Source organism: Streptomyces sp. NPDC047315, from assembly GCF_040643215.1.
In the GTDB taxonomy this organism is placed as follows: domain Bacteria; phylum Actinomycetota; class Actinomycetes; order Streptomycetales; family Streptomycetaceae; genus Streptomyces.
The window spans coordinates 1-56,899 of record NZ_JBEYTZ010000023.1 but is presented as its reverse complement, the minus strand read 5'-3'; the positions used below and the strand labels follow the sequence as shown (position 1 = coordinate 56,899).

Here is a 56,899-nt window from a genome sequence, read left to right as displayed (position 1 = left end):
CGGCGCCACGGGTGCGGGGGCGGGGGGTGCGGCGGCCCCGTTGTGGGCCGGGGACGGCGGCGGGCCCGCAGGCGGAGGAACGACCGGTGCGTCCGGGGCCGGCCCGGCGGCGGGCGGCACGGGAGGCGGCGGGCCCACCGACGCGGGTACGGACGGCGGTACGGGTGCACCGGGCGGCACCGCACCGTGCTCGTGCGCCGCGGCGACCGGTCCCGCCCCCGGCCAGGGGGTGGCGGCCGGCTGACCGGCCCAGCTGCCGTGAGGCCGCCCCGGGCCGTGGTCGGGCGGCAGCGGAGCTCCCACTGCGTACTGCATCCGGTGCCACTCCGTCTCGTGCGACTGCTGGTGGGCGGCAGGAGTCCCTGCCACTGCCACCGAACCGTACCCTCCGGGGCGCGAGGCGGGCTCCCCCGTCGTCGGACCGGACCGGGGAAAGGCCCGGGAACGGCCCGAAGTGCCCCGTTCCACACGGGGGTTGACGGACCGTGGCGAGACGATCGCCACACCGCGCACCGGTCCGCCGGCGCCCCGCCCCGGACGGGTGTCAGCCCGTCAGCTCCTCGACCAGCGCGCGCAGGGCGAGCCGGTAGGAGCCGATACCGAAGCCGGCGACCGTGCCGCTGGCCACGGCCGCGACGACCGAGGTGTGCCGGAAGGTCTCCCGGGCGTACGGATTGGAGATGTGCACCTCGATCAGGGGCGCGGTCCGCTGCGCCGCGGCGTCCCGCATCGCGTACGAGTAGTGGGTGAACGCACCGGGGTTGAGGACGACCGGGAGCCGGCCGTCCGCCGCCTCGTGGAGCCAGCGCACCATCTCGCCCTCGTCGTTGGTCTCGCGCACCTCGACGTCCAGGCCGAGCTCCGCGCCGAGGGAACGGCACGCCTCCACCAGGCCGGCGTAGGAGGTGGCGCCGTAGACGTCGGGTTCGCGCGAGCCCAGCCGGCCCAGGTTCGGACCGTTGAGGACCAGCACCCGACGGCTCACTGCGCCACCTCCCCGTACGCGGCCAGCAGGACGGCCGGGTCGGGGCCTTCGAGGACCGTGGGTTTGGCGAGCCCGTCGAGGACGACGAAGCGCAGCAGGTTGCCGCGGGACTTCTTGTCGACCTTCATGGTCTCCAGCAGCCGGGGCCACTGGTCGCCGCGGTAGGTCAGGGGCAGTCCGACGGATTCGAGGACGCTGCGGTGGCGCTCGGCGGTCGCGTCGTCGAGCCGCCCGGCGAGCCGGCCGAGTTCGGCGGCGAAGACCATGCCGATGGAGACGGCCGCACCGTGCCGCCACTTGTAGCGCTCGTTCTTCTCGATGGCGTGCCCGAGGGTGTGGCCGTAGTTCAGGACCTCCCGCGGGCCGGACTCCTTGAGGTCGCCGGAGACCACCTCGGCCTTGACCCGGATGGAGCGCTCGATGAGCTCCGCGGTGTGCGGGCCCCCGGGCGAACGCGCGCCCTGCGGGTCGGCCTCGATGAGGTCGAGGATCGCCGGGTCCGCGATGAAGCCGGCCTTGATGACCTCGGCCAGTCCGCTGACGTAGTCGTGCACGGGCAGCGAGTCGAGGGCGGCCAGGTCGCACAGCACGCCGACGGGCGGGTGGAAGGCGCCCACCAGGTTCTTGCCCTCGGCGGTGTTGATGCCGGTCTTGCCGCCGACCGCCGCGTCCACCATGCCGAGGACGGTGGTGGGGACGGCGATCCAGCGCACTCCGCGCAGCCAGGTCGCCGCGACGAAGCCGGCGAGGTCGGTGGTGGCGCCGCCGCCGACGCCGACGACGACGTCGTTGCGGGTGAAGCCGGTCTGGCCGAGCGCCTTCCAGCAGTACGCGGCGACCTCGGCCGTCTTCGCCTCCTCCGCGTTCGGCAGCTGGACGGCGATGGCCTCGTACCCCTGGGCCGCCAGGTCCTCGCGGATCGCGGCGCCGGTCTCGGCGAGGGCTTCGGGGTGGAGCACGGCCACCCTGGTGCCGCTCGGGCCGATCAGCCCGGGCAGCTCGGCGAGGAGTTGCCGGCCGACCAGGACCTCGTACGGATCGGTGCCCTCGGTGCCGCCGACCTGGATGCGGGTCACGGGGTGCTCGGTCATGACTGGTCCTTCAGCTCCAGGGCGTCGAGGATCGCGTCGGCGACCTCTTCGGGGGTGCGGTCGTCGGTGGCCACCACGGCCCGCGCGACCTCGATGTACAGCGGGCGCCGGGCCTCCATCAGCTCGCGCCACTGGCGGCGCGGGTTGACGGCGAGCAGCGGTCGCGCCTGGTTGAGCCCGGTGCGGCGGACCGCCTCCTCCACGTCGAGGGAGAGATAGACCACGGGCAGCCCGCTCAGCAGGGCACGGGTCGAGTCGTCCAGCACCGCTCCGCCGCCCAGGGCGAGCACGCCGTGGTGCTCGGCGACCGCGGCGTGCACCGCGGCCCGCTCCAGCGCGCGGAAGCGGTCCTCGCCGTCCTCGACGAAGATGTCGGAGATCTCGCGGCCCTCCGCGGCCACGACGTCGGAGTCGGTGTCCCTGAAGGGCACCTTGAGCCGTTCGGCCAGCAGCTCGCCCACGGTGGACTTGCCCGAGCCCATGGGCCCGACCAGGACGATCAGCGGGCCGCTCACCGGATCTGCAGGTGGTCGAGGAAGGACTGCACGTTGCGGCGGGTCTCGGTGACGCTGTCGCCGCCGAACTTCTCGGCGACGGCGTCCGCCAGCACCAGGGCGACCATCGCCTCGGCGACGATGCCGGCGGCGGGCACCGCGGCCACGTCGGAGCGCTGGTGGTGGGCGGCGGCGGCCTCACCGGTGGTGACGTCCACGGTGGCCAGCGCCTTCGGGACGGTCGCGATCGGCTTCATCGCGGCGCGCACCCGCAGCAGTTCGCCGGTGGACATGCCGCCCTCGGTGCCGCCGGAGCGGCCGGAGGAGCGGCGCAGCCCCTCGGGGGTCGAAACGATCTCGTCGTGGGCCTGGGAGCCGGGGACGCGGGCCAGGTCGAAGCCGTCGCCGAGTTCGACGCCCTTGATGGCCTGGATGCCCATGAGCGCGGCGGCGAGCCGGGCGTCCAGGCGCCGGTCCCAGTGGACGTGCGAGCCGAGGCCGACGGGGACGCCGTACGCCAGCACCTCGACGACGCCGCCGAGGGTGTCGCCGTCCTTGTGGGCCTGGTCGATCTGGGCGACCATCGCCTCGCTGGCGTCCGCGTCCAGGCAGCGCACCGGGTCGGCGTCCAGCCGCTCGACGTCCGCGGGCGTCGGGTACACGCCCTTGGGGGCCTTGGCCGCGCCGAACTCGACGACGTGGGAGACGATCTCGATGCCCGCGGTCTCCCTGAGGTAGGAGCGGGCGACCGCGCCGAGCGCCACGCGGGCCGCGGTCTCCCGGGCGCTGGCGCGCTCCAGGATCGGCCGGGCCTCGTCCAGGGCGTACTTCTGCATGCCGGCGAGGTCGGCGTGGCCGGGCCGGGGGCGGGTGAGCGGGGCGTTGCGGGCGAGGGACGCCAACTCCTCCGGGTCGACCGGGTCGGCCGACATGACCTTCTCCCACTTCGGCCACTCGGTGTTGCCGACCATGACCGCCACCGGGGAGCCGAGGGTCAGGCCGTGGCGCACGCCGCCGAGGAAGGTGACCTCGTCGCGCTCGAACTTCATCCGGGCGCCGCGCCCGTATCCGAGGCGTCGCCGCGCGAGGTGGTCCGCCACCATCTCGGTGGTGATCGGCACGCCCGCCGGGAGGCCCTCCACTGTCGCCACCAGTGCGGGTCCGTGCGACTCCCCCGCCGTCAGCCAACGCAACCTGCTCAACGGTGTGCTCCTCCTGCTCGCGCCTGGACTGCTGGCGCGACCGGGTGCGCGGCCCTGGCCCGCCTGCCCCGATCCTCCCACGTCCGGGGGGCTCCCCCGTGCCCGGTCCAGCAGTCGGACGTCCCCCGCGGCGGGTTCAGCGCTCGTGGAGTGCGGCCTCGCCCGCCTTGCGCATGGCTTCCAGCGGGGCGGGGACGCACCCGGTCATGCGTTCCACCTGGAGGACGGCCTGGTGGACGAGGAGGTCGAGGCCGCCGAGCACCGCCCCGCCGTGCGCGGCCCAGGCCGCGGCGAGCGGGGTGGGCCAGGGCTCGTACAGCACGTCGAAGAGGGTGCCCGGGCGGGCCGGTACGTCGACGACGAGCGGGTCCGTGGTGCCGGCCGGGGTGGTGGCGATGACCAGCGGCTCGATCAGCGCGCCCGCGGCCCGCTCCCACGGCTCGGTGCGCACCTCCACGCCCAGCCGCTCGCCCCAGCCGCGCATCTCCTCGGCGCGGGCCGCGCTGCGGACGTACGCGGTGACCGGTCCGCTGCACAGGTGGGCGAGGGCGGCGACGGCGGACGAGGCGGTGGCGCCGGCGCCGAGGACGGCGGCCGACTCGACGCCGGTGACGCCCCGCTCCCGCAGGGCGGCGAGCAGACCGGGAATGTCGGTGTTGTCGCCGTGGAGGCGGCCGTCGTCGGTGCGGACGACGGTGTTGACCGCCTCCACCGCGGCTGCGGTGGGGCTGACCTCGTCGAGCAGCGGGATGACGGCGCGCTTCAACGGCATGGTGAGCGAGCAGCCGGCCCAGCTGTCGTCCAGGCCGGCGAGGAAGCCCGGCAGGGCCGCCTCGTCCACCTCGAACTGGTCGTACGTCCAGTCCGCGAGGCCCAGGTGGGCGTAGGCGGCGCGGTGCAGCACGGGTGACAGGGAGTGGGCGATCGGCGATCCGAGGACCGCCGCGCGCCGCTTCGCCGTCGCGTGCGGATCGCTCGCGTGCGGGGTGTTCGTCGTGCTCACTGACCGGCTTTCTGCTTTTCGAGGTACTCCCGGCGGTGTGCCTCGTGCTCCTCGTGGGTCTCGGAGAACCGGGTGTCGTCCTCGTCGACCGAGACGAAGTAGTACCAGTCGCCGTCCGCGGGCTTGAGCGCGGAGTTGAACGCGGCCATGCCGGGGTTGCCGATCGGGCCGGGCGGCAGTCCCTTGATCCGGTACGTGTTGTACGGGTCGGGGTACTGGCGGACCTTGTCGACGCTGCCGATGTCGAGCCTGCTCTGCCCCTTGAAGTAGTTGACGGTCGAGTCGAACTCCAGCCGGCCCCCGGTCTGGGTGTTGTCGGGCTGGAGGCGGTTGTAGACGACCCGGGCGACCTTGTCGAAGTCGTCCTTGTACTTGCCCTCGGCCTGGACGAGGCTCGCGATGGTGAGGATCTCCATCGGCGACTTGAGACCGAGGCGCTGGGCCTCCTTCTCCAGGTCCGCCTTCTCGAACTCCTCCTTGGCGCGGCCGACCATCTTCTTCAACACGGCCTCGGGCTTCATGCCCTTGGCGACCGGGTAGGCCGCCGGGAAGAGGAAGCCCTCCAGCGGGTCCTTGATGTCGCCGCCCTTGCCCGCCCACGCGGGCAGGCCGAGGTTGTTCACCTGGTCCTTGGCCACCTGCTGGGTGGTCCCGAGCTTCAGCTCCAGCCGCTTGTCGATGTCGGCGTAGATCTGGGAGTTCCGCTTGCCCTCGGGGATGATCAGGTTGTTGCTGCTCTTGGGGTCGAGCATCAGCTTGACGGCGTTGGCGCCCGACATCTCCTTGGCGAGGACGTACACCCCGGCCTGGATGGTCTTGGCGCGGGGGTTGCTGTCGGCCGCGGCGACGAAGGCGCCGGAGCTCTTGACGACGCCGTGCTTCTTAAGGATCGAGCCGATCTCCGCGAGTCCCGCGTCCTTGGGGACCTCGACCACGACGGAGCCGCTGCCCGCGCCCGCGTAGTCCGGTGCGGCGCCGAACTGGCCCTGCCAGAACTGGTAGCCGAAGTACGACACGCCGCCGACTCCGGTGACCAGCACCAGGGACACCACCAGGCAGGCGCAGCCGTTGCGGCTCTTCTTCTTGCCCTTGCCGCGGCGCTCGCCGCCGCCGGCGCCGCCGCCGCCGCGGCGGGCCGCACGACCGGTGACCTCGCCGTCGCGTCTACCGCCGTCGCGTCTGCCCTCGTCGTCCGCGTCGTCATCGGTGCCGTCGCCGAAGAAGGGGTGCCGCTCCTCGTCGGGAGCTTCGGCGTCCCAGGGGGCGGCCTTCGCCTCGGGTTCGGCGCTGCGCCGGGCGGGGGGCTCGGGCGGGGGGTACGCGTCGGGGGTGGCGTAGTAGTCGGCCTCGGGCTGGCCCTGGTAGCCGGGCGCCTGGCCGGCGTAGGCGTCGGCGGGGTTGGCCCCGTAGGTCTCGGGCCCGTACCCGACGGCCGGCTGCTGGCCGTCCCACCCGCCGCCGTAGGTCTGGTGACCGGGGTGCTGCTGCCCGCCGCCGTACGGCGCCTGCTGCTGGTGCTGTTGGGCGTACTGCTGCTGGTACGGGTCCTGGCCGCCGTACGCCTGCTCCGGGTGCTGACCGTGCTGGCCGTGCTGGGGCTGGGGGTACTGCTGCTGAGGCTGTCCGCCGTAGGGGTCGTGACCGGAGCCGGCCTGCTGGCCGTGCCATCCCTGGTCGCCGTAGAGAGGGTCATCGGGATGCCACGGTTCGGAGCCGGGGCCCCGGCCATAATCAGTCATCGATCCCCTAGCCGCGAGTCGGGCGGATTACCGTCCCGCTGTCGTTTCGGTGAGGCAGTTGTTCGAGCACCGCCGCACGGCGCGGAACGTTACCGTATCGCGATCAGACAATCCCTTCGACGCTCTCACCAGGGGGTGCGCCTGACGCCCGTTCGGACTCCAGAGCGTTCTGGAGGATCAACACAGCGGCAGCCTGGTCGATGACAGATCGGCCCTTTTTGGACGTCACGCCCGCGGCCCGCAGCCCCTGGGTGGCCGATACTGTGGTCATCCTCTCGTCGAGCAGTCGCACCGGCACCGGCGCGATGCCGCGGGCGAGTTCCCGGGCGAAGGTGCGCACCTTGTTGGCCGCCGGGCCCTCCCGCCCGCTGAGCGAGCGGGGCAGCCCGACCACGACCTCGATCGGCTCGTACTCCTCGACCAGGGCCCGCAGCCGCCGGTGGGCGGCCGGGACGTCGCGTCCCGGCACGGTCTCCACCGGCGTGGCGAGGATCCCGTCGGGGTCGCACGAGGCGACCCCGATCCGGGCGTCCCCGACGTCGACCGCGAGCCGGCGTCCGCGTCTCACGAGGTCTCGGCCACCAGACGCTCGACGGCGGCGACGGCCTCGTCGACGGCCGTCGGGTCCTGGCCGCCGCCCTGGGCCACGTCCGGCTTGCCGCCGCCCCCGCCACCGAGGGTCTTGGCGGCGGTACGGACCAGGTCACCGGCCTTCAGCCCGCGCTCGCGCGCGGCCTCGTTGGTGGCGATCACGGTCAGCGGGCGGCCGTTCGCCACGGTGAACAGGGCCACCACGGCGGGCCGGTCGCCCGGAATGCGCCCGCGCACGTCCAGCACCAGCTTGCGCAGGTCGTCGGCGGAGGTGCCGTCCGGGACCTGCCCGGTCACCAGGGCGGTGCCGCGGACGTCCTTGGCGCCATCGGCGAGCCCGGCGGCGGCGGCGAGCACCTTCTCCGCACGGAACTTCTCGATCTCCTTCTCGGCGTCCTTCAGCTTGGCGAGCATGCCGGAGATCTTCTCGGGCAGCTCCTCGGGACGGCCCTTGACCAGCTCCTGGAGCTGGGCGACGACCGTGTGCTCCCGGGCGAGGAAGTTGTACGCGTCGACGCCGACGAGGGCTTCGATGCGGCGCACGCCGGAGCCGATGGAGGACTCGCCGAGCAGCTTCACCAGACCGAGCTGGGCGGTGTTGTGGACGTGGGTGCCGCCGCACAGCTCCTTGGAGAAGTCGCCGATGGTGACGACCCGCACGCGCTCGCCGTACTTCTCGCCGAACTCGGCGATGGCGCCCGCCTTCTTGGCCTCGTCCAGGCTCATGACCTCGGCCTGGACGTCCAGCTCGCGGGAGAGGACTTCGTTGATCCGCTGCTCCACGTCGGTCAGGACGGTGCCGGGGACGGCGGCGGGCGAGCCGAAGTCGAACCGGAAGCGGCCCGGGGAGTTCTCCGAACCGGCCTGGGCGGCGGTGGGGCCGAGCGCATCGCGCAGGGCCTGGTGGGTGAGGTGGGTGGCGCTGTGGGCGCGGGCGATGGCGCGCCGGCGCTTGACGTCGATGGCGGCGTACGCCGAAGCGCCCACGGTCACCTCGCCGACCTGCACGGACCCCTTGTGCACGGAGACGCCGGGCACGGGCTGCTGGACGTCGCGGACCTCGATCACGGCGCCGGAGTCGAGCCGGATGCGGCCCTGGTCGGCGAGCTGGCCGCCGCCCTCGGCGTAGAACGGGGTGCGGTCGAGGACGACCTCGACCTCGTCGCCCTCCACGGCCGCGGGCGAGGGCACTCCGTCGACGAGCAGACCGACGACGGTGGACTCGCCCTCGGTGGCGAAGTAGCCGGTGAAGTCGGTGGAGCCGGCCGTGTCGGCGACCTCGCGGTAGGCGGACAGGTCGGCGTGGCCGGTCTTCTTGGCCCGGGCGTCGGCCTTGGCGCGGTCCCGCTGCTCCTTCATGAGCCGGCGGAAGCCGTCCTCGTCCACCCTGAGGCCCTGCTCGGCGGCCATCTCCAGGGTGAGGTCGATCGGGAAGCCCCAGGTGTCGTGGAGCAGGAACGCCTTGTCCCCGGACAGCACGGTGGAGCCGGCCTGCTTGGCCTCGCTGACGGCGCCGTCGAGGACGTTGGTGCCGGCGTTCAGCGTCTTGAGGAAGCGGGCCTCCTCGGCGAGGGCGACGGCCTCGATGCGGGTGCGCTCGGTGATCAGCTCCGGGTACTGCTCGCCCATGGTGCGGATCACGACGTCGGCCAGTTCGGCGACGACGGGGCCGGTGGCGCCGAGCAGTCGCATGTTGCGGATGGCGCGGCGCATGATGCGGCGCAGGACGTAGCCGCGGCCTTCGTTGCCGGGGGTGACGCCGTCGCCGATCAGCATGACCGAGGTGCGGATGTGGTCGGCGACCACGCGCAGGGCGACGTCGGAGTCGTGCTCGGCGCCGTAGCGCACGCCGGTGAGCTCGGTGGCCTTGTCCATGACGACGCGGAGCGTGTCCGTCTCGTACATGTTGTGCACGCCCTGGAGGACCATGGCGAGCCGTTCGAGGCCGAGACCGGTGTCGATGTTCTTCGAGGGCAGCTCACCGAGGATCGGGAAGTCCTCCTTGCCCTCGCCCGGCCCCCGCTCGTACTGCATGAAGACGAGGTTCCAGAGCTCGACGTAGCGCTCGTCGTTGACGGCGGGGCCGCCCTCTTCGCCGAACTCCGGGCCGCGGTCGTAGTTGATCTCGGAGCAGGGGCCGCAGGGTCCGGGCACGCCCATGGACCAGAAGTTCGGCCCCATGCCCAGGCGCTGGATGCGCTCGGCGGGCACGCCGATGACGTCGCGCCAGATCTGCTCGGCCTCGTCGTCCTGCTCGTAGACGGTGATCCACAGGCGCTCGGGGTCGAGGCCGTAGCCGCCCTGGTCCTGGGAGGAGGTCAGCAGCTCCCAGGCGAGCTTGATGGCGCCTTCCTTGAAGTAGTCGCCGAAGGAGAAGTTGCCGCACATCTGGAAGAACGTGCCGTGCCGGGTGGTCTTGCCGACCTCTTCGATGTCCGGGGTGCGGACGCACTTCTGCACGCTGGTGACGCGCGGGGCCGGCGGCCTGGTCTCGCCGAGGAAGTACGGCTTGAACGGCACCATGCCCGCGTTGATCAGCAGCAGAGTCGGGTCGTCCGCGATGAGCGACGCCGAAGGCACGACGGTGTGCCCGCGCTCCTCGAAGAAGCTCAGCCAGCGGCGGCGGATTTCAGCCGACTCCATCAGTGGTCCTCATTCCGGTTGTGCGAGTGGTGGGCGTGGTACGGGTGGCGGGCGGAGCTCCGGCCGGGGTGCTGCTCGGGGAGGTCCGCCGCGGGCGGGCGGCCGATCGCGGGCCGCGCCCGCTGGGCGGGCAGCTCGGGGTCGACCGGGGCGTGCACGCCCAGTGCTTCGCCCAACTCCTCCTCGCGCTGGATCATTCCGGCGCGGACGTCGAGGGCGAAGTCCTTGAGCCGGTGCCCCGTCTCGATCGCCTTGTTCGCGGCCTGCGCCGCGATGCTCTCGGGCGTGAGCTGCTGGATCTTTCGGTTCACCTTGGTGGTGGCCCAGACGCCGGCCGCGGCACCCGCGGCGAACCAGAACGTACGACGGAACATTCCTGCCTCAGCCCTTCCTGCCCCAGCGACCGCGTCCGCCCCGGGCGGCCGGCACGGTCCGGGAGACGACCACGGTGCGCGGCTCGGACCGGCGGCGCGGGGGCGGCGCCTCGTCGCCCTTGCGACTCATCGCCCTGCGTACGCCGTAGCCGAAGGCGGCCACCTTGACCAGCGGACCGCCGAAGGTGGACGCGACCGTGGTGGAGAGCGCGGAGGCGTTGGAGGTGACCTCCTGGACGTCGGTCGCGATCGCGTCGACCCGGTCGAGCTGGGTCTGCGCGGAGCGGACCGTCGCCGAGGCGTCGGTCAGCAGCGGGACCGCCCGCTCCGTCACCTCCGCCACGAGCCGGGTGGTCGCCCTGAGCGTCTGGGCCAGCCTCACCAGCACCACGGCGAGGAAGGAGACCAGGATCGCCCAGAAGACGGCCACCAGGATCCCGGCAACCTCACCACCGGTCACACTGCACCGCTTCCTGTGTCTGTCCGCGCGTCCGGCAGGGAACCCTGCGGTCCGCTGCGGCTCCTGTGCGTACTTCGGGATTTTCGGGATTCTCGGGATCTTCGGGGGCGCAGCACGCCTCGAAATCGTCCTTAGACCCTATCGCGATCGGGGTGGCGCCCCATACCGCATTCCCCCCGGCCCGCAACAGCACCCGTCCACCGGATTGTACGGACCGCATACGCGCGGGTACGCTCCGTGTTCCATGCGGCGCTCCCCTTGTGACGGCCCCTTCCCGTTCCCCCCGGACGACCGGTCCCAGGGCTCCGATCCCGCTTCGGTGCGGGCCTTCGTCGGCGCCCCTCCTCCCCTGCCCGGGCCCGGGTTCCTCCCCCTTCCGCTGAACCGTTTCTTCGGTCGGGTCACCGAGTTGGCCGAGCTGCCCCGCATGCTGGCGGACTCCCGGCTGGTCACGCTCTCGGGGGCGGCGGGCGTCGGCAAGTCACGGCTCGCGCTGGAGTGCGCCGGCGCTCTGCAGAATCGGTACGCCAATGGTGCGCACCTGGTCGAGCTGGCGACCGTGCGCGATCCCGACCTGGTGGAGCACGCCCTGGCCGAGGCGCTCGGCATCACCGACCAGACGCCCCGCCCCGCCCGCGCTGTCCTGCTCGACCACCTGTCCCGGCGCCGGCTGCTGCTCGTCCTCGACGGCTACGAGCACATCGTGGACGCCTGCGCGGAGGTCGTGGCCGACCTGCTGCGGCACGCGCCCGGGCTCACCGTGCTCGCCGCCGGCCGCCGGCCGCTGCGGCTGGCGAGCGAGGCGGTGTTGCCGCTGGACCCGCTGCCGGTGGAGGACGCCGTGCTGCTGTTCGCCGACCGGGCGGCGCGGGTGCTCCCCGGCTTCCGGCTGTCCGACGGGCACGAGGACTCCGTACGGGAGCTGTGCCGGCGCCTGGACGGCATCCCGCTCGCGTTGGAGCTCGCCGCCGGGCGCCTCCCGGTCCTCTCGGTGAACGACATCGTCGCCCGCCTCGACGACCGGTTCCGGCTGCTGACCGGCGGGACCCGGGGCGCACTGCCGCGCCACCGCACCTTGCGCACCGCGGTGGGCTGGAGCCACGAGCTGTGCACGCTCCGGGAGCGGCTGCTGTGGGCCCGGCTGTCGGTCTTCGCCGGGCCGTTCGACCTGGAGGCGGTCGAGTACGTGTGCAGCGGCACCGACCTGCCAGCCGACGCCGTGCTGGACGTCGTCGGCGAACTGCTCGCCCAGTCCGTGCTGACCCGCGAGGAGACCCCCGCGGGGGTGCGCTACCGGATGCTCGACACCCTGCGCGCGTACGGGCACGAGTGGCTGGCCGCCCTCGGCGACGTCCACCGGGTGCGCCGGCGGCACCGCGACTGGTACGTGGGGCTCGCGACCTTCTGCGAGCTGGACTGGTTCAGCCCGCGCCAGGCGGAGGTCGCCGCCCTCGCGGAAGTAGCGCTGCCGAATCTGCGGGCGGCACTGGAGCTGTGCCTGGAGAGCGACGAGGAGATGCACCTGGGCCAGTACCTCGCGGGCACGCTCTGGTTCTACTGGGTCGGCTGCGGGCGCCTCGCCGAAGGCCGGCACTGGCTGCAGGGCGCACTCGCCGGGGACGGCGCGCACCAGGACTCCCGGCTCAAGGCGCTGTGGGTGCTCGGTTACGTGGCGACCCTCCAGGGGGACGCGGCGGCGGGCGCCGGCGCGCTCCACGAGTGCCGTGAGGAGGCCGCCGCGGCGGGCAGCGCGCGGGCCACGGCGTACGCGGTCCACCGCACGGGCTGTCTGGCGCTGCTCTCCGGGGAGCTCGTCCGCGCCGAGGACCTGTTGCGGGGAGCGCTCGCGTCCTACCGGGAGCTCGGCGAGCTCAACAGCCAGGTGCTGATGGGACAGGTCGAGCTGGCGATGTCGCTGGCCTTCCAGGACCGGCTCGCGGAGGCGGAGGAGCTGTGCGAGGAGGTCCGGGAGGTCTGCGAGGAGCGCGGGGAGCTGTGGGCCCGGGCGTACGCGCTGTACGTCCTCGCGTACGCGGCCTGGACGCGCGGCGAGACCGCTGCCGCCCGGGGGCTGCTGGTGACGGCTCTGGGCGCGAGCCACCGCTTCCACGACCTGGTGGGGCTGGTGCTGGCGCTGGAGCTGCTGGCGCTCGTCACGGTCGACGAGGGCGACGCGGCGGAGGCCGCGGTGCTCCAGGGTGCGGCGACGCCGGTGTGGGACGCGGTGGGGCTGCCGCTCTTCGGCTCGCGCCACTTCGGCGCACCGCGGGCGCTGGCGCACGACCGGGCCCTGGCGGCGCTCGGGACGGACGGATACCGCCGCCACGCGCGCGAGGGCCGCGCGCTGCCGCTGGAGGCGGCGGTGCGCCGGGCCCTGGGAACGCAAGGGCCCGCCGGCTCCCCCGCCGAGGACGGCGGAGGGGAGGCGGCGGGCTGAGGCGCGCGGTCGCACCGGGTGCCCGGCCGGAGCCGGGCACGGTGGATCAGCGGGCGTAGTACTCGACGACCAGCTGCTCGTCGCAGATCACGGGGATCTCCTTGCGCTGCGGGTCGCGGTCCAGGCGGAACGCCAGGGCCTTCAGGTTGACCTGCAGGTAGCGCGGGGTCTCGCCGTCGGCCGCGAAGCCACCCTCACGGGCGACCTGGAACAGCGACTTCTCGCGGGAGCGCTGGCGGACCATCACGACGTCGTCGGGACGGACGCGGAAGGACGGCTTGTCGACCTTGCCGCCGTTGACCTCGATGTGGCCGTGGACGACCATCTGACGAGCCTGGTAGATGGTGCGGGCGATGCCCGAACGCAGGACCAGGGCGTCCAGCCGGCGCTCCAGCTCGACGACGAGCGCCTCGCCGGTCTTGCCCTCGGCCTTGCGGGCGCGGTCGTAGGCGCGGGCCATCTGGCGCTCGCTGATGTCGTACTGGGCGCGCAGGCGCTGCTTCTCCAGCAGACGGACCTTGTAGTCCGAGTTCTGCTTGCGACCACGGCCGTGCTCGCCCGGCGGGTACGGGCGGGCCTCGAAGTACTTGACGGCCTTCGGCGTCAGGGCGATGCCGAGGGCACGGGACTTCTTGACCTTGGGACGCGACTGGTTAGGCACGTTCTCCAGACCTCCGAAATAGGTTAGGTTAGGCTCACCTTACTCAAGGAGATCGCATGTCTCGCCCTGGGAACACCAAGCGCATCACGGACAGCACAAAAGAAGCCGACGCTGCTCAGAGGAGCGTCGAGGCGACGGAGGTCCGATCAGCTCATGGTCAGCCGCGTCCCAGCGGGCTTGATATCACTCGGATGCCGTCAGCAGCCGAGCGCACACGAACTCTCGTACAGAGTACATGCTCGGCCGTGCTGCTCGTCCCGGGCCTGGATGGCATCCCGCAGGAGCTCCTCGCCCCGCAGGCGCGCGTGGTGGGCTGCGACGGCGAGGTGTTCCTGCTCTTCCCCGCCGACTCCCCCGTGGTGCGCGCCGCCACGCACGCCCAGGACGACGAGCTGTCCGCGGTGCTGGAGGTCACGGACGTGGCGCCGGTCGCCGTGCCCCACCGCATCCGCGGTCGCGCCTGGGCCTCGGGCTGGCTCACCCGCGCCCCCGGGCTCGCCGAACCGGGCGGGATGATGCTCCGCCTCGAAGTGGGCGAGCTGTCCGTGGACGACCTGTGGGGCGCCTCCGCCGTGGACCCGGAGGACTTCGCCCGGGCCCTGCCCGACCCCCTCGTGGCCCATGAGACCGAGCTGCTCCAGCACCTGCACGCGGCGCACGGCCCGCAGGTGCAGGAGCTGTGCGCGCTGCTGGGCGAGCGGGCGCAGGACCCCTCGGGGGCGGCGGCCGAGCAGCGGGCGCGGGGGCTGCGCGCCGTGCCGCTCGCGCTCGACCGGTTCGGGCTGCGGGTGCGCTTCACCGGGGACCGGTGCTTCGACGCCCGCTTCGACTTCCCCGAGCCGGTGCGGGACGTGGTCGAGCTGCGCCGTGCGATGCACCTGCTCTTCGAGGCCGCCGCACACTGAGCGCCGCCGCACGCTTCGCCACCACACGCTTCGCCACCGCACGCCGAGCGCCGCCGCTCTGGGAGATTCAACTGCCGCGCAGCCGCTCCCGCACCCGCTCCACCACGTCCGCGTACCGCGCCTCGGCGCCGTAGCGCGTGGGTTCGTAGTACGTCTTGCCGTGGACGGCGTCGGGGGCGTACTGCTGGGCGGCGATGGCGCCGGGCACGTCGTGCGGATAGACGTAGCCCTGGGCGTGGCCGAGGGCCTTCGCGCCCTTGTAGTGGCCGTCGCGAAGATGCTGGGGCACCGGGCCGGCGAGTCCGGCGCGCACGTCGGCGAGGGCCGCGCCGATGGCCGTGGTCGCGGCGTTCGACTTCGGGGCGAGCGCGAGCGCGATGGTGGCGTGGCTCAGGGTCAGCGCCGCCTCCGGGAACCCGATCATGGCCACCGCCTGGGCGGCTGCGACCGCCGTGGGCAGCGCGGTGGGATCGGCGAGCCCGATGTCCTCGCTGGCGGAGATCATCAGCCGGCGCGCGATGAACCGGGGGTCCTCCCCCGCCTCGATCATGCGGGCCAGGTAGTGCAGGGCGGCGTCCACGTCCGAGCCGCGGATCGACTTGATCAGCGCACTGGCCACGTCGTAGTGCTGATCGCCGTCGCGGTCGTACTTCACCGCGGCGCGGTCGACGGTCTCCTCCACCGTCAGCAGGGAGATCTCCTGCTCGCCCTTGTCGAGCGCGGCGCCGGCCGCGGCCTCCAGGGCGGTCAGCGCCCGGCGCGCGTCGCCCCCGGCGATGCGCAGCAGATGCGCCTCGGCGTCCGCGCCGAGTCCGACGGAACCGGCCAGGCCCCGCTCCGCGGTGAGCGCGCGGCGCAGCAGGCCCTTCAGGTCGTCGTCGGTCAGCGGCTCCAGCGTCAGCAGCAGGGAGCGGGAGAGCAGCGGGGAGATCACGGAGAAGTAGGGGTTCTCGGTGGTCGCGGCGATCAGGGTGACCCAGCGGTTCTCCACGGCGGGGAGCAGGGAGTCCTGCTGGGCCTTGGAGAAGCGGTGGATCTCGTCGAGGAAGAGGACCGTCTCCTTGCCGAAGCCGCCGGCGGCCCGGCGGGCGCCCTCGATGACCGCCCGCACCTCCTTGACGCCCGCGGTGATCGCCGACAGCTCGGTGAAGCGCTTGTCGGTCGCCTGGGACACCACGTACGCCAGGGTCGTCTTGCCGATGCCCGGCGGGCCCCACAGGATCACGGACGACGCTCCGGCCGGGCCCTTCCCGCTCTCGCCGACGAGCCGGCGCAGCGGAGAGCCGGGCTTGAGCAGGTGCTGCTGGCCGACCACTTCGTCCAGGCTGCGCGGGCGCATCCGCACGGCCAGGGGGCTGCTGGACGGGTCCTTCTCCTGGCGTTCTTCGGCGGCGGCGGTAAAGAGGTCGGGCTCCACGCTCAGCAGCCTATGTCAGCCCACTGACAACGCGGTCGGCCCGGCCCCCGGGCGGGGGCCGGGCCGACGGTGCCGCGGGGTTCGGTTCAGCTGGTCCAGAAGTCCCACCAGCGGGTCAGGATCAGCATGCCGATGATCCCGATCCACAGCACCGGCGGCATCCAGTGGAACTCCATGAGGCCGCGCCGCAGCCCCTCGGGGACCTTGATGATCCGGTGCCGGACGTTGTGCACGGTGACGTAGCAGAACATAACGATGGTGGCGGCCCAGGCCAGCGAGCACCACAGGCAGAGCGAGCTGATGTTGTACAGCGACTGGTACATCAGCCACATGCAGAAGACGACGCCGAAGAGGCAGCCGGCGTTCAGGCCGAGCCAGTACCAGCGGCGGTAGCGGGCGCCGGCGAGCAGTCCGACGCCGATCGCGATCACCATGGAGTAGGCGACGAGGCCCAGCATCGGGTTCGGGAAGCCGAACACCGACGCCTGTTCGCTCTTCATGATGTTGCCGCAGGAGACCACCGGGTTCAGGCTGCAGCCCGGGGTGAACGAGGGGTCTTCGAGCAGCTTGTACTTGTCGAGCGTGATGACCCACGCGGCGAGCAGCCCCGCCGCACCCGTGATCACCAGGAGCCAGGCCAAGGGACGACTGCCGCCGATCGCAGTCGGGGTGTCGTCCGTCTGCTCGTCCGTGGTCACGTCGTCGCCCACCGTCGCTGTCGCCATATCGCTCTCGCCGTTCGTCCTCGCCGTTGGCCTGCTAGGGGGTGTCTTCAAAGTAGCGTCGTCCGCCCTTGGGCAGGGTCATTGTGCCGCACGGACCTGGGTGTCCATCGTTCGATGGACAAGGCGATGAACACACGGTCGTACCGGTTCCCACGCTCCGTGAGCAGGGTGGGGGTCATGAGAGAACTCGCGGTGAGCGTGACCGGACTCCACAAGCGCTACGGCGGCGTGACGGCGGTCGACGAGCTGGACCTGGGCATCCGTCGTGGTGAGGTGTTCGGGCTGCTGGGGCCGAACGGCGCCGGCAAGACGACCACGGTGGAGATCCTCCAGGGCCATCGCAGCAGGGACGGGGGCGAGGTCACGGTCCTCGGCTGCGACCCCGCGGCTGGAAATCGTCGTTGGCGGTCTCGAATTGGCGTCGTCTGGCAGGATGAATCGGCGCCCGCCGAGTTGACGGTACGGGAGACGGTGTCGCACTTCGCGCACTACTACCCCGCCCCGCGCGACCCCGCCGAGGTGATCGAGCTGGTGGGCCTCCAGCAGAAGGCGAACAGCCGCGTCGGGGCGCTCTCCGGCGGTCAGCGGCGCCGGTTGGACGTGGCACTCGGCGTGATCGGCCGCCCCGAACTGCTGCTCCTCGACGAGCCCACGACGGGCTTCGACCCCGCGGCCCGACGGCAGTTCTGGTCCCTGATCCGCATGCTGGCCGACGAGGGCACCACCATCGTGCTCACCACCCACTACCTCGACGAGGCCGAAGCGCTCGCCGACCGGATCGCGGTGATGTCCCGGGGCAGGGTCGTCGCCGAGGGCAACACCGTCCTCCTGCGCGAGCAGTACGGATCGCGGGCGCAGGTCTCCTGGACCGACCGGGACGGCACCACGCGCCACGAGCACACCACCACACCCGCCCGTACCGTCGTCGACCTCGTGCAGCGCCTGGGGGCCGAACCGCCCGGGCTCACGATCACCCGCCCCACCCTGGAGGACGTGTACCTCCGGCTCACCGAGCAGGACGACGCCGGCCGCCCCGCCGGCACGATCCCGGGCGGTGCGTCGTGAAGCGCACCCACTCCCGACACCCCGCATCCGTGCCGCCCGCCGCCCGCGGCGAAGCTCTCCCGCTGCCCGGCGCCTGGCGGCTGGGCCTGCTGCGCGGCTCCCTTGAGGTGCGGACCTTCTTCCGCCAGCGCGAACAGGCCGTCTTCACCTTCGCGTTCCCCATCGTGCTGCTGGTGCTCTTCGCGTCCGTCTTCGGTGACGACCAGAAGCCCGGCGGCGTCACCGCGGCCCAGCTGTACGTCCCGGCGATGATCGCCGCTGGCATCATGTCCACCAGCTTCCAGTCGCTCGGCGTCTCGATCGCCGTCGAGCGGGAGTCGAAGCAGCTCCGCCGGCTCCAGGGCACGCCGATGCCGCCGGCCGCGTACTTCTTCGGCAAGATCTGGCTGGTCCTGGTCACCGGCGTGCTGGAGACCGCGGCCCTGCTCGCCGTCGGCAGCCACCTCTACGACGTCGACCTCCCGTCGGGGGCGGGCGACTGGTTCACGTTCGGTTGGATCTTCGTCCTCGGGCTGACCTCGTGCACCCTGCTGGGCATTGCGATCAGCAGCGTCCCCAAGTCGGCGCAGAGTGCGTCCTCCGTCGTCACGCTGCCGTTCCAGGTCCTCCAGTTCATCTCCGGGGTGTATATCGTGATCACCAGCCTCTCCGACTGGATGCTGAACGTCGCGGCACTCTTCCCGTTGAAGTGGATGGTCCAGGGGCTGCGGGGGGTGTTCCTACCGGAGTCCGCCCGGGTGCTGGAGCGCGGCGGCTCCTCGGAGTTCGGGACCGTCGCACTGGTCCTGGGCGCGTGGTGCATCGGAGGACTGGTGCTGTGTCTGCTGACGTTCCGCTGGAAGAGCAACGACGGTCGATGACCCCCGGCGCCCGTGACGGCGCCGCTCACGTGTGGGAGCGCACCAGCCGCGCGTGGGACGTCTACTTCGCCGTGGTGTGGGTGACCGCCCTCGTCGTCACCCTCACCACGGCCGACCACTCCCCGGCTCAGCGACTGGTCGCGGCGGGGTTCTTGGCGCTGCTGATGCCGTGGTACCTGGTCTTCGGGCGGCCCCAGTTGGCGCGCCGGGAGGTCGACGAACGGCAGACGCGGATCTACGTCGTCGGGGCCGTCGCCCTCTACGTGCCGCCCGCGACGATGGTGGCCGACATCAAACTCGCCGTCTTCGCCCTGCTGCCGCAGTGCTTCATGCTGCTGCGGATGCGCGCGGCGCTGATGATCGCGACGCTGGTGACCGTGGTGCCGGTGGCGGCCTGGGCGGTGTGGAGCGGCCCGCCCGCGCGCACCCTGCTCTTCGGCTTCCTGTCGGCGGCCACCGCGCTCGCCTTCTCCGCCGTCTTCGGCCACTGGATCATGCAGGTCATCGACCAGAGCCGGGAGCGGGCGGAGCTGATCGCCGAGTTGGAGCGCCGGCGCGAGGAGTTGGCCCAGCTCTGCGCGGCCCACGGGGCGCTCAAAGAACGGGAGCGGATGTCCCGGGAGATCCACGACACCCTCGCCCAGGGCTTCACCAGCTTGCTGATGCTCGTCCAGGCCGTGGAGGGGGAACTCGACCGCGACCCCGAAGGGGCCCGGCGCCATCTGGGGCTGATGGCGCGGACCGCGCGCCAGAACCTCGCCGAAGCCCGGGCGCTGGTCGCCGGGGGCGCCCCGGCCGAGCTCGACGGCAGCTCCCTGCCCGACGCACTGCGCCGGCTCGCCGAGCGGCACACCGCGCCCGCCCGGGTGACGGTGACCGGCACCGGAGGCCCCCTGACGGCACCCCTGGAGCTGGTGGCGCTGCGCGCCTGTCAGGAGGCCCTGACCAACGCCGCCAAGCACGCCGGCGCCGACGCCGAGGTGGCCATCGACCTCGACCGCACGGACGACGAGCTACGGCTGCGCGTCCACGACACCGGTCGGGGCTTCGACACCACCGCACCCCCGGCGGGCTTCGGGCTCCAGGGCCTGCGCGCCCGGGCGGCCGAGGTCGGCGGCCGGGCCGAGGTGGACAGCGCACCAGGCCGGGGCACCACCGTCTCCGTCACCCTGCCGATTCCGCCGCCCCGCCGCCCCGAGGAGGGCCTTCGATGATCCGGATCCTGCTGGTCGACGACCACCCCGTGGTCCGCGAGGGGCTGCGCGGCATGCTCGGTTCGGAGCCCGACCTGGAAGTGGTCGGCGAGGCGTCCAGCGGCCCGCAGGCCGAAGCGCTGAGCGCCCGGTTGCGGCCCGACATCGTCCTGATGGACCTGCGGATGCCGGGCGGCTCGGGCGTCGAGTCGATCAGCCGGATGCGGTCGGCCGGGCTGCCCTGCCGGGTCATCGTCCTCACCACGTACGAGGCGGACTCCGACATCCTGCGCGCAGTCGCCGCGGGCGCCGCCGGCTATCTGCTCAAGGACCTCGCCCGCGACGAGCTCGCCGGGGCGATCCGGGCCGCCGCGCGCGGCGAGACCGTCCTCGCGCCCTCGGTCGCCACCCGGCTCGTGGACCGGCTCCGGGACCGACCCGAGCGCCCCCATCTGTCGGAGCGGGAGACGGCGGTGCTGCGGCTGGTGGCGGAGGGGCACACGAACGCGGAGATCGGCCGACGGCTGTACATCGGCGAGTCCACGGTGAAGACGCATCTGCTGCGGATCTTCGGGAAGTTGGAGGTGGACGACCGTACGGCGGCGGTGACCCGGGCGATGCGCTGGGAACTGCTGTGACGCGGGCCCGCGGAACGAGGCGTCACCTCGTCCCGCGGGCCCCGCGCCCTCACGCCAGCTTGCGCCGGACCGCCTCGGCCACGTCCGACAGCGGCACCGGGTTCTGCTCCCCGGACTCCATGTCCTTCAGCTGGACGTGGCCCTCCGCCAGATCGCGCTCACCGGCGACGATCGCGTACCGGGCCCCGCTGCGGTTGGCCGCCTTCATGGCGCCCTTCAGCCCCCGGCCGCCGTACGCGAAGTCCGCGGCGACGCCTTCCTTACGCAGCCGGGTGACCACGCCGAACAGCACCCGCCGGGCCTCCTCGCCGAGCGGGACCGCGTACACGCTGGTGGCCGGCGGCACATCGAGCGCGACGCCCTCCGCCTGGAGCGCCAGCACCGTGCGGTCGACCCCGAGGGCCCAGCCCACGGACGGCAGCGCGGGGCCGCCGATCATCTCCGACAGGCCGTCGTACCGCCCGCCGCCGCCGACCGCGGACTGCGAGCCGAGGCCGTCGTGGACGAACTCGAAGGTGGTGCGGGTGTAGTAGTCCAGACCGCGCACGAGGCGGTCGTCGTCCTCGAAGGAGACGCCCTCCTCCAGGAGCAGCTCCCTGACCTCCTTGTGGTACGCCAGGCAGCTCTCGCACAGGTGGTCGCGGAGCACCGGCGCGTCCACGAGCTGCTTGCGCACCTCGGGTCGCTTGTCGTCGAGGACCCGCAGCGGGTTGATGTCGATCCGGCGCCGGGTCTCCTCGTCGAGGTCGAGGCCGAGCAGGAAGGCCACCAGCGCCTCGCGGTAGCGGGGCCGGCACTCCTGGTCGCCCAGCGAGTTCAGCAGGATCCGGAAATCGCGCAGCCCCAGCGAGCGGTACGCCTGGTCCGCCAGGATGATCAGCTCGGCGTCCAGCGCCGGGTCCTCGGCGCCGATGGCCTCGGCGCCGACCTGCGAGAAGTGGCGGTAGCGGCCGGCCTGAGGGCGCTCGTAGCGGTAGTACGAGCCGGAGTACCAGAGCTTCACCGGCAGCGAGCCCTGCTTGTGCAGATTGGCTTCCAGCGCGGCGCGCAGCACGGAGGCGGTGCCCTCGGGGCGCAGCGCGAGGTGGCTGCCGCCCTTGGTGGTGAGGGTGTACATCTCCTTGGTGACGATGTCGGTGGACTCGCCCACCCCGCGGGCGAAGAGTTCGACGTCCTCGAATCCGGGGGTTTCGACGTAGCCGTAGCCGGAGTTCCGCAGCGGCGCGGCCAGCGCCTCCCGGACCGCGAGGAAGGTCGCGGAGTCGGGCGGCAGCAGGTCGTAGGTGCCCTTGGGGGCCTTGAAGGTACTCACGAAAGCCTCTTCGTTCACATTCCTCGTCGGGGAGCGTCCGTGCTCCCGAGGCCGGTCGCCACCGCCCGCAGATAGGGGTTGGTGGTGCGTTCGCGGCCGATGGTCGTCTGGGGACCGTGTCCCGACAGGACCACGGTCGAGTCGTCGAGCGGCAGGCACACGCGTGCCAGCGATTCGAGCAGCTCGCCCTGGTCGCCCCCGGGCAGGTCGGTGCGTCCGACGGAGCCGGCGAAGATCAGGTCGCCCGAGAAGAGGACCGGCGGTACGTCACCGGTCTCGGGCGTCCCGAACGTCACCGACCCCTTGGTATGGCCGGGGGCGTGGGAGACGGTCAGCTCCAGACCTGCGAGGTCGAGCTTCGCGCCGTCGGTCAACTCGTGCACGTCGGACGGTTCGCCGACGGTGAGCTCGCCCATGAGCCGGGCCCCGAAGGAGCGTCCGAGCGCCTTCTCCGGGTCGCTCATCATGTACCGGTCGGACGGGTGGATCCAGGCGGGCACGTCGTGGGCGCCGCACACCGGGACGACCGAGGCCACGTGGTCGATGTGGCCGTGCGTGAGGACGACGGCGACCGGCTTGAGCCGGTGCTTGGCCACGGTCTCGGCGACGCCGTCGGCGGCCTGGTGACCTGGGTCGACGATCACGCACTCCTCGCCAGCGGCGGGGGCGACCAGATAGCAGTTGGTCCCCCAGGCCCCTGCGGGGAACCCGGCAATCAGCACGTTCGTCCTCATCGGGTCGGGGATGGGCCGTTGCGCAGACAAGCAACAGGTCAGAGCCTACCGGCCCTGCTGCTCGCACAGCCAACCCGTATACGGTACGGGCACGCGCGACGTTCCGACGCGTACGCACGTTCTTGGCACCCACGTACCCAGGTACCCAAGTACACCGACGAGACTGAAGAGCGCTGAAGAGGAGCGGAACTCGGTGGTCAACAGCGATCAGCGGCGCCGGCAGCTGGCCCGCGAGAAGTTCGAGCGTCAGCAGCAGCGCCGCGCAGCGGCCCGCAGACGCAAGCAGCGCAACTCCGCCGTCGCCGCGGCGGTGGTCGTGGTGCTGATCAGCGGTGCGGTGGCCGCCGCGTCGATCGTCGGCAGCGACGACAACGGCGACAAGGCCGACCAGCAGACGGCGGCGGACCAGAGCACGCAGACGCCCCCGAGCCCCCAGCCGGAGGAGCCGAAGGTCCCGGAGCCGAAGATGGCGATCGACGCCAAGGCCCCGTACACGATGACGTTGGAGACCAATCAGGGCCCCGTCGCGGTCGCGATGGAGGCCGCGAAGACGCCGCGGACGGTGAACTCCTTCAAGTCGCTCGCCGACAAGGGCTACTTCAACGGCACGAAGTGCCATCGGCTGACCACGCAGGGCATCTTCGTGCTCCAGTGCGGCGACCCGAAGGGCACCGGCACGGGCGGCCCCGGCTACAACATCCCCGACGAGAACCTGGGCGCGCTCGGCAAGGCGGGCGCGGACGGCAAGGTGACCTTCCCGGCGGGGACCGTGGCGATGGCCAACACCGGGGCGCCGAACTCCGGCGGCAGCCAGTTCTTCCTGGTCTACAAGGACACCAAGCTGCCGCCGTCGTACACGCCGTTCGGAAAGATGGACGCGGCGGGGCTCAAGGCCGTGCAGAAGGTCGCCGAGGCGGGTGTCGAGGGCGGCAGCGGCGACGGGGCGCCGAAGTCGGCGGTCACCGTCGAGAAGGCGGCCGTGAGCAAGGGGTGACGGTCCGGGCGACCCCGGTGCGCCCCGGGTGGCCGCCCCGGCGCGGGAGGGTTGGAATTCGCGCGCGCTGAGTGCGGACAGCCGGGCGACCGGTCGCCTAGATTGGCGTTGTGCAGGGCGGGCGCAGCTCGCCCCAGGAAACTGTGGACGATGCCCGGGGGACCTCCTCCGTCGGCATCAGGTGGAGGAGGCGCTGTGAGCAGCGACCCGTGGGGCCGTGTCGATGAGACGGGCACCGTGTACGTGCGTACTGCCGACGGGGAGAAGGTCGTCGGTTCGTGGCAGGCCGGGACCCCTGAGGAGGCCCTGGCCTATTTCGAGCGCAAGTACGAGGGCTTGGTGGTCGAGATCGGCCTCCTCGAACGAAGGGTGAAGACCACCGACCTGTCGGCCAAGGACGCGCAGACGGCGATCGACCACCTGCGCCAGCAGGTGGTCGAGCACCACGCCGTGGGCGACCTCGACGCGCTGGGCAAGCGCCTCGACGCCCTGGTCGAGACGGTCGACAAGCGTCGCGAGGAGCGCAAGGTCCAGCGGGCGAAGCAGCACGACGAGGCGCGCCGCGCCAAGGAGGAGCTGGTCGCCGAGGCGGAGGAGCTGGCGCAGAGCGAGCAGTGGCGCACCGCCGGCGAGCGGCTGCGGGCCCTGGTCGACACCTGGAAGGGCCTGCCCCGGCTGGACCGGAAGTCCGACGACGAGCTGTGGCACCGCTTCTCGCACGCCCGCTCGGCGTTCTCCAAGCGCCGCAAGGCGCACTTCGCCTCGCTGGACGCGCAGCGCGAGGAGGCCCGCAAGACGAAGGAGCGGCTGGTCTCCGAGGCCGAGGCGCTCTCCGGCTCCACCGACTGGGGCGCCACCGCCGCCCGCTACCGCGAGCTGATGGCGGACTGGAAGGCGGCCGGCCGGGCGCAGCGGGAGGCCGAGGAGGACCTGTGGAACCGCTTCCGCGGTGCGCAGGACGTCTTCTTCGCGGCCCGCAGCGAGGTCTTCGCCGAGCGTGACGCCGAGCAGGCGGAGAACCTCAAGCTCAAGGAGGAGCTGGCGGTCGAGGCGGAGAAGCTGGTGCCGGTGACGGACCTGAAGGCCGCCCGGTCCGCGTTCCGCGCGATCAACGAGCGCTGGGAGGCCATCGGCCACGTGCCGCGGGACGCCCGGGCCCGGGTCGAGGGCCGGATGCACGCGGTGGAGCGCGCCCTCCAGGAGTCCGAGGACAACGAGTGGCGCCGGACGAACCCGGAGGCCCGGGCGCGTGCCGCGGGTCTGACGGGCCAGCTCCAGGCAGCGGTCGACAAGCTCCGCACCCAGATCGACGCCGCGCGGGCCGCCGGCAACAACGCCAAGGCCGACAAGCTCGCCAAGGAGCTGGAGGGCCGCCAGGCCCTGCTGGACCAGGCGCTGAAGGGCCTGGAGGAGTTCGGCGGCTGACGCCGACCCGATCCGTACGACGCGTACGACGCCGTGGGCCCCGCCTCTGTGACAGAGGCGGGGCCCACGGCGTTAACCCGTTGGCTCGCGGCGCTCAGGGACGCCGGGCCGAGGTGACCCGGTAGACGTCGTACACGCCCTCCACGCCCCGGACCGCCTTCAGGACGTGGCCGAGGTGCTTGGGATCGCCCATCTCGAAGGTGAACCGCGAGGTGGCCACCCGGTCGCGGGAGGTCTGCACCGCGGCCGACAGGATGTTGACGTGCTGGTCGGACAGGACCCGGGTGACGTCCGACAGCAGCCGGGACCGGTCCAGCGCCTCGACCTGGATCGCGACGAGGAAGACCGACGACTGGGTGGGTGCCCACTCGACGTCGAGGATCCGCTCGGGCTGCTGCGACAGGGAGTCGACGTTGACGCAGTCGGCCCGGTGCACGGACACGCCGCTGCCGCGGGTGACGAAGCCGATGATCGGGTCGCCGGGCACCGGGGTGCAGCAGCGCGCCAGCTTCACCCAGACGTCCTCGACGCCCTTGACCACGACCCCGGGGTCGGCGTTCGAGCGGCGCTTGCCGCTGCGGCCCCGGGCCGGCGGCGCGGACTCGGCGATGTCCTCGGTGGCGGCCTCCTCGCCGCCGAGCGCCTGCACCAGCTTCTGTACGACGCCCTGCGCGGCCACGTGGCCCTCGCCGATCGCCGCGTACAGCGACGAGATGTCCGGGTAGCGCATCTCGTGGGCGAGGGTGACGAGGGAGTCCCCGGTGAGGATCCGCTGGATCGGCAGGTTCTGCTTGCGCATGGCGCGGACGATGGCGTCCTTGCCCTGCTCGATCGCCTCGTCCCGGCGCTCCTTGGAGAACCAGGCGCGGATCTTGTTGCGGGCCCGGGGCGACTTGACGAAGCCCAGCCAGTCGCGGGACGGCCCGGCGCCCTCCGCCTTGGAGGTGAAGACCTCCACCAGGTCGCCGTTGTCGAGGGTCGACTCCAGCGGGACGAGCCGGCCGTTGACCCGCGCCCCTATCGTGCGGTGGCCCACTTCCGTGTGGACGGCGTAGGCGAAGTCGACGGGGGTGGCGCCGGCGGGCAGCGCTATCACGTCGCCCTTGGGCGTGAAGACGAAGACCTCGTTGCGGGAGAGGTCGAAGCGCAGCGACTCCAGGAACTCCGAGGGGTCCTCGGTCTCCTTCTGCCAGTCCAGGAGCTGGCGCAGCCACGCCATGTCGTTGAGGTGGTCGTCCTTGCCGGACTTCTTCGGCACGTCGGTGCGCACCTTGGAGGCGCCCGCGACGGCCTCCTGCTTGTACTTCCAGTGCGCGGCGATGCCGTACTCGGCGCGGCGGTGCATGTCGAAGGTGCGGATCTGGAGCTCGACCGGCTTGCCGTTGGGTCCGATGACCGTCGTGTGGAGCGACTGGTACATGTTGAACTTCGGCATCGCGATGTAGTCCTTGAACCGGCCGGGGACCGGGTTCCACCGCGCGTGGACGGTGCCGAGCGCGGCGTAGCAGTCCCGGACGGTGTCGACCAGGACGCGGATGCCGACCAGGTCGTAGATCTCCGCGAAGTCCCGACCGCGGACGATCATCTTCTGGTACACGCTGTAGTAGTGCTTGGGCCGGCCGGTCACGGTGGCCTTGATCCGGGCGGCGCGCAGGTCGGACTGGACCTCGTCGGTCACTATGGCCAGGTACTCGTCGCGCTTGGGCGCGCGCTCGGCCACCAGCCGCACGATCTCGTCGTACATCTTGGGGTAGAGGATCGCGAAGGCGAGGTCCTCCAGCTCCCACTTGATGGTGTTCATGCCCAGCCGGTGCGCCAGCGGGGCGTAGATCTCCAGCGTCTCGCGGGCCTTCTTCTCCTGCTTCTCCCGCTTGAGGTAGCGCATGGTGCGCATGTTGTGGAGCCGGTCCGCGAGCTTGATCACCAGGACCCTGGGGTCCTTCGCCATGGCGACGACCATCTTGCGCACGGTCTCCGCCTGCGCCGCCTCGCCGAACTTGACCTTGTCCAGCTTGGTGACGCCGTCGACGAGCAGGGCGACCTGGTCGCCGAAGTCGCGACGGAGGGTGTCGAGGCCGTACTCGGTGTCCTCGACGGTGTCGTGCAGCAGCCCGGCCATCAAGGTGGCGGGGTCCATCCCGAGCTCGGCGAGGATGGTGGTGACGGCGAGGGGGTGGGTGATGTACGGGTCGCCGCTCTTGCGCTTCTGACCGCGGTGCCAGCGCTCCGCGACCTGGTACGCCTTCTCGATCTGGCGGAGCGTGGCGGTCTCGATCTTGGGGTCGTTGCCGCGGACGATCCGCAGCAGCGGTTCCAGGACGGGGTTGTACGGGGACGAGCGCTGCACGCCGAGCCGGGCGAGGCGGGCGCGGACCCGGTTGGACGAGCCTCCGCTGCGCTGTCCGCCGCCGGTGGACCAGGAGGTGCCGGCGGTCGTGGTGCTGCGCCGCACCGCGGACGGGGTGGGCGCGGAGCGCAGGGCGGACGAGGAGGTCGCGCCGGTGCCCTTCGCACGCTCGGGCGCCGCCTGGCCCGTGCGTTCGGCGGGCTTCTTCTCGGGCGCGGGTGGGGCCGCTGCGGCCCTTTCGACCTTGGGGCCGTGCGGTGCGGCGGCGGGACGGGCCTCGTCTGGCAAGAGCGCTCCTCGTGCGGTTCCGGGTCCCCCCGGGACAGGTCCGGAGAGCCCATCGTATCGACCCGGCCGATCCTGCGCCCCCGTGGCTGGAACAGACCCCTGGGGCTCCGGAATTCCCGGAGCCCCAGGGGTCTGCTGTTTCCGCTGTGTACGGGCCGGTCTCAGAGCGCGAGCAGCGACTCCAGGGGCGCGCCGTCGAGGAGCGGCTCCAGGCGGTCGCGACCGCCGAGGAAGCCGAGCTCCATCAGGACGGCGACGCCGGCGACCTCGGCGCCGCCGCGCCGGATCAGCTCGGCCGCGGCGCCCGCGGTGCCTCCGGTGGCCAGTACGTCGTCGATGACCATGACCCGGTCACCGGGGCGCAGGTCCTCGACGTGCACCTCGATCTCGGCGCTGCCGTACTCCAGGTCGTACGCCTGGGCGAGGGTGGCTCCGGGGAGCTTGCCCGCCTTGCGGACCGGGACGAAGCCGAGGCCGGCGCGGACCGCGACGGGGGCGGCCAGTATGAACCCGCGCGCCTCCAGCCCGACGACCTTGGTCGCGCCGTGGCGTACGCACAGCTCGGTGAGGGCGTCGGTGAGGGCGGTGAACGCCTGCGGGTCCGCGAGCAGGGGGGTGATGTCCTTGAACACCACGCCCGGCTGCGGATAGTCCTGGACGTCCCGGATCCGGCTGAGCAGCAGCTCGCGCACGCCCGCGGTCATCGGCGCCGCCCCGAGGACTTGCCCCGGCCGCGACCCCGCGGGCCGACGACGCCGGGGCCGCCGGCCACGGCCGGCGCGGCATCACCGGGGACAGTGTCCTGCGGTCCGTCGGAGGCGGGGGCTTCGCCCTCCGTACCCTCCTGCTCGCCGCGGGCCCGCTTGGCGAGCACCCGCTTGCGCAGCGCCTTCATCTGCGGGTCGCGCTCCTTGAAGTCGGCGACCAGCGGGGTCGCGATGAAGATCGAGGAGTACGCACCGGCGGCGAGGCCGACGAAGAGGGAGAGCGAGATGTCGTTCAGCATGCCGGCGCCCAGGAAGCCGCCGCCGATGAAGAGCAGGCCGGCGACGGGGAGCAGCGCGACGACGGTGGTGTTGATGGAGCGCACCAGGGTGCCGTTGAGGCTGCGGTTGGCCAGCTCGCTGTAGGTGAAGCGGGTCTGTTTGGTGATGTCCTTGGCGCCCTCTTTGAGTCCGTCGAAGACGACGACGGTGTCGTAGAGGGAGTAGCCGAGGATGGTGAGCAGACCGATCACCGTGCCCGGGGTGACCTCGAAGCCGACGAGGGCGTAGACCCCGACGGTGATGGTGAGGTCGTGGATCAGGGCGATGAGGGCGGCGAGTGCCATGCGCCATTCGAAGGCGATGGCGAGGTAGATCACCACGAGGACCATGAAGATCGCCAGGCCCTGCCACGCCTTGTTGGCGATCTGCTCTCCCCAGCTGGGGCCGACCAGCTCGGCGTCGATCTTGTCGGCGGCGATGTCCAGGTCCTTGGCCAGCTCGTTCTGGACCTTGGTGGCCTGGGCGGTGTCCAGCTCGCTGACCTGGATGCGCAGGGTCCCGTTGCCCAGCTTCTGGACGATGGCCTGGTGTCCGGACGCCTCTTCCGCGTACTCCTGGGCTTCGCTGACGGAGACGCTGGTCTTCGGGGTGGTGAAGACGGCCCCGCCCTTGAACTCGATGCCCATGTTCAGCCCGCGCACCGCGAGGCCGACGATCGCCGTGATGGTGATCAGTATCGAGACCGCGTACCAGAACTTGCGCTTGGCGACGAAGTCGTAGCCGATCTCGCCGCGGTAGAGCCGGGCGCCGATGGTGCCGAGACGCGACATGCTCACGCCTCCTTCGGGTCGATGGGGGCGGGGGTGCGACGGGTGCGGCGCAGCGGGGGCTGGACGCCCAGCCGCTTGGGGTCGAGCCCGGACCAGGGGTGGCCGTTGCCGAAGAACTTCGAGCGGGCGGCCAGCGTCATCAGCGGCTTGGTGAAGAAGAACACCACGACGACGTCGAGCAGGGTGGTCAGGCCGAGCGTGAACGCGAAGCCCTGGACCTTGCCGACGGTGACGAGGAAGAGCACGGCGGCGGCGAGGAAGGAGACGAAGTCGGAGACGAGGATCGTGCGCCGGGCGCGCGGCCAGGCGCGCTGCACCGCCGGGCGCAGGGTGCGGCCCTCGCGGATCTCGTCCCTGACCCGTTCGAAGTACACGATGAACGAGTCGGCCGTGATGCCGATGGCGACGATGGCACCGCAGACCGCGGGGAGGTTCAGCGCGAAGCCGATGGCCGGGCCGAGCAGGGACATCAGGGTGTAGGTGAGGATCGCGGAGGCCATCAGGCTGAGGATCGCGATCAGCGCCAGGCCGCGGTAGTAGGCCACCAGGTAGATGATGACCAGCGCAAGGCCGATGGCGCCGGCGATGAGGCCGGCGCGCAGCTGCTCGCCGCCGAGGGCGGCGCTGACGGTGGTGACGCTCTGCTCCTCGAAGGAGAGCGGCAGCGCACCGTAGGAGAGGATGTTGCCCAGGTCCTGGGCGGAGTCCTGGTCGAAGTTGCCGGAGATCTCGGCGTTGGCGCTGAGGGTCTGCTTCACCTCGGGGGCCGAGACGACTTCGCCGTCGAGCGCGATGGCGAACTGGTTCATCGGCGGCTGCTGGGTGGACAGCTTGCCGGTGATCTTCTCGAACTTCTTCGAGCCGGACTTGGTGAAGTCCATGGTGACGATCCACATGCCGCGCTGCTGGTCCAGCTGGCCCTTGGCGTCGTCCACGTCCTTGCCGTCGACCTCGGCGGGGCCGAGCACGTACTTCTCCCACTGGCCCGCGCCGTTCTTCCCGCAGGCGACGACGGTGTCCTCGGGGCGGTCGGCGTCGCCGGCGGCGCTGCGGGCCTTGGGGTCCTCGCAGTTCAGCGCGGCGAAGCGCTTCTCGATGTCGGCGTTGGCGGGGGGCGTGCTCGGGTCGGTCTTGGGGCTCTGCGAGGCCCCGTCCGACGGCTTGTCGGAGTCCGCGGAGGCGGATGCCGACGGCGAGGGCGCCTTCAGGCCGTCGGTGACGGCGCGGCCCTGGGTGGTGGCGCCGGTGCTGGGCTTGGCGCTCGTGGATCCGGAGGGCGAGGTGGAGGGGTTCGCCTTGTCTTGGCCGTCCTCCTTGCCGTCGGCGGAGGCCGAGGGGCTTGGCTGGGGGGCCGCGGGGCCTCCGGGAGCGACGGCTAGGACTGGTCGGAAGAACAGTTGCGCGGTGGTGCCGACCTGCTTGCGCGCCTGCTCCGAGTCCGTCCCCTTGGGGATGTTGACGATGATGTTCTCGCGGCCCTGGGTCTGTACCTCGGCCTCCGAGACCCCGAGACCATTGACACGGCGCTCGATGATGCCGACCGCCGTGTTCATGTTGGTCTCGTTGATCGCGCTTTCCTTGCCAGGCTCGGCCTTGGCCTTCAGCGTGATCGTCGTACCGCCCGCGAGGTCGATGCCCAGGCGTGGGGTGGTCTCTCCGGACCAGAACATCCCGCCCGTCAGCGCGGCCATCGCGATCAGGATGAAGACCAGGGTGCGCCCCGGCCTCCCCTGACCCCCCGCGGGCCTTCGGCCCCTCTTAGGTGCTGCCACCTTCTCGTTTCTCCCTGTCCAACCGCCCCGCGCCGGGTGTGCGCAGGGGCGGCCACGAAGTGTTGTGGGGCCCGGCCCCCGCAGAAGTCAACACGACCAGGGGACCGCGGGGCACCCTCTGTGCCCCGGCGGTCCCCTTGATGGCTACTTCTCGCCGTCGGTCTTGCTGTCCTTGGACACGGTCTCGTCCTCGGCGGCGTCCACGGTCGCCTCCGCGTCGGCGTCCTTCTTGCCGAGGTCGACGCGGCTCTCGTCGGACCCGTCGGTCAGCGAGGAGGCGTCGTCCGGCACGGCCGGGATCTCCTCACCGGGGACGTCGCCGTGGACGATGCGGTTGTACTCGTCGTCGTCGAGGACCGCGCCGATGGCGTTCTTCGCGTAGACGGCGTGGACGCCGGGGGCGACCTCAAGGAGCACGGTGTCGTCGCTGATCTCCTTGACGGTGGCGTACATGCCCCCGATCGTGCGCACTCCGGTGCCCGGCTGCATGGAGTCGCGCATGTTGGCGGCCTGCTGCTGCTTCTTCTTGGCGGAGCGCGTCATCAGGAACATGGCCCCGATGAGCACGATGAAGGGGAGGAAAGTCAGGAGACTCACGGGAAGAAACTTCCTTCACGACCGCGTCGCTGAGGCGGCCTATCTACGGGGGTGGGCACGCCGACCTGGAAGGGCGGCATCGGCGGAGTCTAAGCGAGTCCGCATCACTGGAACAACGCCCAGCATCCCACTGGAGTTCCGTAGTCGGACAGTACCGCGCCGTCACGCCCCGAACAGCCCTTGTTGTCCGCCGGCGCCGGGGGACTGCACCGGGGGCGTGAGCCCGAGGTGCGCCCAGGCGGCGGGGGTGGCGACCCGGCCGCGCGGAGTGCGCGCCAGCAGCCCCTCGCGTACGAGGAAGGGCTCGGCCACCTCCTCGACGGTCTCCCGCTCCTCCCCCACGGCCACGGCCAGGGTCGACAGTCCGACCGGGCCGCCGCCGAACAGCTTGAGCAGTGCCTGGAGCACGGCGCGGTCGAGGCGGTCGAGGCCGCGGCCGTCGACCTCGTACACCCCGAGGGCGAGCGCGGCCACCTCCCGGGTGATCACTCCGTCCGCCTTGACCTGCGCGTAGTCCCGCACCCGGCGCAGCAGGCGGTTGGCGATGCGGGGCGTGCCGCGGGAGCGGCCGGCGATCTCGGCGGCGCCGTCCGCTTCGATCTCCACGTCCAGCAGCTGGGCGGAGCGGTGGATCACCCGCTCCAGCTCGGCGGGGTCGTAGAACTCCATGTGCGCGGTGAAGCCGAAGCGGTCGCGCAGCGGCGGGGGCAGCAGTCCGGCCCGGGTGGTCGCGCCGACCAGGGTGAACGGCGGCAGCTCCAGGGGGATGGCGGTGGCGCCCGGGCCCTTGCCGACGATCACGTCGACCCGGAAGTCCTCCATGGCCATGTACAGCATCTCCTCGGCGGGCCGGGACATGCGGTGGATCTCGTCGAGGAAGAGGACCTCGCCCTCGTGGAGGGAGGAGAGGATCGCCGCGAGGTCACCGGCGTGCTGGATGGCCGGGCCGGAGGTGATCCGGATCGGGGCCTGCATCTCGGCGGCGATGATCATCGAGAGGGTGGTCTTGCCGAGGCCGGGGGCGCCGGAGAGCAGGACGTGGTCGGCGGTGGCACCGCGGGCCCGGGCCGCGGTGAGGACGAGGTCGAGCTGTTCGCGCACCCGCTCCTGGCCGACGAACTCGTGCAGCGACTTCGGGCGCAGGGCCGCCTCGACGGCCTGGTCCTCGTCGCCCGCCGCGGCGCCGACGAGCCGGTCCGCCGCGCCGGCTCCGTCGGTGGCGCCGAGGCCGGGGCCGTACGGGTCGTCAGGACCGTGGGGGCCCGTAGAGCCGTCTTCGTGAGGGGCGTCGTCCCAGTTCACTGCGCGTGTGCCTCGTGTGGTCGGGCGGCCGGGGCCGCGGATGCTTCAGCGGGCGGGGTGCGGGCGGGGTGCGACCGGCCGACGGGCCGGGGCGCGGCGCCCGGTCATCTCGTGCGGTTCAGCGTCTGGAGCGCGGTCTTCAGGAGCTGGCCGACCTGGGGCTCCCCATCCGCCGCTGCCGCCTGCGGAGCCACCGCGGCCACCGCCTCGTCCGCCTCGCGGGTGGCGTATCCGAGGCCGATGAGGGCGGCGTGCAGCTGATCGCGCCAGGAGGCGGAGACGGCGGTGCCGACGCCCTGGCGTGCGCCGAGCGTGCCCACGGGCTCGCCGAGCCGGTCCTTCAGCTCCAGCAGCAGCTTCTGCGCGCCCTTCTTGCCGATGCCGGGGACGGCGGTGAGCGCCTTCTCGTCCCCGGTGGAGACGGCGAGGCGCAGGGCGTCCGGGGCGTGGACGGCGAGCATCGCCTGGGCGAGGCGGGGGCCGACGCCGCTGGCGGTCTGGAGCAGTTCGAAGACCTGCCGCTCGTCCTCGTCGGCGAAGCCGTACAGCGTCAGGGAGTCCTCCCGGACGACCAGGGAGGTGGCGAGCTTGGCCTCTTCCCCGATGCGCAGCCGGGCGAGGGTGTCGGGGGTGCACTGCAGGGCCATGCCGACCCCGCCGACCTCGACCACCGCGGTCGTCGGGGCGAGGGCGGCGACCTGGCCTCTCACAAAGGCGATCATGACGTGGGGCCTTTCGGGAGGTGCGTGGAGGTGCGGCGGTGGAGGGCGGCGGCGCGCTGGAGCCGGTCTTGCGCCGGGGCGCGCCAGATGTGACAGATGGCGAGGGCGAGGGCGTCCGCCGCGTCCGCCGGCTTGGGCGGGGCGTCGAGCCGTAGGAGCCGGGTCACCATCGCGCCGACCTGCGCTTTGTCGGCCCGGCCGCTGCCGGTGACGGCGCCTTTGACTTCGCTCGGGGTGTGCAGGACGACGGGGATGCCGCGGCGGGAGGCGCAGAGCATCGCGACGGCGCTGGCCTGCGCGGTGCCCATCACCGTCCGTACGTTGTGCTGGCTGAAGACGCGCTCGACGGCGACCCGGTCGGGGCGGTGGGCGTCGAGCCAGCGCTCGATGCCCTCTTCGATGGCGACCAGCCGAAGGCCGAGCTCGGCGTCCGGCGGGGTGCGCACCACGCCGACGTCGACCATCGTCAGCGGGCGGCCCGCCTCCCCCTCGACCACACCGACGCCGCAGCGGGTCAGCCCCGGGTCGACCCCCAGCACGCGCACGCGCCACCCCTCCTTCGTTCATCTGTTTGTGCAGGCTATCGGCTCGTACTGACATCGCACGCGCAGCACGCGAACAAGGGCGGGCCGGAGGGTGTTTCTCCCTCCGGCCCGCCCTTGTTCGTCGACCGATCGGCGTCAGGCGTCGACCTTCTCCATGACCTCGTCGGAGACGTCGAAGTTGGCGAAGACGTTCTGCACGTCGTCGCTGTCCTCCAGCGCGTCGATCAGCTTGAAGATCTTGCGCGCGCCCTCCTCGTCCAGCTCGACCTGCATGGTCGGGACGAAGTTGGCTTCGGCGGAGTCGTAGTCGATGCCCTGCTCCTGGAGCGCGGTGCGGACCGCGACCAGGTCGGTGGCCTCGCTCAGCACCTCGAAGGACTCGCCGAGGTCGTTGACCTCCTCGGCGCCCGCGTCCAGGACGGCGCCGAGGACGTCGTCCTCGGACAGCTCGCCCTTGGGGACGATCACCACGCCCTTGCGGTTGAAGAGGTACGAGACCGAGCCCGGGTCGGCCATGGAGCCGCCGTTGCGGGTCATGGCGACGCGCACGTCGGACGCGGCGCGGTTGCGGTTGTCGGTGAGGCACTCGATGAGCACCGCGACGCCGTTCGGCCCGTAGCCCTCGTACATGATCGTCTCGTAGTCGGCGCCGCCCGCCTCAAGGCCGGCGCCGCGCTTGACGGCCGAGTCGATGTTCTTGTTGGGCACCGACTGCTTCTTGGCCTTCTGGATGGCGTCGAAGAGGGTCGGGTTGCCGTCGATGTCGGAGCCGCCCATCCGGGCCGCGACCTCGATGTTCTTGATCAGCTTCGCGAAGAGCTTGCCGCGCTTGGCATCGATCACGGCCTTCTTGTGCTTCGTCGTAGCCCATTTAGAGTGGCCGGACATCTGCCTGTCTCCTTCGCGTAACCGATTGCTGCTGCACTGCCGTCGTGAGTCGCACTGCTGCGGTGCTCGGCAGCGATCCTACCGGGATCGGGTCACCCGGCCGCGCGCACCATGTCCACGAACAGGCCGTGGACCCGGTGGTCCCCGGTCAGTTCCGGGTGGAACGAGGTGGCGAGGGCGTTCGCCTGGCGGACGGCGACGATGTGGCCGTCGTACTCGGCGAGCACCTCCACGTCCGCGCCGACCGACTCCACCCACGGCGCCCGGATGAAGACCCCTTCCACGGGCCCGTCGACCCCGGTGACGTCGACGGACGCCTCGAAGGACTCGTTCTGCCGGCCGAAGGCGTTGCGGCGGACGATCATGTCGATGCCGCCGACCGTCTCCTGTTCGGAGCGCGGGTCGAGGATCTTGTCCGCGAGCATGATCAGGCCGGCGCAGGTGCCGTAGACGGGCGTGCCGGCGCTGATCCGCTCGCGCAGCGGCTCCAGCACGCCGAAGGCCTTGGCCAGCTTGGACATCGTGGTGGACTCCCCGCCGGGGATCACCAGGGCGTCTACCTCGGCGAGTTCTTCGGGCCGGCGCACCGGCCTGGCCACGGCGTCCACCGAGGCCAGGGCGATGAGGTGTTCCCGTACGTCGCCCTGGAGGGCGAGGACGCCGATCAGGGGGGTGCTCACTACCAGCCCCGGTTCGCGTAGCGCTCGGACTCGGGGAGGGTGTCGCAGTTGATGCCGACCATGGCCTCGCCCAGGTTGCGGGAGGCGTCCGCGATGATCTTGGGGTCGTCGTAGAAGGTGGTGGCCTTGACGATGGCGGCGGCGCGCTTGGCGGGGTCGCCCGACTTGAAGATGCCGGAGCCGACGAAGACGCCCTCGGCGCCGAGCTGGCGCATCAGCGCGGCGTCGGCGGGGGTGGCCACGCCGCCGGCGGAGAAGAGCACCACCGGCAGCTTGCCCAGCTCGGCGACCTCCTTCACCAGCTCGTACGGGGCGCGCAGCTCCTTCGCCGCGGCGTACAGCTCGTTGTGGTCGTAGCCGCGCAGCCTGGCGATCTCGTTCTTGATCTGACGCAGGTGGCGCACGGCCTCGACGACGTTGCCGGTGCCGGCCTCGCCCTTGGAGCGGATCATGGCCGCGCCCTCGGCGATCCGGCGCAGGGCCTCGCCCAGGTTGGTGGCGCCGCAGACGAAGGGGGTGGTGAAGGCCCACTTGTCGGAGTGGTTGACCTCGTCGGCGGGGGTCAGCACCTCCGACTCGTCGATGTAGTCCACGCCGAGGGACTGCAGGACCTGGGCCTCGACGAAGTGGCCGATGCGGGACTTCGCCATCACGGGGATGGAGACCGCTTCGATGATCTCCTCGATCATGTTCGGGTCGGACATCCGGGCCACGCCGCCGTCCTTGCGGATGTCGGCGGGGACCCGCTCCAGGGCCATGACCGCCACGGCGCCCGCGTCCTCGGCGATCTTCGCCTGCTCGGCGTTGACCACGTCCATGATGACGCCGCCCTTCAGCTGCTCGGCCATGCCGCGCTTGACGCGCGCGGTGCCGGTAGCGGGGGCGTCCGACTGCGGGGTGGAAAAGAGCGTGCTGGACACGGGGGCAACCTCACTCGATGACGGCTGTACGGCCGGGGCGCTCGATGCCGCCGGCCGGTGGACGTGACATCGATGGAACATCCACGGATCAGTCCACTACAAGGGCCAATGGTGAGGCTGTGGATCGTATTGGCTGGTCAGGAGGTGCCTGGGCGATCCGCGAGGGCGGCGGGGGGCTCGTCGTCCATCTCGAAGGCGAGCGGGAAGGGCGCGTGTCCGGCGAGTCGGAACCAGCGGACCTTGCGGTGTCGGCGCAGGGCGCGGGCCGCGCGCACCGCGTCGTTGTGGAACCGGCGTGCCATGGGGACCCGGCGTACGGCCTGCGCGAGTTCGACGGAGGCGTCCTCGCCGCCGGGGACCTCGCGCACCGCCTCCATCTGCGCCGGCTCGGCGAACACCGCCCGCAGCGCGGCGCTCAACTCGCTCTCGGCGACCTCGCGCTGCTCCTCGTCGGCCTGGCGGGCGGCGTGGGCCGCCTCGTACAGCACGATCGAGGCGGCGGGGTCGAGCACGCCGGACGTCGCGAGTTCCTGGGTGACCGAGGCGCGGCGCAGCAGTTGCGCGTCGAGCGCGGCGCGCGCGGCGTCGATCCGGGTGTGCAGCCGATCGAGCCGGCCGGCGGTCCAACTCAGGTACAGCCCGACGGCGAGGAGCGCGACGAGGATCCAAATGAGCGTTGCGGTCACGATCGGCAAGGCTACGCGCCCCCAGTGGCCTGCTTGCGCTTGCGGGTTCCCCGCGGGTCCGGCTCCCGCCGGGGTCCCGTGCCCTTTGGCGCGGGGGCGCCGGTATTTGGGGCGCTGGGGGTCCCGCGTGCCCGCAGGGCACAGGGGGCGGAGGGCATGGGGGGGACCCCCAGCGCCCCTGAAAAGCCCCACCGCGTCCCGGAACGCCGCGGAGCGGAACGTCAGTGCTTCGCTAGGCCCAGACGGCCGCGGAGGCCGCCTCGGTCGTCCGCCGCCACCGACGCCGCGCCCGCCGTCACCGTCTCGTACACCGCCAGGACATCCGCGCCGACCGTCGACCAGTCGAACCGCCGTACGTGCGCCGCCCCCCGCTCCCGCAGGCGCTCGCGCCGCTCCGGGTCGTCCAGGAGGCGGACCGCCGCGGCGGCCAGCGCGTCGGGGTCCTCGTTGGCGAACAGGTCACCCGCCGCGCCCTGGTCGAGGACCTGGGCGAAGGCGTCGAGGTCGCTCGCGAGGACGGGCGCGCCCGCGGACATCGCCTCGACCAGGATGATGCCGAAGCTCTCGCCGCCGGTGTTCGGCGCCACGTACACGTCGACGCTGCGCAGCAGCCGCGCCTTGTCCTCGTCGCTGACCATGCCGAGGAACTCGACCCGCGAGCGCGCCTCGCGCGGCAGGAGGGCCAGCGCCTCGTCCTCGTCGCCCCGCCCGGCGACCAGGAGCCGGGTTTCCGGGCGCTCCCGGAGGATCTTCGGCAGGGCCTTCATCAGCACGGGCAGGCCCTTGCGGGGCTCGTCGATGCGGCCGATGAAACCGATCGTGCCGCCCTGCCACTCCTCCTTCGGCTCGGCCCGTTCGAAGAAGGAGACGTCGACGCCGTTCGGGATGACGACGGCGTCGCCGCCGAGGTGTTCGACGAGGGTGCGCCGGGCGTACTCGCTGACCGCGATCCGCGCGCTGATCTTCTCCAGCGCCGGCTGGAGGATCGGATACGCGGCGATCATGGCGCGGGAGCGCGGGTTCGAGGTGTGGAAGGTGGCGACGATCGGCCCCTGCGCCGCCCAGCAGGCGAGCAGTCCCAGCGAGGGCGAGGTGGGCTCGTGGATGTGGATCACGTCGAAGGTGCCGTCGTGGAGCCAGCGCCGCACCCGGGCCGCGGACAGGAAGCCGAAGTTCAGCCGGGCCACGGAGCCGTTGTACGGAACGGGCACGGCCCGGCCCGCGGAGACGACGTACGGCGGCAGGGGCGTGTCGTCGTCGGCGGGGGCGAGCACGGACACTTCGTGGCCGCGCCGGATCAGGTGCTCGGCCAGGTCCCGGATGTGGAACTGGACTCCTCCGGGGACGTCCCAGGAGTACGGGCAGACGATGCCGATCTTCATGCGTCGGCCCTGCTTCCGGTCCCGCCGCCGGCCCCGTTCCCCGCCCCGTTCCGCGTGCGCGGCTCCAGGTCGGCGAGCCACAGTCGCTGGAGCATGTGCCAGTCCTCCGGATGTTCGGCGATCCCCGTGGCGTAGGCGTCCGCCAGGGCCTGCGTCATCGAGGACGTCTTCGCGGCCCGGGTGCCTGACTCGGGCACCTCGACGGGCGGGTGGACCCGGCCGTGCATCACCGGCGCCTCCTCGTACCAGAGGGTCACCGGCAGCAGCAGCGCACCGGTGTGCTGGGCCAGCAGCGCGGGCCCGGCCGGCATCCGCGTCGTCTCGCCGAAGTACTTCACCTCGACGCCGGATGAGGACAGGTCGCGGTCGGCGACCAGGCACACCAGGCCGCCCTCGCGCAGCCGGCGCGCCAGGGTGCCGAAGGCGGAGCCCCCGGCGTGCGGCAGCACCTCCATGCCCAGGCTCTCCCGGTACGCCACGAAGCGGTCGTACAGCGACTCGGGCTTCAGCCGCTCGGCGACGGTGGTGAACGGGGTCTGCAGCACCCGGGTCACCCAGACGCCGGCCAGGTCCCAGTTGGCCAGGTGCGGTAGCGCGAGGATCACCCCGCGGTCGGCCGCGATGCCGTCGGTGAGGTGGTGGACGTCGTGGATGTGGACGTTCTCGCGGACCTGCTCGGTGCTCCAGGTCGGCAGCCGGAAGGACTCCATCCAGTAGCGCATGTACGAGCGCATCCCGGCCTTCGACAGCTGCGCCAGGCGCTCGGGCGAGGCGTCCGGCACCACGCGGGCCAGGTTGGCCTCCAGCCGGAGCACGCCCTTGCCGCGGCGCTTCCAGGCGGTGTCCGCGATGGTGCGGCCGAGGCGGGCGGCCACCGGTTCCGGCAGCTTCTTGACCGCGCCCCAGCCCAGTCCGTACATCCCGTCGACCAGCCGCTCGCGGGCGGTGGCGGGCGGCTGGCCGGTCATGTCGCCTCGGCCCCGCTGTGCTTCTCGCGGGTTGCGGCGTCCGCTTCGGCGGCCTCGCGGCGCACCGTCACGACCCGCTGTCCCAACGTGATGGCGCTGCCGACGGCGACGATCCACAGGGCGATCGGCAGCAGCACGTCGATGCCGGGGACGCCGAAGGCGTGCAGCCCGGACAGACCCGCCGCGACCAGCGAGATCACCAGTCGCTCGGCCCGCTCGATCAGGCCGTTCACCGCGACCGGGAGGCCGATGGCCTCGCCGCGCGCCTTGGTGTAGGACACCACCTGGCCGCTGGCCAGGCAGAAGATCGCGACCGCGCACAGGACGTTGTCGTCGCCCTTGCCTGCGTACCAGAGCGCGAAGCCGCCGAAGATCGCGCCGTCGGCGACCCGGTCCAGCGTGGAGTCCAAGAAGGCCCCCCACCGGCTGGAGATCCCGGCCTGGCGGGCCATGTTCCCGTCGATCAGGTCCGAGAAGACGAAGAGCGTGATGACGATCGTGCCCCAGAAGAACTCCCCTCGGGGGAAGAAGACCAACGCACCCGCCATCACTCCCGCCGTGCCGATCAGGGTGACCGCGTCTGGGCTCACCCCGCGTCGGAGCAAAAACGCGGCGAACGGTGTGAGGACACGCGTGAAGAATGCACGCGCGTACTTGTTCAGCATGGCCTTCCCGGGGTTCTCTACCGCCGTGCGGCCCCGTTGGCCACCGGCTGGCCCATCGTAGCCACGACCGGGGCCCGGTACCGCCGGGCACCCGCAGCCGGCTCCTCCTGGCCCGGCCCCGAGGCCGCCCGGCCGGCGCGCAGAGGCGCGCAGGGGCGCGGCAGGGAGCGCTCGGGCGTACGGCTGAACGTGCGGCGTCGCCCGGGCAGCGGGGCGCGGTGTCCGGCGTGGTGTCCGACGTATGGACGCGCCCTGACGGGAGTGGAAAGCTCGAAGGACGACCGCGGGCTCCCACGGAGCTGCCCCCGAACCCGTACGCTCCGGTCCCCGGCGTCCCCTCGCCCGCGGCCCTCATGTCCCCACCGTGCCATCGCAGCCATCGATCCGATCGATCGGGAGGCAAGAACCATGGGCGACAAGGCGAACGCACACCCCGGAGCCGCCGGCAGGGCTACAACGGCCGACCGGCCCTCATCCATTCGGAACGTGGTGCTGGTCGGCCACAGCGGATCGGGAAAGACCACCCTGGTGGAGGCCCTGGCGTTGACCGCGGGAGCGGTGAACCGCGCGGGCCGCGTCGAGGACGGCGGCACGATCTCCGACTACGACGAGATCGAACACCGCCAACAGCGCTCGGTACAGCTCTCGCTCGTCCCCCTCGAATGGGACGGCTACAAGATCAATCTGCTGGACACCCCCGGCTACGCCGACTTCGTCGGGGAGCTCAGGGCCGGTCTGCGCGCGGCGGACGCGGCCCTCTTCGTCGTCTCGGCGGCCCAGGAGCCCGGCGCCGTCGCGGGGGCCACCCGGGCGGTGTGGGAGGAGTGCGCCGCGGTCGGCATGCCCCGTGCGATCGTCGTGACGCACCTGGAGACGGCCCGCACCGGGTACGAGGAGCTGACCGGGGTGCTCGCCGAGGTCTTCGGCGGGGACGACCCGGACGCCGTGCTCCCGCTCTACCTGCCCCAGTACGGCGAACCGGGGCCCGACGGCCACTCCCCCACGACCGGGCTGGTGGGCCTGCTGACCCGGAAGGTGTACGACTACGCGTCGGGCCGGCGCAGCGAGCTGCCGCCCGACGCCGAGCAGGAGCCGCTGATCGAGGAGGCCCGCAACCGGCTCATCGAGGGCATCATCGCCGAGAGCGAGGACGAGTCCCTGATGGACCGCTACCTCGGCGGTGAGGACATCGACGTCAAGACGCTCGTCGACGACCTGGAGACGGCCGTCGCACGCGGCACCTTCCACCCGGTGCTCGCCGCCGCGCCGGCCGCCGACGGCGGGCGGGAGGGCCTTGGCACCGTGGAGCTGCTGGAGCTGATCACCCGCGGTTTCCCGACGCCGTTGGAGGCCGACTGCCCGCAGGTGACCACCCCGCAGGGCGCGGCCCGCCCCGCGGTGGGCTGCGACCCCGACGGGCCGCTGGTCGCCGAGGTCGTCAAGACCTCCTCCGACCCGTACGTGGGCCGCATCTCCCTGGTCCGGGTCTTCTCCGGCACCCTGCGCCCCGACGAGACGGTGCACGTCTCGGGCCACGGGCTCGACGGCCACGCGGACCGCGACGGCGCGGAGGCGGCCCTGCACGAGGCGGACGAACGGGTCGGCGCGCTCTCGGCCCCGTTCGGCAAGCAGCAGCGCACCCTGGGGCGGGTGATCGCCGGCGATCTGGCGTGCGTGGCGAAGCTGACCCGGGCGGAGACCGGCGACACGCTCTCCGCCAAGGACGCCCCGCTGCTGATGGAGGCGTGGTCGATGCCCGACCCGCTGCTGCCGCTGGCCATCCAGGCGCACAGCAAGGCCGACGAGGACAAGCTCTCCCAGGGCCTGGCCCGGCTGGTCGCCGAGGATCCGACGATGCACCTGGAGCAGAACCAGGCCACCCACCAACTGGTGCTGTGGTGCCTGGGCGAGGCCCATGCGGACGTGGCCCTGGAGCGGCTGCGCACCCGCTACGGCGTCCAGGTCGACGTCGTCCCGCACAAGGTGTCCCTGCGGGAGACCTTCGGGGACAGGTCCGCCGGCCGCGGCCGGCACGTGAAGCAGTCCGGCGGCCACGGCCAGTACGCGATCTGCGAGATCGACGTGGAGCCGCTGCCCGCGGGCTCCGGCATCGAGTTCGTCGACAAGGTGGTGGGCGGCGCGGTGCCGCGGCAGTTCATCCCCTCGGTCGAGAAGGGCGTCCGCGCCCAGGCGGCGCGCGGCGTCGCGGCCGGCTATCCGCTGGTGGACGTGCGGATCACGCTGCACGACGGCAAGGCGCACTCGGTGGACTCCTCGGACGCCGCGTTCCAGACCGCGGGCGCGCTCGCCCTGCGGGAGGCCGCAGGCGGCACCACGATCCATCTGCTGGAGCCGGTGGCCGAAGTTCGGGTGCTGGTTTCGGACGAATACGTCGGGCCGGTGATGAGCGATCTGTCGGGGCGGCGCGGCCGGGTCGTGGGGACCGAACAGGCTGCCGGTTCCCGCACCCTGGTCCGGGCCGAGGTCCCGGAGATCGAAATCGGTCGGTACGCCGTCGACCTGCGTTCCATCTCCCACGGCACGGGCCGGTTCAGCCGCTCGTACGCCCGTCACGAGCCGATGCCGCAGCAGGTCGCCGACCGGCTCAGGGCCCAGCTCGAAGGCGGCGCGTAGCCGCCGTGCGCCCCCGTGGTCCAGGCCGTCCGCCCCGTCCGAGCGGGCGGCCACCACGGGCGTTTCCGCGCTCCCGTGACGAAGCGCCTACGCCCCGGATACGCTGAGGAGCGCAGCTCAACAGGTGTGCGGGGCACGGCAGTCGGGAAGAGGCCGCAGAGCGGAAGCGGCGTGCGGCGATGGGGGCCTTAGGTGGCGGACGGATTCGATTTCTCTCCCGGGGCGCAGATCCCGATCCAGGGAGCGGCGGGACAGACGGCGGCGACGCATGCGCTCGCCTCGGCGGCGTACCGGGACAGCCCGGTCGCGACGATCTTGGACGCCAACAACGACTGGCACAAGTCGGACGTGAAGAAGGGGAAGTTCTCCCTCTTCGAGCCGAATCTGGGCGAGGCGTTCTCCCGGGCCGTGCAGGTGCGGATGCTCGGCGGGGCCCGCGGGGCGCTGATCCAGTCCTTCGGCATGGAGCCCCAGTCGGTGGTGGAGCACTGCCTGGCGGCCAGCCGGCTCCGCAAGGAGCGGGACATCAAACTGACCGCCGTCATGGGCGTCTTCGGGCTGCTGTTCCTGCCGGGGCTGCTGCTGTGGATGGGCGTCTTCCAGCTCCGCCGCACCCTCGCCGGGGCGCAGGACAAGCGCGCGGGGGCATTGGGCACCGGCCTGTTGGTGGCCATCGGCGCGTTCGCCGTGATCCTCCTGATCAAGCTGCCGCTCACCGGCTTCCTGGGCTACTACGCCCGGGGGGTGATCGTCGCTCCGGTGATCGGCTGGTACCTGGCCAAGCGGATCTGTGAGAAGTCCGCCGTCGACATGCGCGCCCGCTGGGACGGGCTGCTGTCGGGCGGCGGGGTGGCGGCCAAGGTGCCCGAGGCCGTCCCCGGCCATCCGAACGAGACCGCGCGCGAGGAGCTGCGCCAGGGCCTGGAGAAGCTGACCGCCGAGCAGAACGCGAACTCGGTCTTCTACGCCGGCCCCAAGGGGATACTGGGCATGGGCACCCGGTGGGGCAGCTGGCAGATGGCCGAGGAGCTGGTGCCCAAGGAAGCCGGCAAGGAGATCAACCAGTTCCGCAGCTGGGACGTGATACGCGCGATCCACGACCGGCTCAAGCTGCTGGAGCGCGGCCCGCTGAACTCCGGCGGCTTCCCCACGCCGTCGGTGAAGCACTGGATCGTGACCCCGGTGGCCGAGGGCGCGGGCGGGGTGAGCCGCCCCGAGGGCGCGGACGTGGAGGCGTTCCAGGTCAAGCCGCACGAGATACAGCGCATCTGCAACCACCAGCAGTTCAGCGGCGGCAACCGGCACTACCTGGGCGTGCAGTTCGTACTCTGGGACGGCCAGTTGGTGATCACGATGATGATCACGGTGACGGTGCTCCACGAGACCCTGCGGGTCGAGGTCACCGGCCATGCGCTCGGCCCGGTGCACGGTCTGTTCACCTCCGGCTCCTCCCCCAAGACCAAGACCGTGAGCAAGACGATCCGCTTCTGGGAGACCCGGGACATCGTGCTGCCGCTGGTGGAGGCAAAGGAGGTGGTGCGGCTCGCGGTGCGCGCGCCCTTCACCTGGTACCCGCCGCTGCTCGACTTCCTCGGCGGCAAGCTGGTACTGCCGGAGCCCTTCGGGCTGCGGCACGCCTGGGCCGAGCAGCCCTGGCGGCACCGCTTCATGGCCGACGACGCGATGCGCGCCGCGGCCCCGGTGCTGCGGGTGGCGCACGCGGCGGCGCTCAAGGTCCTGGAGGAGAACGGCGTCGACACCGACCGCTTCAGCAGCCGGTCGATGGCCGTCAGCGGCGCGGTCCAGGACGCGGCGCCGAAGAAGGCCGACTTGTACGACGCGTAGGGGTTCCGGTACGGCCGAAGGGCTGCCCTCCGCTCGCGGCGGACGGGCAGCCCTTCAGGTCGTGTACGTAAAGTCCGGAGCGGGCCGTCCGGCCGTGTTGCCGTCTTGGCAGGCGCGGTGGCGCCATGGCACATACGCAGTCATGGCGTCTGCGGCCCGGTGGTGGGTTGTTCGCACAGGGAAACGGCGGCTACGTCCAAAGACGCAAGGGCGCACGGGACTTTACGGACACGGGCACGGCCTACGCCTCGGGCCAGGCGTCGGCGAGCATCGCCCGGGTGTCCGCGAGCAGTTGCGGCAGCACCTTGGTGTGCCCGACGACCGGCATGAAGTTGGTGTCCCCGCCCCAGCGCGGCACCACGTGCTGGTGCAGGTGGGCGGCGATCCCCGCGCCCGCCACCGAGCCCTGGTTCATTCCGATGTTGAAGCCGTGCGCCCCGGAGGCGGCCCGCAGCGCGCTCATCGCCCGCTGGGTGAACAGCGCGAGTTCCGCCGTCTCCGCCGCGTCGAGTTCGGTGTAGTCGGCGACGTGCCGGAACGGCACGACCATCAGGTGCCCGCCGTTGTACGGGTAGAGGTTCAGCACCGCGTAGACCCGCTCGCCCCGGGCGATCACCAGCCCGTCCTCGTCCGACTTCGACGGGATGGCGCAGAAGGGACAGCCGTCGCCCGCCTCGGGTCCGGTGGGCTTGTTCTCGCCCTGGATGTACGCCATCCGGTGCGGCGTCCACAAGCGCTGGAACGCGTCCGGCGTCCCCACCCCGATCTGCTGCTCCGGCTCACTCGTCATGCTGTGCAGCATATGGCGTCGCCCCCGTGCAGCGTGTCGCCGGGGGCGGGCCGGAGCGGGCCCAGCGATGCTGGGGCGATGAACGTCCCGAGCAGCCAGAGCCCGAGCGCCGAGAGCCGGATGTGGCGCTGGCGCCAGCGCACGGAGATCCCGCTCTTCCTCGCCTCGGGGGTCTTCCTGGGCTGTTACGCCGTGCGGATCCTCGACGACGACCTGCCGCAGGGGTGGCAGGACGCCCTACTGCTGGTCACCTATGCGACCTGGGCGCTGTTCGTGGTGGACTACGCGGTCCGCTGGCGGATCAGCGGTCAGGGCCTGTCCTTCGTGCGCGGCCATCTCATGGACGCGCTCGTCGTGCTGCTGCCGCTGCTGCGCCCGCTGCGCTTCGTCCAACTCTACGAGTCCGTCCAGCACCGCCAGCGGCAAGCCCGGCTGTCCCTGTACGCCCGGGTGATCGCCTACGCGGGCATGTCGGCGGTGCTGCTCGGCTTCGCCGGTGCGCTCACCGTGTACGCGGAGGAGCGCGGGGCGCCGGGGGCGACGATCAAGACCTTCGGGGACTCGGTGTGGTGGACCTGCTCCACCCTCACCACCGTGGGGTACGGGGACGTGACCCCGGTGACCTTCAAGGGCCGGGCGGTCGCGGTCTTCATGATGGCCGGCGGGCTGGCGCTGCTGGGCGCCGTGACGGGCTCTTTCTCGTCGTGGCTGATCCAGACCTTCACGCTGGACCAGGACGAACGGCCCCCGGGGAGCTCCCCCGGGGGCCGTACGTGAGCCATCTGCGGCGGACGGCCGCGCGCGCTCAGACCTGGATGCGGTCGGCGACGACCTGGGCCAGCTTGTCGAGGGCCTGCTCGCGCGGGACGCCGTTCTCCTGCGAACCGTCGCGGTAGCGGAAGGAGACCGTGCCCGCGTTCATGTCGTCGTCCCCGACGATGATCATGAACGGGACCTTCAGCTTCTGGTGGTTCCTGATCTTCTTCTGCATCCGGTCGGACGAGCCGTCCACCTCGACGCGCAGCCCCCGCTTCTTGGCGTCGGCGGCGAAGGCGTGCAGATAGTCGACGTGGGCGTCGCCGACCGGGATGCCGACGGCCTGCACGGGGGCGAGCCACGGCGGCATGGCGCCCGCGTAGTGCTCCAGGAGGACGGCGAAGAAGCGCTCGATGGAGCCGAACAGGGCGCGGTGGATCATCACCGGCCGCTGACGGGAGCCGTCGGGCGCGGTGTACTCCAGGTTGAACCGCTCGGGCAGGTTGAAGTCGAGCTGGACGGTCGACATCTGCCAGGTGCGGCCGATGGCGTCCCGCGCCTGGACGGAGATCTTCGGTCCGTAGAACGCGGCGCCGCCGGGGTCGGGGGTCAGCGGGAGGCCCTGCTTCTCGGCCACCTGCAGCAGCACCTCGGTCGCCTCGTCCCACGTCTCGTCCGAGCCGACGTACTTCTCCGGGTCCTTGGTGGACAGCTCCAGGTAGAAGTCGGTGAGGCCGTAGTCCCGGAGCAGGTTGAGGACGAAGGTGAGGGTGCGGTCCAGCTCCTCCGCCATCTGCTCGCGGGTGCAGTAGATGTGCGCGTCGTCCTGGGTGAAGCCGCGGGCGCGGGTCAGGCCGTGCACCACGCCGGACTTCTCGTAGCGGTACACGGTGCCGAACTCGAAGAACCGCAGGGGCAGTTCACGGTAGGAGCGGCCCCGTGCATCGAAGATCAGGTTGTGCATGGGGCAGTTCATGGGCTTGAGGTAGTAGTCCGTACCACCGTCGAGCTGCATGGGGGGGTACATGCCCTCGGCGTACCAGTCCAGGTGGCCGCTCTTCTCGAAGAGGGCGCCCTTGGTGGCGTGCGGGGTGTAGACGAACTCGTACCCCTCCTCTTCGTGGCGCTTGCGGGAGTAGTCCTCCATGACGCGGCGCACGATGCCGCCGCGGGGGTGGAAGACCGCGAGGCCGGAGCCGATCTCGTCCGGGACGGAGAACAGGTCCAGCTCCGAGCCGAGGCGGCGGTGGTCGCGCTTCTCGGCCTCGGCGAGGAAGTCGAGGTGCGCCTTCAGCTCGTCCTTGGAGGGCCAGGCGGTGCCGTAGATGCGCTGGAGCATCGGGTTCTTCTCGCTGCCGCGCCAGTACGCCGCGGCGTTGCGCATCAGTTTGAAGGCGGGGATGGCGCGCGTGGTGGGCAGGTGCGGACCGCGGCACAGGTCCTTCCAGCACAGCTCGCCGGTCTTGGCGTCCAGGTTGTCGTAGATGGTGAGCTCGCCGGCGCCCACCTCCACGTCCGCGCCGTCGTCGCTGGACGCGGCGCCCTTGAGGCCGATCAGCTCCAGCTTGTACGGCTCGTCGGACAGCTCCGCGCGGGCGTCCTCGTCGGTCACCACGCGACGGGCGAAGCGCTGTCCGCGCTTCTGGATCTCCTGCATCTTCTTCTCGACGGCCTTGAGGTCTTCGGGAGTGAAGGGCCTGGCGACGTCGAAGTCGTAGTAGAAGCCGTCCTTGACCGGGGGGCCGATGCCCAGCTTGGCCTCGGGGAACAGCTCCTGCACGGCCTGGGCCATGACGTGGGCCGTGGAGTGGCGCAGGATGTCCAGGCCGTCCGGGGAGGAGATCTCGACGGGCTCGACGACCTCGCCGTCCGCGACCTCGTACGTCAGGTCCTTCAGCTCGCCGGCGACGCGCGCGGCGATCACGGTGCGCTCGCCGGGGAAGAGGTCGGCGGCCGTCGTGCCCGTGGTCACCACGCGCTCTTCCCGCTCGGAATCGCGTTGGACGGTCACACGGACGTCGGACACCGTTCTCTCCTGACTGACGAAGGCTACTGAGGGCTCATGAGGGCTCATGAAGGGGGTGCACCCGTGGGCACTGAGTGCGACTGAATCGTACCGACCCTTGAGGTCCGCCCGCGAAACGGTGACCGTGCCTGTGGATAACTCCCCGCCGGACGCTTCCCTCCCTCCGACCTGCGCCCTCACTCCCCCAGCAGTTCGCACGGCTCGTACGGCTCCTCGCGCAGCGACTTCAGGAGCCGGTCGCGCTCGGCCGCGTCCACGGGCACCGCGGCGACGTCCAAGGCGTCGGTGAGCCGGCGGAAGCCGCCGCGGCTCTCCAGCCGCCCGGTCAGCCTGATCGGGACTCCGGCCAGGTGGGCGTGGCCGGCGGTGCGGTACGCGTCCTCGGGCAGCGCGGCGCGCACGTGCGGCACCTCGGCCCCGGCCAGCACCCGCAGCCGGACGACCCCGGCGCCCTGCGGCCCCGCGCGCCGCAGCCGCACCACTGTGCCGGTGAGCCGTACCGGTACGGACGGCTCCGACCGCAGATAGCGCAGTCCGGCGGCGCGCAGGGCCGGCAGGTCACCGGGGGTGAACTCCACCGGTTCGCTGCGGCCTGCCAACCCCTTTGGCCTCGGGGTGCCCGGCGACCACTGCGTCTGCACGGCGGCGCCCTCCGAGCCCCGCACCAGGGCGATCAGGGCCTCCGTCAGCTCCCGGCTCACCCCGAGCGCCACGGCGGAGTCGTACGCGTCAAGGCGGCCGGTCGCCCGCTGATGGTCGGTGGCCTCGCGGGCGGCCTGGAGCGCCTGGTGGAGCGCGGCCACGGCGGGCCGGCCGGTGGCCACGGGCACGAAGGCGGTCAGCGAGCGCCCGCCGGGCGCGGGCGGCACCAGGACGCCCTCCAGCAGCGCGCGGGCCTGGTGGCGGTGGCGTGCGCCGTGGTAGCCGGCCGGGCCGCGGGCGGCGAGCGCGCCGGCCATCAGCAGTCCCCGCGCGGCGGTGCGCAACTGCTCCTGGACGGTCCAGGCCACCGTGCCGGCCGGACCCTGGGGAACGTCGCGCCACCAGCGGACCTCGTCGCTGGGGACGGCGAGGCCGATCAGTACGTCCCGGGCGGAGGGCGCGGAGCTGTGGGCGAGCGCGGTGAGCGCCTCCCCGATCAGATCGGCGCAGTCGGGGAAGGTCCGGCTCTCGGGGACCAGGAGGCTGGTGCCGCCCGCCGAGGCTCCGGGCGGACTCCAGCGGGAGTACCGGCCCGCGGCGCCGCCGCGGCGGCGCCAGCCGTGTCGGTCGAGCAGCGCGCCGAGGACGGCGGGATCGATGCGCCCGGGGTCGGGGCTGCCGTCCGACACGAGGCCGGGGACGGCGGCCGAGGGGGGCGAGGCGGGCGAAGGGTGGGCTCGTACGGATTCGTCGTGGGGGCGGTGCATCAGGGTCTCCCTCCCGACCCGGCCCTCGCCGTGATGTCGCACAGGGCCCGGTCGTCGAAGATCCGCGCGGTGGGTGTCCGCACGGTAGTCCCGCGACACCTGGTCACGGGGTGACAGGCCAAGAGGGTTGCGGAAGCGCCATGGGCTCTTCGACCTTCCGGGCCGATCCGTCCGATGTGCGGATGTTCGTGGCGAGCTGTCAGCTTCCGTGCCCGTCATCTGTGTTGTCACCGCCCGGCGTACGGGGCAAACGGCCCGGGTATCACCGTCTCGGGCAGGGCGGGCGCCATCTGCCGTGCATGGGCGAGGAGTTCGGGATGACGTGCTGGTTCGACGGCCCGTTGGCCGCATTCGACACGGAGACGACCGGCGTGGACGTCGAGACGGACCGCATCGTCTCGGCGGCCCTGGTGGTGCAGGACGCCGCAGGCGCCGCGGTCCGGGTGACGCGCTGGCTGGTCGATCCGGGGGTGCCGGTCCCCGCGGCGGCCACCCGGGTGCACGGCCTGACGGACGAGCACGTCCAGCGGAACGGCCGCTGGCCCGCGCCGGTGATGGAGGAGATAGGGCGCTCGCTCGCCGGACAGTGCGCGGCGGCCCGCCCGCTGGTGGTGATGAACGCGCCGTTCGACCTGACGCTGCTCGACCGCGAGTTGCGCCGTCACCGCGCCGCGTCGCTGGCGCACTACCTGGAGAACGTCCCGCTGTGCGTACTGGATCCGCGGGTGCTGGACAAGCACCTGGACCGCTACCGCAAGGGGCGCAGGACGCTCGCGGACCTGTGTGCGCAGTACGAGGTGGCCTTGGAGGGCGCGCACGACGCGGCGGTGGACGCGGCGGCGGCGCTGGAGGTGGTGCGGGCGGTGGGCCGTCGGTTCGCGGCCCGGCTGGAGCGCCTGTCGGCGGCGGAGTTGCACGCGCTCCAGGCGGTGTGGCACGCGGCGCAGGCCCGGGGCCTGCAGGCGTGGTTCATGCTGAACGGTTCGCCGGAGGCGGTGGATCCCGCGTGGCCGCTGCGCCCCGAACTGCCCGCCGCGGCCTGAGTCCCGGGGGGGGCGAGGCCATGAAAGAACCGGCATGAAAAAACCGGTCCGCCGTTGGCGGACCGGTCTCTCCCGGTGGGCGATACTGGGTTCGAACCAGTGACCTCTTCGGTGTGAACGAAGCGCTCTCCCACTGAGCTAATCGCCCGGGAACGGACTGAACCATACAGGCCCCGACGGCCTGGCTTCAAATCTGTTGTCGCTCCTTGAGGAGCGCCACCAGTCCGCGGCGGCCGGCGCGCATCATGACCGCGTGGTTGGCTCGGAACAGCGGTCGGCCGGGGACGGCCAGCTTCCGCATCAAGGGCTGGTGGACCTCCACCTCCTGGTCGTACCGGACGCGGGTGCCCGCGCCGCCGGGCGTCACGGTCCAGCGGGCCCACCCCACGAGGTCGCCCCGCATGGCGACCTCCAGCACGCCCGCCGCGGGATCCTGGCGCACGGCCCGGACGGTGACGGCCAGCTCGTACGGCAGGGCGGAGCGCAGCCGTACGACGCCGGTGTCGTCGGTGAGCGCGGTGACGGCGCGGATCTGCGGCCACCAGCGGGGGTACTCCTCGGCGCGGGTCAGGACCTCGTACACCGCGCCGGGTGCGGCGGCGAGGTCCCAGCGCGCGCGGAAGCGGTAGTGGTTCCAGTCCATGGCCCCAGTCTGCGCACCCCGCGCGCCGGGAGGGCCGTACTCACCCGCCATCTGAGTACCTGCACCGATGTCCGCGCGGTGTGGCGGGCGCCACACTCCGCAGCATGAACACACCCGTGCCGCCACCCGTGCCGCCACCTGGGCCGCCGCCCGCCGCAGAGTTGGCGATGCTCGAATACGAGTTGGCGCAACTGGACGCCCGTAGGTCGCAGTTGCTGATGCGCCGGGCCTGGTTGCTGGCCGCGGTGCAGCGGCCCGTCGCGGCGCGGGCGCACGCCACCGCCTCGGAGGGGGCACCGCGCGGCGGCGCGCCGGCCCCGGAGACCTCGCGGCACGGTGCGCAGAACGCGCTGCTGGTGCTGGGCGGGGTGCTGTTGGCGGTCGCGGCGATCGCGTTCACGTTGGTGAGCTGGGGTTCCATGGGAATCGGCGGGCGCGGCGCGGTCCTCGCGTCGGTCACGGCCGGCGCACTGCTCGCGCCCGTGGCCCTGCTGCGCCGGGGCTTGGTGTCGACGGCCGAGTCGGTGGCGGCGCTGGCGCTGGTGCTGACGGTGCTGGACGCCTACGCCCTGCGTCAGGTCGCGCTCGCCGACGGGTCGGGCACGGCGTACGCGGCGTGGGCGGCGGCGGTGTTGGCCGCGCTGTGGGCCGGCTACGGGCGGTGGCTGACCGCGTTGCGCCTGCCGCTGCCGCTCGCCGTGGCCTGCGCCCAACTGCCGCTGGGGCTGTGGGCGGTGACGGCGTCGTCCGGGGTGCTGCCGCTGGGGTGGGCGCTGGTGGCGACGGCCGCGTTCGACGCGGCGGTGGCCGTCGTCGTGACGCGTCCCGCGGTACGCGTGACGGCCGCGGTCGGCGCCGGGGTGGCCGGCGGTTGGGCCGGCGCCCTCGGCGCGCTGGAGTCGGCTGCGGCCGGGAGCGCGGCGAGCGCCCTGCTCAGCGGGGTGCTGCTGGCCGCCGTCGCGGCGGTGGCGCTGGGCTGGGCGTGGCGCACGCCCCGGGGCGCCCTGCCCCTGGCCACGGCGGCGGGCCTCTTCCTGGTCGCCGGCGCGGGCGGAGTCCTGCGGGAGGTCTTCCCCGCCGGCTGGGCGGTCCCCGCGTATCTGCTCGCCGCGATCGCGCTGCTGACGGCGGCGGGCGCCGCCCTGCCGCGACAGCTTGCGCGCGGGCTGGCGCTGGCGTCGGCAGCGGTCCACGCGGGCGCGGTCCTCGTGACGCTTCCGCTGCTCCTGCTCGTCGTGGGCGGTCCGGCCGAGACGGTCGCGGACGGCGTCTGGCGGGGCGCGCCCGCCGACGCCCACGCGGCCCTCGGCACCGACCTGTCGCCGGTCGACTTCGCCCCGGCGCCCGTCGTGCTGCTGCTGACAGCGCTCGCACTCGTGGTGTCGTCGGCGTGGCCCCGGCTGCGCGAAGCGCTCCGGCCCACCGAGCAGGCGTCGCCCGTGCCGGACGCCCGGCGGACGGAGCTGGCCCGCGGCCTGTGCGTGGCCCTGGCGTGGGCGGCGCTGCTGACGGTGCCGGTGGCCCTGGAGTGGGCGTACGCCGTGGCCGTGGCGTACGGGCTGGTGCTCACGCTCGCCGCGCTCGCCCTGAGCACGCTCCGGTCAGCGACGGCGGCCCCGGTGGCACTGGGCTGCGCCCTGGTGGGGGCCGGGAGTCTGGGCGCCCTGGCGCTGGCGACCCGCCCCGCGACGTTCGCCGTGCTCGGGGTCCTGCTCGCGGCGCTGGTGTGCGCCGCCGTCGTGACGCGCGCCGGGGACGGCGTGCGCACCACGCTGGCGGTCGCGGCGACGCTCCTCGGCGGCTGGCTGGTGCTCGCGATCGCGCGGGCGGCGGAGCTGCCCTGGCACGGGGCGGGGCTCGCGCTCCTCGTCGTACCCGCAGCGGCCTGCCTGATCGCCGCCCGCACGGACCGCCGGCCCGCGCCCGACACGCCGCCCGACACGTCGCCCGATCCGTCGCCCGACGAAGCGTCCAGCGCCGCCGTACGTCCGCTCACCGGCCCGCTGACGCTCGCCCTGGAGGTCGCGGCGACGGCCGTGGCCACCGCGGCGGTGCTGCTCGCCGTCGGGCAGTTGCCGACGCTCTCCCTGGCGCTGGCGCTCACCGGGGTGATCGCCGCGGGCACCGCGGTCCGTCCGCGGCGCCGCGCGGTGGCGGGCACCGCGGCGGTGGCGCTCTTCGTCCTCGCCGCCTGGGTGCGGCTGGCCGCGTCGGACGTGACGCTCCCCGAGGCGTACACCCTGCCGGTCACCGTGCCCGCGCTGGTCGTGGGCGTGCTGAGGCGGCGGCGCGACCCGCAGGCCCCGTCCTGGACGGCGTACGGCCCCGGGCTGGCCGTGACGCTGCTGCCGAGCCTGTCCGCGGCGTGGGGCGACCCGCACTGGCTCCGGCCCCTGCTGCTGGGCCTCGCGGCGCTGGTGGTGACCCTCGTCGGCGCCCGGCTGCGGCTCCAGGCACCGCTGGTGCTGGGCGGCACGGTACTGGCGCTGGTGGCGCTGCACGAGTTGGCGCCGTACGTGGCGCAGGTGGTGGGCGCACTGCCCCGCTGGCTGCCGCCCGCCGTGGCGGGGCTGCTGCTCCTGACCGTCGGGGCCACCTACGAGCAGCGCCTGCGCGACGCACGCCGGCTGCGCGAGAGCCTCGGCCGGATGGGCTGAGCCGCCCGTGCCCCCTGCGTGCGCCGGGGGCACGAAAACGACGGTGGGGCCGGTCCGCGACTCTTGCGGACCGACCCCACCGTCGGCTGTGTGGGCGATACTGGGATCGAACCAGTGACCTCTTCGGTGTGAACGAAGCGCTCTCCCGCTGAGCTAATCGCCCGGGAACGCACCGCAAACATTACCCCATGTCAGCGGTGGTCCTGACCCCCCTCAGGGCTACTCGTTGATCTTCCACGGCATGACGAGGCCGAACTTCCACAGGTAGATCGCGCCGAGGACGGCGCAGATCACCACGCCGATGGTGGTGAGGATGATGTTCCGCCGCCGGACCCGGGGGTCAAGCGCCCGCTGCGCCGCCTCGCTGACCTTGCGTTTGGTCCAGCGCAGCACCAACTGGGCCCAGACGAACTCGGTCGCCCAGATCGCCATGCCCGCGAAGATCACGAGCCAGCCCGGCCCCGGCAGCACCAGCATGGCGGCGCCCGCGCCGACCACCGCCAGTCCGACCAGGAAGACCCCCACCTGCCAGCTCACGTGCAGCACCCGGGAGCGCTGGATGAACTGCGGCGCGCGCGAGCCCAGCGGTTGGTCAGCCGCCTTCCCGTCCGTCGCCTCCGTCGCGCCCTGGGCGGGCTTCTCCTCGACGGCCCCCGCCGTCACTTCCCCCGTCGCGGAATCCGAGGCCGTGGTCATCAGGGCCTCCCCCCGCTCGCTCTCCGCATTCATGTCCTCAAAGCTACCGGATTCGGCTCGGTCACCGGAATGGCCGTATAACACAAAGTAATGCACCGCCGTACGAGCGATATGAAGAGTCACAAAACGGTCAGACGGGTTTACAACGACACCGTAGGTGGCATGTCGATTTCGCCGACGTGCGAATCCCCGAGCGCACACTGAGCGAAAGGCCCTGGCGCTTATGAACACCACGGTCAGCTGCGAGCTGCACCTGCGCCTCGTTGTATCGAGCGAGTCTTCACTGCCTGTACCCGCGGGCCTGCGGTATGACACGGCCGATCCTTATGCCGTGCACGCCACCTTCCACACCGGAGCCGAAGAGACGGTCGAATGGGTCTTCGCCCGCGACCTCCTCGCCGAGGGCCTGCACCGGCCCACCGGCACGGGTGACGTCAGAGTCTGGCCGTCCCGCAGCCACGGCCAGGGCGTCGTCTGCATCGCGCTCAGCTCCCCGGAGGGCGAAGCACTGCTCGAAGCCCCGGCGCGGGCCCTGGAGTCGTTCCTGAAGAGGACCGACGCGGCCGTGCCACCGGGCACCGAGCATCGTCACTTCGACCTCGACACCGAACTCTCGCACATCCTGGCCGAGAGCTGAGCCAGGCCGAGAGCTGCTCGGCGCCGTCCTACTCGGGGAGACGGCGCCGCGCAGACAACCTCATACGAAAGGAACCGGCGCCGTCACCGCGCACCCACGCGGTGACGGCGCCGGTGCGTGCCGGGGCGAGCCGCTAGAGTCAGCGCAATTCTGCGGGTACCGGCTCGCAGCAGGCCATGGAGTGAATCGTGCTGATCCCTCACGACACCAGATTTGCCCTCGACATGGTGGTCGACCTGGTGAACACGGCGCCGGAGAGCGATCAGGCCGACGGTCTGGCGGACGTCACCGCCCTCCACGCATTCGTCCGAGCCCATTCCATCAGCGACGTCGGCGAACTCGGCGCACGCGATCTGAAAGCCGTCCAGGGCGTGCGGGCACGGTTCGCGGAGATCTTCGCGGCCCCCGAGCGACGGCTCGCGGCGGAACTCATCAACGAACTGGTCGCGGCGGCCGGCACCACGCCCCAGTTGACCGACCACGACGGCTACGACTGGCACGTGCACTACTTCGCGCCGGGCGCCTCCGTCGCGGACCACCTCGCGGCCGACGGCGGGATGGCGCTGGCGTTCATCGTCGTCGCCGGCGAGCAGGAGCGGCTGCGCAGGTGCGAGGCGCCGGACTGCGGCCGGGCCTTCGTCGACCTGTCGCGCAACCGCTCGCGCCGCTACTGCGACAGCCGCACGTGCGGCAACCGCCTGCACGTGGCGGCCTACCGGGCCCGCCGCAGGGAAGCGGCGGGCTGACGCGACCGGCACCGCACGGCGTCACGACGCGCGCCCCCACGCATCGCGGCCTCTCGAATCGCGGCCTCACAGCAGTAGGAGGTCGTGCAGGGCGGCCATGAGCAACAGCACGCCGACCACCGTGAGGAAGATCATCAACGGTGGCTGGGACAGGGCGAAGAGACAGCCTCTCGGCTCGTCGGTCTTCTGTGTCGGTGCGGGGGACTCGCCCCGGGAGGTATCGAGCATCTCGGGGCCGATGATGACGCAGAGCGCGCCGCGACGATCGGCCAACACACATACTGGACAGGGGCGTTCATCACATCCCCGCGCCCCGTCTCACCTGCTGAGAAGTGACTCCTGTCAAACCCGTGTCACCCCTCGGGACGGGCCCGGTCGGCTGCGTGAGACAGGCCCTACTGATCTTTTCGTAAGTTCGGTGGGTGTGGTTGTCGTGTGGGTGGGAGGCTTTCGGGGTGGCATATCAAGCGTCGTTCTCTGCGGTCGGCTCC

At 72.2% G+C, this 56,899-nt stretch carries 52 protein-coding genes, 2 tRNA genes and 1 pseudogene (1 of these 55 cut by a window edge); 15 read left to right on the top strand and 40 right to left on the bottom strand.

Annotated elements, in window-relative coordinates:
- The 11 genes from ABZ842_RS25265 to ABZ842_RS25215 form a co-directional block, all read right to left on the bottom strand.
- A protein-coding gene (locus ABZ842_RS25265) for an AAA family ATPase (RefSeq protein WP_361541108.1) crosses the window boundary here: on the bottom strand, positions 1–315 show its 5' end (the start). The gene continues 573 nt to the left of window position 1, outside the view; 315 of the gene's 888 nt are visible here — the first part of the coding sequence; the start codon lies at positions 313–315; its stop codon lies beyond the left edge, outside the window.
- A 229-nt stretch (positions 316–544) separates the two neighbouring features.
- Entirely contained in the window at positions 545–985 is a 441-nt protein-coding gene (aroQ, locus tag ABZ842_RS25260; RefSeq protein ID WP_361540856.1) for a type II 3-dehydroquinate dehydratase, read from the bottom strand.
- Positions 982–2,076: a 3-dehydroquinate synthase gene (aroB, locus tag ABZ842_RS25255; RefSeq protein ID WP_361540853.1), complete on the bottom strand. Its 1,095-nt coding sequence runs from the start codon at positions 2,074–2,076 to the stop codon at positions 982–984. Before aroB ends, aroQ begins: the two co-directional genes overlap by 4 nt.
- Positions 2,073–2,591 (bottom strand): shikimate kinase, encoded by a 519-nt coding sequence (locus ABZ842_RS25250; RefSeq protein WP_361540850.1) that lies wholly within the window; start codon positions 2,589–2,591, stop codon positions 2,073–2,075. Before ABZ842_RS25250 ends, aroB begins: the two co-directional genes overlap by 4 nt.
- On the bottom strand, positions 2,588–3,772 hold the full coding sequence (gene aroC, locus ABZ842_RS25245; RefSeq protein ID WP_361540847.1) for a chorismate synthase: 1,185 nt from the start codon (positions 3,770–3,772) through the stop codon (positions 2,588–2,590). Before aroC ends, ABZ842_RS25250 begins: the two co-directional genes overlap by 4 nt.
- Before the next feature lie 136 nt (positions 3,773–3,908).
- The gene (locus ABZ842_RS25240; protein WP_361540844.1) at positions 3,909–4,775 is read right to left on the bottom strand and encodes a shikimate dehydrogenase; all 867 of its coding nucleotides are present in this window, start codon (positions 4,773–4,775) and stop codon (positions 3,909–3,911) included.
- Positions 4,772–6,514, bottom strand: a complete 1,743-nt coding sequence (gene mltG, locus ABZ842_RS25235; protein ID WP_361540841.1) for an endolytic transglycosylase MltG — start codon at positions 6,512–6,514, stop codon at positions 4,772–4,774. The genes ABZ842_RS25240 and mltG overlap by 4 nt, the downstream gene beginning before the upstream one ends.
- A 103-nt stretch (positions 6,515–6,617) precedes the next feature.
- Entirely contained in the window at positions 6,618–7,082 is a 465-nt protein-coding gene (gene ruvX, locus ABZ842_RS25230) for a Holliday junction resolvase RuvX (protein WP_361540838.1), read from the bottom strand.
- Complete coding sequence (gene alaS, locus ABZ842_RS25225; protein ID WP_361540835.1) at positions 7,079–9,748, bottom strand: alanine--tRNA ligase; 2,670 nt, start codon at positions 9,746–9,748, stop codon at positions 7,079–7,081. Before alaS ends, ruvX begins: the two co-directional genes overlap by 4 nt.
- Complete coding sequence (locus ABZ842_RS25220) at positions 9,748–10,122, bottom strand: DUF6167 family protein (RefSeq protein WP_361540832.1); 375 nt, start codon at positions 10,120–10,122, stop codon at positions 9,748–9,750. Before ABZ842_RS25220 ends, alaS begins: the two co-directional genes overlap by 1 nt.
- A 7-nt stretch (positions 10,123–10,129) precedes the next feature.
- The gene (locus ABZ842_RS25215; RefSeq protein ID WP_361540829.1) at positions 10,130–10,582 is read right to left on the bottom strand and encodes a DUF948 domain-containing protein; all 453 of its coding nucleotides are present in this window, start codon (positions 10,580–10,582) and stop codon (positions 10,130–10,132) included.
- A 244-nt stretch (positions 10,583–10,826) separates the two neighbouring features.
- Here ABZ842_RS25215 and ABZ842_RS25210 point away from each other — a divergent pair, with 244 nt between their 5' ends.
- On the top strand, positions 10,827–13,019 hold the full coding sequence (locus ABZ842_RS25210) for a regulator (protein ID WP_361540826.1): 2,193 nt from the start codon (positions 10,827–10,829) through the stop codon (positions 13,017–13,019).
- Positions 13,020–13,065: 46 nt separating this feature from the next.
- Here the strand turns inward: ABZ842_RS25210 and rpsD are convergent, their stop codons facing one another.
- Positions 13,066–13,680, bottom strand: coding sequence for a 30S ribosomal protein S4 (gene rpsD / locus ABZ842_RS25205; protein ID WP_361540823.1), 615 nt, complete (start codon positions 13,678–13,680; stop codon positions 13,066–13,068).
- Positions 13,681–13,871: 191 nt separating this feature from the next.
- Between rpsD and ABZ842_RS25200 the strand changes: the two genes are divergently transcribed.
- Positions 13,872–14,585: a DUF2470 domain-containing protein gene (locus tag ABZ842_RS25200; RefSeq protein WP_361540820.1), complete on the top strand. Its 714-nt coding sequence runs from the start codon at positions 13,872–13,874 to the stop codon at positions 14,583–14,585.
- Between the two features lie 67 nt (positions 14,586–14,652).
- Here ABZ842_RS25200 and ABZ842_RS25195 read toward each other — a convergent pair whose 3' ends face one another.
- Both ABZ842_RS25195 and ABZ842_RS25190 read right to left on the bottom strand, forming a co-directional pair.
- Positions 14,653–16,002 (bottom strand): replication-associated recombination protein A, encoded by a 1,350-nt coding sequence (locus ABZ842_RS25195; protein WP_361540817.1) that lies wholly within the window; start codon positions 16,000–16,002, stop codon positions 14,653–14,655.
- 86 nt (positions 16,003–16,088) lie between these two features.
- Entirely contained in the window at positions 16,089–16,727 is a 639-nt protein-coding gene (locus tag ABZ842_RS25190; protein ID WP_361540814.1) for a vitamin K epoxide reductase family protein, read from the bottom strand.
- A gap of 177 nt (positions 16,728–16,904) precedes the next feature.
- Here ABZ842_RS25190 and ABZ842_RS25185 point away from each other — a divergent pair, with 177 nt between their 5' ends.
- Genes ABZ842_RS25185 through ABZ842_RS25170 form a run of 4 tightly spaced genes read left to right on the top strand, consistent with a single transcriptional unit; the run spans position 16,905 to position 20,483 of the window.
- Positions 16,905–17,792 carry an ABC transporter ATP-binding protein gene (locus tag ABZ842_RS25185; RefSeq protein WP_361540811.1) on the top strand — a complete coding sequence of 296 codons (888 nt, stop codon included), beginning with the start codon at positions 16,905–16,907 and terminating at the stop codon, positions 17,790–17,792.
- 29 nt (positions 17,793–17,821) lie between these two features.
- The gene (locus ABZ842_RS25180) at positions 17,822–18,652 is read left to right on the top strand and encodes an ABC transporter permease (protein ID WP_361541105.1); all 831 of its coding nucleotides are present in this window, start codon (positions 17,822–17,824) and stop codon (positions 18,650–18,652) included.
- Positions 18,610–19,866 (top strand): sensor histidine kinase, encoded by a 1,257-nt coding sequence (locus ABZ842_RS25175; RefSeq protein ID WP_361540808.1) that lies wholly within the window; start codon positions 18,610–18,612, stop codon positions 19,864–19,866. The genes ABZ842_RS25180 and ABZ842_RS25175 overlap by 43 nt, the downstream gene beginning before the upstream one ends.
- Positions 19,863–20,483: a response regulator transcription factor gene (locus ABZ842_RS25170; protein WP_361540805.1), complete on the top strand. Its 621-nt coding sequence runs from the start codon at positions 19,863–19,865 to the stop codon at positions 20,481–20,483. Before ABZ842_RS25175 ends, ABZ842_RS25170 begins: the two co-directional genes overlap by 4 nt.
- A gap of 49 nt (positions 20,484–20,532) precedes the next feature.
- On the opposite strand, the gene hisS is transcribed toward ABZ842_RS25170, so the two are convergent.
- Positions 20,533–21,795, bottom strand: coding sequence for a histidine--tRNA ligase (gene hisS / locus ABZ842_RS25165; RefSeq protein WP_361540802.1), 1,263 nt, complete (start codon positions 21,793–21,795; stop codon positions 20,533–20,535).
- A 14-nt stretch (positions 21,796–21,809) separates the two neighbouring features.
- Positions 21,810–22,517: an MBL fold metallo-hydrolase gene (locus tag ABZ842_RS25160; RefSeq protein ID WP_361540799.1), complete on the bottom strand. Its 708-nt coding sequence runs from the start codon at positions 22,515–22,517 to the stop codon at positions 21,810–21,812.
- Between the two features lie 205 nt (positions 22,518–22,722).
- Here ABZ842_RS25160 and ABZ842_RS25155 point away from each other — a divergent pair, with 205 nt between their 5' ends.
- A complete protein-coding gene (locus ABZ842_RS25155) occupies positions 22,723–23,523 on the top strand; it encodes a peptidylprolyl isomerase (RefSeq protein WP_361540796.1) in 801 nt (266 codons plus the stop codon).
- Positions 23,524–23,718: 195 nt separating this feature from the next.
- Positions 23,719–24,948 carry a DUF349 domain-containing protein gene (locus ABZ842_RS25150; RefSeq protein ID WP_361540793.1) on the top strand — a complete coding sequence of 410 codons (1,230 nt, stop codon included), beginning with the start codon at positions 23,719–23,721 and terminating at the stop codon, positions 24,946–24,948.
- Positions 24,949–25,042: 94 nt separating this feature from the next.
- Here the strand turns inward: ABZ842_RS25150 and ABZ842_RS25145 are convergent, their stop codons facing one another.
- The 15 genes from ABZ842_RS25145 to pgsA form a co-directional block, all read right to left on the bottom strand.
- Positions 25,043–27,583: a bifunctional (p)ppGpp synthetase/guanosine-3',5'-bis(diphosphate) 3'-pyrophosphohydrolase gene (locus ABZ842_RS25145; RefSeq protein WP_361540790.1), complete on the bottom strand. Its 2,541-nt coding sequence runs from the start codon at positions 27,581–27,583 to the stop codon at positions 25,043–25,045.
- 161 nt (positions 27,584–27,744) lie between these two features.
- Positions 27,745–28,287 (bottom strand): adenine phosphoribosyltransferase, encoded by a 543-nt coding sequence (locus tag ABZ842_RS25140; protein WP_361540787.1) that lies wholly within the window; start codon positions 28,285–28,287, stop codon positions 27,745–27,747.
- On the bottom strand, positions 28,284–29,399 hold the full coding sequence (secF, locus tag ABZ842_RS25135) for a protein translocase subunit SecF (RefSeq protein ID WP_361541102.1): 1,116 nt from the start codon (positions 29,397–29,399) through the stop codon (positions 28,284–28,286). The genes ABZ842_RS25140 and secF overlap by 4 nt, the downstream gene beginning before the upstream one ends.
- A gap of 2 nt (positions 29,400–29,401) precedes the next feature.
- The gene (gene secD / locus ABZ842_RS25130) at positions 29,402–31,171 is read right to left on the bottom strand and encodes a protein translocase subunit SecD (protein WP_361540784.1); all 1,770 of its coding nucleotides are present in this window, start codon (positions 31,169–31,171) and stop codon (positions 29,402–29,404) included.
- Positions 31,172–31,315: 144 nt separating this feature from the next.
- Positions 31,316–31,768 carry a preprotein translocase subunit YajC gene (gene yajC, locus ABZ842_RS25125; protein WP_361540781.1) on the bottom strand — a complete coding sequence of 151 codons (453 nt, stop codon included), beginning with the start codon at positions 31,766–31,768 and terminating at the stop codon, positions 31,316–31,318.
- 162 nt (positions 31,769–31,930) lie between these two features.
- Entirely contained in the window at positions 31,931–33,070 is a 1,140-nt protein-coding gene (ruvB, locus tag ABZ842_RS25120) for a Holliday junction branch migration DNA helicase RuvB (RefSeq protein WP_361540778.1), read from the bottom strand.
- A 104-nt stretch (positions 33,071–33,174) separates the two neighbouring features.
- Positions 33,175–33,792, bottom strand: a complete 618-nt coding sequence (ruvA, locus tag ABZ842_RS25115) for a Holliday junction branch migration protein RuvA (protein ID WP_361540775.1) — start codon at positions 33,790–33,792, stop codon at positions 33,175–33,177.
- Complete coding sequence (ruvC, locus tag ABZ842_RS25110) at positions 33,789–34,337, bottom strand: crossover junction endodeoxyribonuclease RuvC (protein ID WP_361540772.1); 549 nt, start codon at positions 34,335–34,337, stop codon at positions 33,789–33,791. Before ruvC ends, ruvA begins: the two co-directional genes overlap by 4 nt.
- A gap of 135 nt (positions 34,338–34,472) precedes the next feature.
- Positions 34,473–35,225 (bottom strand): YebC/PmpR family DNA-binding transcriptional regulator, encoded by a 753-nt coding sequence (locus ABZ842_RS25105; RefSeq protein WP_361540769.1) that lies wholly within the window; start codon positions 35,223–35,225, stop codon positions 34,473–34,475.
- 92 nt (positions 35,226–35,317) lie between these two features.
- Complete coding sequence (gene pdxT, locus ABZ842_RS25100) at positions 35,318–35,905, bottom strand: pyridoxal 5'-phosphate synthase glutaminase subunit PdxT (RefSeq protein ID WP_361540766.1); 588 nt, start codon at positions 35,903–35,905, stop codon at positions 35,318–35,320.
- Positions 35,905–36,825: a pyridoxal 5'-phosphate synthase lyase subunit PdxS gene (gene pdxS / locus ABZ842_RS25095; protein WP_361540763.1), complete on the bottom strand. Its 921-nt coding sequence runs from the start codon at positions 36,823–36,825 to the stop codon at positions 35,905–35,907. The genes pdxT and pdxS overlap by 1 nt, the downstream gene beginning before the upstream one ends.
- A gap of 137 nt (positions 36,826–36,962) precedes the next feature.
- Positions 36,963–37,511 carry a hypothetical protein gene (locus ABZ842_RS25090; RefSeq protein ID WP_361540760.1) on the bottom strand — a complete coding sequence of 183 codons (549 nt, stop codon included), beginning with the start codon at positions 37,509–37,511 and terminating at the stop codon, positions 36,963–36,965.
- A 221-nt stretch (positions 37,512–37,732) separates the two neighbouring features.
- On the bottom strand, positions 37,733–38,893 hold the full coding sequence (locus tag ABZ842_RS25085) for a glycosyltransferase family 4 protein (RefSeq protein WP_361540757.1): 1,161 nt from the start codon (positions 38,891–38,893) through the stop codon (positions 37,733–37,735).
- On the bottom strand, positions 38,890–39,861 hold the full coding sequence (locus tag ABZ842_RS25080; RefSeq protein WP_361540754.1) for a phosphatidylinositol mannoside acyltransferase: 972 nt from the start codon (positions 39,859–39,861) through the stop codon (positions 38,890–38,892). Before ABZ842_RS25080 ends, ABZ842_RS25085 begins: the two co-directional genes overlap by 4 nt.
- Positions 39,858–40,526 (bottom strand): phosphatidylinositol phosphate synthase, encoded by a 669-nt coding sequence (gene pgsA, locus ABZ842_RS25075; RefSeq protein WP_361540751.1) that lies wholly within the window; start codon positions 40,524–40,526, stop codon positions 39,858–39,860. Before pgsA ends, ABZ842_RS25080 begins: the two co-directional genes overlap by 4 nt.
- Before the next feature lie 408 nt (positions 40,527–40,934).
- On the opposite strand from pgsA, the gene ABZ842_RS25070 reads away from it, so the two are divergent.
- Positions 40,935–43,160 carry an elongation factor G-like protein EF-G2 gene (locus ABZ842_RS25070; RefSeq protein ID WP_361540748.1) on the top strand — a complete coding sequence of 742 codons (2,226 nt, stop codon included), beginning with the start codon at positions 40,935–40,937 and terminating at the stop codon, positions 43,158–43,160.
- Positions 43,161–43,352: 192 nt separating this feature from the next.
- Positions 43,353–45,005 (top strand): hypothetical protein, encoded by a 1,653-nt coding sequence (locus ABZ842_RS25065; RefSeq protein WP_361540745.1) that lies wholly within the window; start codon positions 43,353–43,355, stop codon positions 45,003–45,005.
- A 241-nt stretch (positions 45,006–45,246) separates the two neighbouring features.
- On the opposite strand, the gene ABZ842_RS25060 is transcribed toward ABZ842_RS25065, so the two are convergent.
- Positions 45,247–45,807, bottom strand: coding sequence for an HIT domain-containing protein (locus tag ABZ842_RS25060; RefSeq protein WP_361540742.1), 561 nt, complete (start codon positions 45,805–45,807; stop codon positions 45,247–45,249).
- 66 nt (positions 45,808–45,873) lie between these two features.
- Between ABZ842_RS25060 and ABZ842_RS25055 the strand changes: the two genes are divergently transcribed.
- Complete coding sequence (locus tag ABZ842_RS25055) at positions 45,874–46,572, top strand: potassium channel family protein (protein ID WP_361540739.1); 699 nt, start codon at positions 45,874–45,876, stop codon at positions 46,570–46,572.
- Between the two features lie 28 nt (positions 46,573–46,600).
- Here ABZ842_RS25055 and thrS read toward each other — a convergent pair whose 3' ends face one another.
- From thrS to ABZ842_RS25040, 3 genes and pseudogenes are all read right to left on the bottom strand, one after another.
- On the bottom strand, positions 46,601–48,577 hold the full coding sequence (gene thrS / locus ABZ842_RS25050) for a threonine--tRNA ligase (RefSeq protein WP_361540736.1): 1,977 nt from the start codon (positions 48,575–48,577) through the stop codon (positions 46,601–46,603).
- A 176-nt stretch (positions 48,578–48,753) separates the two neighbouring features.
- The gene (locus tag ABZ842_RS25045; protein ID WP_361540733.1) at positions 48,754–49,986 is read right to left on the bottom strand and encodes a hypothetical protein; all 1,233 of its coding nucleotides are present in this window, start codon (positions 49,984–49,986) and stop codon (positions 48,754–48,756) included.
- Positions 49,986–50,108 (bottom strand): annotated as a pseudogene (locus ABZ842_RS25040) (DUF4365 domain-containing protein); the annotation flags it as partial. The gene ABZ842_RS25045 and the pseudogene ABZ842_RS25040, both read right to left, overlap by 1 nt.
- 195 nt (positions 50,109–50,303) lie before the next feature.
- On the opposite strand from ABZ842_RS25040, the gene ABZ842_RS25035 reads away from it, so the two are divergent.
- Positions 50,304–51,029, top strand: a complete 726-nt coding sequence (locus ABZ842_RS25035) for a 3'-5' exonuclease (protein WP_361540730.1) — start codon at positions 50,304–50,306, stop codon at positions 51,027–51,029.
- Positions 51,030–51,105: 76 nt separating this feature from the next.
- Here ABZ842_RS25035 and ABZ842_RS25030 read toward each other — a convergent pair.
- A tRNA-Val gene (locus ABZ842_RS25030) sits at positions 51,106–51,177 on the bottom strand.
- Positions 51,178–51,216: 39 nt separating this feature from the next.
- Positions 51,217–51,672, bottom strand: a complete 456-nt coding sequence (locus tag ABZ842_RS25025; protein WP_361540727.1) for an SRPBCC family protein — start codon at positions 51,670–51,672, stop codon at positions 51,217–51,219.
- Positions 51,673–51,776: 104 nt separating this feature from the next.
- Here ABZ842_RS25025 and ABZ842_RS25020 point away from each other — a divergent pair, with 104 nt between their 5' ends.
- Positions 51,777–54,329 carry a hypothetical protein gene (locus ABZ842_RS25020; RefSeq protein WP_361540724.1) on the top strand — a complete coding sequence of 851 codons (2,553 nt, stop codon included), beginning with the start codon at positions 51,777–51,779 and terminating at the stop codon, positions 54,327–54,329.
- 91 nt (positions 54,330–54,420) lie between these two features.
- Here the strand turns inward: ABZ842_RS25020 and ABZ842_RS25015 are convergent.
- Positions 54,421–54,492: transfer RNA gene (locus ABZ842_RS25015), tRNA-Val, on the bottom strand.
- A 56-nt stretch (positions 54,493–54,548) separates the two neighbouring features.
- A complete protein-coding gene (locus tag ABZ842_RS25010; protein ID WP_361540722.1) occupies positions 54,549–55,058 on the bottom strand; it encodes a TIGR02611 family protein in 510 nt (169 codons plus the stop codon).
- Between the two features lie 190 nt (positions 55,059–55,248).
- On the opposite strand from ABZ842_RS25010, the gene ABZ842_RS25005 reads away from it, so the two are divergent.
- Both ABZ842_RS25005 and ABZ842_RS25000 read left to right on the top strand, forming a co-directional pair.
- Positions 55,249–55,662, top strand: a complete 414-nt coding sequence (locus ABZ842_RS25005) for an SsgA family sporulation/cell division regulator (protein ID WP_003959770.1) — start codon at positions 55,249–55,251, stop codon at positions 55,660–55,662.
- Positions 55,663–55,850: 188 nt separating this feature from the next.
- Positions 55,851–56,408: a CGNR zinc finger domain-containing protein gene (locus tag ABZ842_RS25000; protein WP_361540719.1), complete on the top strand. Its 558-nt coding sequence runs from the start codon at positions 55,851–55,853 to the stop codon at positions 56,406–56,408.
- Positions 56,409–56,474: 66 nt separating this feature from the next.
- Here ABZ842_RS25000 and ABZ842_RS24995 read toward each other — a convergent pair whose 3' ends face one another.
- Positions 56,475–56,681, bottom strand: a complete 207-nt coding sequence (locus tag ABZ842_RS24995; protein WP_361541123.1) for a hypothetical protein — start codon at positions 56,679–56,681, stop codon at positions 56,475–56,477.
- Positions 56,682–56,899: the final 218 nt, after the last annotated feature.

Bases quoted from the DNA above. Each gene is read 5' to 3' on its own strand.
- aroB (WP_361540853.1), bottom strand. From the start codon at position 2,076: ATGACCGAGCACCCCGTGACCCGCATCCAGGTCGGCGGCACCGAGGGC.
- ABZ842_RS25140 (WP_361540787.1), bottom strand. From the start codon at position 28,287: ATGACCGCGGGCGTGCGCGAGCTGCTGCTCAGCCGGATCCGGGACGTC.
- pgsA (WP_361540751.1), bottom strand. From the start codon at position 40,526: ATGCTGAACAAGTACGCGCGTGCATTCTTCACGCGTGTCCTCACACCG.
- secF (WP_361541102.1), bottom strand. From the start codon at position 29,399: ATGTCGCGTCTCGGCACCATCGGCGCCCGGCTCTACCGCGGCGAGATC.
- ABZ842_RS25200 (WP_361540820.1), top strand. From the start codon at position 13,872: ATGCCGTCAGCAGCCGAGCGCACACGAACTCTCGTACAGAGTACATGC.
- alaS (WP_361540835.1), bottom strand. From the start codon at position 9,748: ATGGAGTCGGCTGAAATCCGCCGCCGCTGGCTGAGCTTCTTCGAGGAG.
- ABZ842_RS25190 (WP_361540814.1), bottom strand. From the start codon at position 16,727: ATGGCGACAGCGACGGTGGGCGACGACGTGACCACGGACGAGCAGACG.
- ABZ842_RS25220 (WP_361540832.1), bottom strand. From the start codon at position 10,122: ATGTTCCGTCGTACGTTCTGGTTCGCCGCGGGTGCCGCGGCCGGCGTC.
- mltG (WP_361540841.1), bottom strand. From the start codon at position 6,514: ATGACTGATTATGGCCGGGGCCCCGGCTCCGAACCGTGGCATCCCGAT.
- ABZ842_RS25025 (WP_361540727.1), bottom strand. From the start codon at position 51,672: ATGGACTGGAACCACTACCGCTTCCGCGCGCGCTGGGACCTCGCCGCC.
- ABZ842_RS25080 (WP_361540754.1), bottom strand. From the start codon at position 39,861: ATGACCGGCCAGCCGCCCGCCACCGCCCGCGAGCGGCTGGTCGACGGG.
- ABZ842_RS25005 (WP_003959770.1), top strand. From the start codon at position 55,249: ATGAACACCACGGTCAGCTGCGAGCTGCACCTGCGCCTCGTTGTATCG.
- ruvA (WP_361540775.1), bottom strand. From the start codon at position 33,792: ATGATCGCCTTTGTGAGAGGCCAGGTCGCCGCCCTCGCCCCGACGACC.
- ABZ842_RS25085 (WP_361540757.1), bottom strand. From the start codon at position 38,893: ATGAAGATCGGCATCGTCTGCCCGTACTCCTGGGACGTCCCCGGAGGA.
- ABZ842_RS25210 (WP_361540826.1), top strand. From the start codon at position 10,827: ATGCGGCGCTCCCCTTGTGACGGCCCCTTCCCGTTCCCCCCGGACGAC.
- ABZ842_RS25060 (WP_361540742.1), bottom strand. From the start codon at position 45,807: ATGCTGCACAGCATGACGAGTGAGCCGGAGCAGCAGATCGGGGTGGGG.
- ABZ842_RS25010 (WP_361540722.1), bottom strand. From the start codon at position 55,058: ATGAATGCGGAGAGCGAGCGGGGGGAGGCCCTGATGACCACGGCCTCG.
- ABZ842_RS25045 (WP_361540733.1), bottom strand. From the start codon at position 49,986: ATGCACCGCCCCCACGACGAATCCGTACGAGCCCACCCTTCGCCCGCC.
- ABZ842_RS25020 (WP_361540724.1), top strand. From the start codon at position 51,777: ATGAACACACCCGTGCCGCCACCCGTGCCGCCACCTGGGCCGCCGCCC.
- ABZ842_RS25035 (WP_361540730.1), top strand. From the start codon at position 50,304: ATGACGTGCTGGTTCGACGGCCCGTTGGCCGCATTCGACACGGAGACG.
- ABZ842_RS25170 (WP_361540805.1), top strand. From the start codon at position 19,863: ATGATCCGGATCCTGCTGGTCGACGACCACCCCGTGGTCCGCGAGGGG.
- ABZ842_RS25185 (WP_361540811.1), top strand. From the start codon at position 16,905: ATGAGAGAACTCGCGGTGAGCGTGACCGGACTCCACAAGCGCTACGGC.
- ABZ842_RS25055 (WP_361540739.1), top strand. From the start codon at position 45,874: ATGAACGTCCCGAGCAGCCAGAGCCCGAGCGCCGAGAGCCGGATGTGG.
- ABZ842_RS25105 (WP_361540769.1), bottom strand. From the start codon at position 35,225: ATGTCCGGCCACTCTAAATGGGCTACGACGAAGCACAAGAAGGCCGTG.
- ABZ842_RS25070 (WP_361540748.1), top strand. From the start codon at position 40,935: ATGGGCGACAAGGCGAACGCACACCCCGGAGCCGCCGGCAGGGCTACA.